Raw genomic sequence first — 57,671 nt, 5'->3', positions numbered from 1 at the left:
AAGACCAAAGCGACGCATTAGGTCACCAACGAGAGTACTTTCTGCACCGTGTGCTAACAACATTTGCCCTGCTTGGGCAACTAAACGAGAAACCGCTCGCTGTTTTGATGCCATGATTTTTTTCTACTCCTTTATACCAACGTGAATGATTACCTAGTCATTCAAGCTGATCAAAACCACTCAGAGCCATGATAAGGTTTGTCACCAAATCAATAACGACACTCTCTATCCTGAGCCGAGCGATTTTTCCTGCACAGTTATCCAAACCGCTCGCCGTATGGCAGAGTTTGAACTTGTATATTTTGCGTTGAAATACGCTTCGAAGATTTGATTTAGACACAAAAAAGCCGCAATTGATATTGCGGCTTTGAATATTATGCACGGTTAATCGCGAACGTAGACAACGTGACCGTCATCTTCTTCATCGTCCCAGTCATCCCAGTCGTCTTCATCTTCTGTGATAACATCTTTACCAGCCATCGCATCCTTATGGTAGTCATCCCACATAAAGTCGACTTTTTCTTCCTCAGAAAGTTCTTGTTCTTCACGAGGTAGATTTTCCATAAAGTCAGCAAGTTTGTAGCACAATTCTTTCGTGCCTTGTTTGTTCACTGCTGAGATCTTGTAATAATCATCTTCCCAACCTAGGGCATCCAGAATATTTTGGATCACTTCGTTGGCTTCTTCTTCAGGCATTAAATCAACCTTGTTGAAGATCAACCAACGTGGCTTCGCAGCCAACTTCTCACTGTATTGCTCTAGCTCATCAATGATCGTTAATGCATTCTCAACCGGATCACTTTGATCAATTGGCATGATATCGATCATGTGTAGTAACACACGACAGCGTTCTAGGTGCTTCAAGAAACGAATACCTAGGCCTGCTCCATCCGCTGCACCTTCGATCAATCCAGGGATATCAGCAACGACAAAGCTCTTTTCTGCAACCACACTTACCACACCAAGACTTGGAATTAGTGTCGTAAATGGGTAGTCTGCCACTTTCGGTTTTGCAGCCGAGACCGCACGAATAAAGGTAGACTTACCTGCATTAGGCAAACCTAGCATACCAACATCAGCAAGCAACAATAGCTCTAAACGAATCTCACGGATTTCACCTTTAGTACCTAATGTCTTTTGGCGTGGCGCACGGTTCACAGAAGACTTAAAACGCGTGTTACCTAAACCATGCCAGCCGCCTTTTGCAACCATGACTTTTTTGCCATGCTCAGCGACTTCAGCAACGATCTCATTTGTGTGGATATCAACCGCGCGTGTGCCGACTGGTACTCGTAGAACTTTGTCTTTACCACGCTTACCGGTACAGTTACCACCGCGACCATTCTCACCACGTTCCGCTTCATAGAAGCGCTGGAAGCGATAATCAATCAGAGTATTCAGGTTTTCATCGGCTTGGATGTAGACATCGCCACCATCGCCACCGTCACCGCCATCAGGACCGCCTTTCGTAACGAATTTCTCACGCCAGAAACTCACTACACCGTTACCGCCATCACCGGCTTGAACTTTTACTACCGCTTCATCAACGAATTTCATCTCTTACTCCGCATAGGTGCGTTGCAAATATCATCTCAAACTTCAATCATGGACACCGAAGTGAATGATATAAATTCTAGCAGATTCCATTTTCAGATCGATCACCTTGATCTTCGATCGTCCTGCCACTTAGGAATATATAATGAGGGACTTTTTTCAAAGTGCCTTAGTATCTATTCCTACTACCATAAATAAAAAACCCCGCCGAATCGGCAGGGCTTTTGAATTCAGCTTTAAAGCTAATAATTAAACAGGAGTTTAATTACTCAGCTTCGATGCTAACGAATTTACGGTTTTTAGGACCTTTCACTTCAAATTTCACTTTACCTTCAGTAAGAGCGAAAAGAGTGTGGTCTTTACCGATACCAACGTTAGTGCCAGCGTGGAACTTAGTACCACGTTGACGAACGATGATGTTACCTGCAAGAACAGACTCACCACCGAAACGCTTAACACCTAGACGTTTGCTTTCTGAATCGCGGCCGTTACGAGTAGAACCACCAGCTTTTTTGTGTGCCATTGTTAAACTCTCCTAATCGATTAAGCGTTGATACCAGTGATTTTCACTTCCGTGAACCACTGACGGTGACCCTGTTGCTTACGAGAGTGCTTACGACGACGGAACTTAACGATTTTAACTTTATCGCCACGACCGTGTTGTACTACTTCAGCAACAATTTTACCACCCTCTACTAGAGGAGCACCAACTTTAATGTCTTCACCGTTAGCTACAAGAAGAACTTTATCAAATTCAACTGTTGCACCAGTTTCAACGTCTAATTTCTCTAAACGAAGAGTTTGACCTTCGCTTACACGGTGTTGTTTACCACCAGATTGGAAAACAGCGTACATATCTTACTCCGCTTTTTCCGCACAGCCGTATGCTATTTTTTGAGCATTAAGGGTGTGCGCTAAACTAATCATCAATAGGGCGCAGATTCTACAGAAAGGTCGCACCTATGACAAGCCATATTTTGAAAAAATTGGCGAAAAGCTAATCGCCAATGAAAAGTGCCCAAATGATGCCCGTTAACCATGTATTAATCAACGTTTTTTAGTGTATTATTCAACGATTAAAGTAGATAAGAATACCTTACTAGTTCTAACCTCAGCCGGATTTACAATGGATTTTAAAGCTATCCAAGCACTCACCGCCGATGACATGGCAAAAGTGAACGAAACAATTCACGCTCAACTCAACTCTGATGTCTCTTTAATCAATCAACTTGGTTTCTACATCGTTAGTGGAGGCGGCAAACGTATCCGTCCATTACTTGCTGTTTTATCAGCACGAGCACTCGGTTATCAGGGAGAGGCTCACACCACTTCCGCAGCCTTTATTGAGTTCATTCACACCGCCACCCTACTTCATGACGATGTGGTCGATGAGTCTGATATGCGACGCGGCAAAGCAACGGCCAACGCTGCATTTGGTAACGCGGCGAGTGTGTTAGTTGGAGACTTTATTTACACTCGCTCATTCCAGATGATGACAGAACTGGGATCTTTGAAGATCCTCAAGCTGATGAGTGATGCGGTAAACGTGATTGCTGAGGGTGAAGTTCTACAACTAATGAACTGTAATGATCCAGACACGACTGAAGAAAGCTACATGCAAGTTATCTACTCGAAAACAGCACGTCTTTTTGAAGCCGCGACACAAATTGGTGCCATCCTCTGCGATGCGCCCGCCGAAGTTGAACTGGCACTGCAAAACTACGGGAAATATCTAGGTACTGCATTCCAGCTTATCGATGATGTTATGGATTACACCTCTGACGGTGAAGAGATGGGCAAAAATGTCGGTGACGACTTAGCCGAAGGTAAACCAACATTGCCTCTTTTATACGCAATGCAGCATGGCACGGCGCAGCAAACCGCCATGATTCATGAAGCGATTGAAAAAGCCAATGGTATGGAGCGTCTTAACGACATTCTCGCAGCAATGGAAGAGACTGGCTCTTTGGAATACACCCGCCAAAAAGCTTATCAAGAAGCAGACAAAGCGATCGCGCAATTGGATGTGTTAGAAGAATCCGTTTACAAGCAGGCACTAATTACTCTCGCGCATATGTCGGTACACCGCACTAGCTAAGTGCTCAATTGATTGAATCACAACAACGGGAACCTTACGGTTCCCGTTTTCTCTTGGTGACAAGAGTGTATCCCAGAGCAGCATAAACGAAGGTAAACTTGACTTGGTGCTGCACATAACTTGTTTTGACCAAGCTTTTAGCAACACCTTACCCGCTTAATAAAGCTAGCAGTATTCCTTATATAGTCATAACTAAAACAAATGATTTGCGATCCAGTCATTTTAAATCTGAAATGTTAAGTTGGTTTTTCATCTTTTCTAGACATAAAATCACGTAACAAGAGCGTCATCGCTTTGTCACCAATTCCTCATTGAAATGCAGCCTTATTGAAACTTCGCTTATCTATTCTCACAACGAATACAGCCGTAGAGAGAATAAAATGCAAACCTCTAGCCCATTTCGTCTACCAAAAAAAACGCCATTTCGCTTCGCCGAGTCCATCGCTGAATGGGCAACAGGACTAAGTAAACTCGAACGGTTTTATGCCCAACGCCCCGCAGGTTGTGATACCCAAGCATTTATCAGGTTCACTCTCGAAGTGCTTGGTATTGATTATGATGTCAGCCATGGCACTAAAGGAGGGATTCCAGCTTCTGGCGCGACGGTGATCGTTGCAAACCACCCCCTTGGATGCGTAGAAGGGGTGATACTTGCTGAACTGCTGCTCACCATTCGTCAAGATGTAAAAATTCTCGCCAATCAATATCTAAAAACGGTTCCTGAGCTCGATGAACTCTTTATTGGTGTCGATGTGTTTGCGGGTCATAGCGCTCAGAAAGCGAACTTAAAAGCACTTCGTCAAGCCCATCAGCATCTTGCGAATAATGGGCTAATCCTGCTGTTTCCCGCCGGTGAAGTATCTCAACTCGTCGATAGTAAAGCGCAGCGCTTAGAAGACAAAGAGTGGAGCCGCTCTGTCAGCAGTTTAATCCGCAAATCAGGCGCTACCACAGTGCCAGTTTTTATCAATGGACAGAATTCAAAACGCTTCTATTTGGCGGGGAAGGTACATCCCCTACTTCGTACCTTAATGCTGGGCAGGGAACTGCTTAACAAGTCAACACAGACTATAAAGATCGCTATCGGTTCTGCGATTCAATACCGCGAAGTAAAAGGATTAACCGATGTTCAAATGACCAACTATTTGCGTCTCAATACATACCTGCTTCAACACTTAGTCCAATCTAAGTCTATCGATTCATCGTCATCGCAAAACGAGTTTCCCGTCGCCCAGCCTTTGCCGCTAAAAGATCTACTTGAAGATCTCGATAATCTGCCCAGTGATCATCGGCTACTTTCAAGTGGTGAACTCGATGTGTACTGCACCTTCTCAGAGAATATCCCTTCGCTACTGCATGAAATAGGCAGACTCAGAGAAACTAACTTTAGAAGAGCGGGTGAAGGTACAGGGCTAGCGTTGGATCTTGATCAGTTTGATCACTATTACCGTCATCTATTTGTTTGGGACAGAGAAAACCAATGCTTGGTCGGTGCTTATCGACTTGGATTAGTCGACGAAATTCTAAGTGCCATAGGGACTGAGGGTCTTTATTCCCGTACATTGTTTCATTACGACATGCCATTTATAGCCAGTATGGGCAAATCCATTGAGATGGGAAGATCCGTGATTGATCTACCGTATCAAAAAAGTATGACCGCTCTATTGCTACTATGGAAAGGTATCGCGACGTTCGTCTCTCACCATCCTGAATACACGCATCTGTTCGGCCCAGTCAGTATCAGCAACGATTATAGTGAACAGACCCGACAGTTGCTCGCCGAGTGTATGACATTACACTATTGTGATGCAGCAAAGGCAGAGCATGTCTCTCCATCGAACCCACTCCCTAAATCAGACAACAGTTGGAATACCAGCATGCTAACTGCGCTGGGGGATCTTCAACTCTTGGCTCGAGTCGTTGCTCGTATTGATCAAGGAAAGGGACTACCCGTTTTATTGCGCCAATACCTCGCCTTAAACGGCAAACTTATCTCTTTCAACGTTGATCCTGACTTCAACAATGCCTTGGATGGCTTAATCGTTGTCGATCTCAGACAAGTTGATAGTAAGACATTGGCACGATATATGGGGCTTGAACAAGCTCAACACTATCTCAATTATCATCAAACCTCAGAATAGCTATCTAACGACTCAGTGCTGCGTGACACATGCAGCACTTTTGTCAGCGGAATTATTCTCTAAATAACCCCTAGCTTCCTGTCATTTAGGTGCATATAAACCCCTAACCCCACCACTACATTCTAATAATTATCTTTCATGTAGTCATACACTCCAATCCAAGTGCAATCCGACGGACAAAAATTAGATTGACGAAAAAATCAACAGAAGAAAAGCTAGCTCTAGACACACAAAACAACAAGGAAGTCGTATCGTTATGCTGCCAATAAAAATAACACTTCGTACAGTGCTCGCTGGAGTGCTGACGAGTTCATTAGCTCTAGGGTCATTTTCAAGTCTCGCCGCAGAGAAAGTCTACCGACTCACGCTCGCCGAAACATGGGGGCCAAATACTCCTATATTAGGCGATGCCACAAAAAACATGGCGAGGCTGGCAGATGAAATGTCTAATGGCAGACTACAAATTCGTATCGACTCTGCAAACAAACATAAAGCACCACTTGGCATTTTTGACTTAGTAAAATCAGGCCAATACGACTTAGGTCACTCGAGCTCTTATTACTGGAAAGGAAAAGTGCCCAATACACTTTACTTTTCTTCGATGCCTTTCGGTATGATTTCAACCGAGCAGTATGCTTGGTTTTACCGTGGTGGCGGTATGGAGTTAATGGAAAAAGTCTATGCACCACATAACCTATTGTCGTTTCCAGGTGGCAACTCCGACATTCAAATGGGCGGTTGGTTTAAAAAAGAGATTAATTCAGTAGAAGATTTACAAGGGCTTAAGATTCGTATTCCGGGCTTTGCCGGCGAAGTCATGGCAAAAGTTGGCGCTGCGCCAACAAACATTGCTCCGGGGGAACTTTATACATCACTTGAACGCGGAACCATCGATGCACTTGAATGGGTAGGACCCGCGTTTGATCTACGTATGGGATTTCAAAAAATTGCTCCCTACTATTACACCGCGTGGCATGAACCAGGATCCGAAACACAATTCCTAGTCAACAAGAAGACTTGGGACAAGCTTCCTAAAGATCTGCAAACCATTCTCGAAACGGCATTTCGTGTCAGTGCGTTTGATATGTATACCCAAGCGGTAGATGCGAACGCAAATAGCTGGGCAACTATGAGTGCAGAGTATCCTGATATAAAAGTGAGGGATTTCCCACCTGAAGTACTTCATGCAATGCAAGCTGCTACATCTGAACTACTCGCAGAGCAAGCCGAAAAAGATGTGTTAGCTAAAGAAATTATCGAATCTCAAAAGCAATACTTAGCTAAAGTGCGTGCGTGGACAGATATCTCATCAAAAGCCTATCTAGATAGCACTCAATAATCCTAGCGGGCAGAGACTTACTCTGCCCCTCTTTTCATAACAGACCAAGTCCAGTTCATATCGACACTCAGGCTTTTGTTAATTGTTACTTTGCTACAAAAACAACAAAATTAGACATAGATCACCATTTGATTGAATTTCACACAGGCATCAATTGAGACAAATGTCACATTAAGTAACAAATCCCGAAAAAATCATACTCATTAAGAGATCTAAATCACATTAAATCACAGCCATGACATTTAATTATTGAGATGTAAAACATTAAAATGTTATTGACAATTTTGTATCTTTGAATTTGTAGCAAAATTACATTGTCAGAAAGGGTAATAGGTCACTAAAAAAAGGTTTGATATAGGCGAATTTAGAGAGGGATATCACAAAAAACCCGTTGTCAGTTCTAAAAGAAAGTTGTGTGGTAAATTGATTAGGTACTAAGCAATCAAGCGGTTTTGGCGAACCGTACTACTACAATATTCATCAGAACATCAAACGGGGAACTCCTATGATATCACCAGATGCGAAGATCAAGATACAAAATTTTGGTCGTTTTCTGTCTAATATGGTAATGCCTAACATTGGCGCGTTTATCGCGTGGGGCTTTATTACCGCACTATTTATCCCAACAGGCTGGCTGCCAAATGAGACACTAGCATCCATGGTTGGGCCTATGATTACCTATCTCCTGCCATTACTGATCGGCTATACCGGCGGTAAGTTAATTGGTGGAGAACGAGGAGCTGTTGTCGGCGCAATCACCACTATGGGTGTGATTGTCGGCACAGACATCCCAATGTTCATGGGCGCTATGATGGTTGGTCCACTCGGTGGCTGGGCAATCAAAAAATTCGACAACTACATTGACGGTAAAGTGAAAAGTGGTTTTGAGATGTTGGTAAACAACTTCTCAGCGGGCATCATCGGCATGATTTGCGCCATTCTTGCTTATCTATTTATCGGTCCGTTTGTCAAAGTTCTATCCGGTGGCCTAGCGGCTGGCGTAAACTTCTTGGTGTCAGCACACCTTCTACCTTTGACCTCCATTTTTGTTGAACCCGCGAAGATCTTATTCCTTAACAACGCCATTAACCACGGTATCTTCTCACCACTGGGGATCCAGCAAGCATCAGAAGCAGGACAATCTATTTTCTTCCTGATCGAAGCTAACCCAGGTCCTGGTTTAGGAATTCTGCTTGCGTACATGGTGTTTGGTAAAGGAACCGCACGACAAACAGCCGGTGGTGCTTCGATTATCCATTTCTTTGGCGGTATTCATGAGATCTACTTCCCGTACATTCTAATGAATCCACGCTTAATTCTTGCAGCAATTGCAGGTGGTATGACAGGTGTCTTCGTTCTTGTGATGTTCAATGCAGGAATTGTATCTCCGGCTTCTCCTGGTTCTATCTTCGCGATTTTACTGATGACACAAAAAGCTTCCATTGTTGGCGTACTGGCCTCAATTGCCGCTGCAACCGGCGTATCATTTGCTGTAGCAGCCGTGCTAATGAAGACACAAACATCAACAGAGGAAGACGGTGATGAGGCTGCGCTAGAAAAAGCAACATCACAGATGAAAGATATGAAAGCGGCATCTAAATCAAATGGTGCTGCACACAGCCAAAGCAAAGGCAATACAGAACTTGCCGATGTAAAAAGCATCGTAGTGGCATGTGACGCAGGTATGGGCTCCAGCGCGATGGGGGCAAGTATGTTGCGTAAAAAAGTTCAATCCGCGGGTCTCAACATCAGCGTTACCAATCTTGCTATCAACAGCTTAACAGAGAGTGCCGATATCGTGATTACTCACAAAGATTTGACCGATCGAGCTCGTAAACACGCACCAAATGCACAACACATTTCATTGACTAACTTTCTAGACAGCGAAATGTACAACCAGCTAGTCATGAAGCTGCTTGCAGCACAGAAACAATCGGCAGCGAACGATGACAAACTTATCAAAGTCTCTGTACTTGCTGCTAACGATGATAACTATGAACCACAACAGCCATCAGTATTCCAGATTGAACGTAAAAACATTCATTTAGGTTTACAAGCGAACAGCAAAGAGGAAGCAATTCGTTTTGCGGGAAACAAACTCGTGGAACTGGGTTACGCAGAACCCGAATACGTTGACGCGATGTTTGAGCGCGAAGCGCTTGTATCCACTTATCTTGGTGAGTCAATTGCAGTACCACACGGTACGGTTGAAGCAAAAGACCGCGTGAAGAAAACAGGCATCGTTATCTGCCAATACCCCGCAGGTATCCAATTTACAGAAGACGACGAAGATATCGCCAAACTTGTTATCGGCATTGCAGCCAAAAACGACGAACACATTCAAGTCATTACCACCATCACAAACGCGCTCGATGAGCCTGAAGCAATTGAAAAACTGACAAGCACTAAGGACATAGAAGAAATTCTCACCATCCTTGGCGGTCAACAAGCAGCCTAATTGCTTCTTATATTTTGCTCCTGAGCAAACTGAGGTCAGCTGTCACCCCCTATGCGGTTGACCTCAACCTAGATTCGTTTTCGTCAAATTTTAGATTTTGGTAGGTAAGTATTATGAAAAACGCAGTCCATTTTGGTGCAGGTAACATTGGTCGTGGCTTCATTGGTAAATTGCTGGCAGATGCAGACGTAGAAGTCACTTTTGCTGACGTTGACGTCCCTTTGGTAGATCAACTTAGTCATAAGCAAGAATATAAAGTCAAAGTTGTTGGTACAGAGTGCAAAATTGACACAGTAACTCATGTCACCGCAGTGAACTCGGCGAGTGAAGAGGTGATTGATCGTATTGTTAAAACCGACTTGGTGACAACGGCGGTTGGGCCAAATGTACTAGACATCATTGCCAAAACCATTGCGGCAGGTATTACTAAACGTTTTGCCGTTAATAACGACAAGCCACTCAACATCATCGCATGTGAAAACATGATCCGAGGTACGACTCACTTAAAAGGCCAGGTATACAAGCATCTCGATGCATCGCTTCATTCGACGGCTGATGAGCTAGTCGGATTTGTAGACTCGGCTGTCGATCGCATTGTTCCACCAGCGGAAGCAGCGAATGACGACCCACTCGAAGTGACAGTGGAAAGTTTCAGTGAATGGATCGTCGATGAGCAGCAGTTCAAAGGAGAAATTCCTGATATTTCAGGCATGGAGAAAACCGATAACCTAATGGCGTTTGTAGAACGAAAATTATTTACGCTCAATACAGGTCATTGCGTCACCGCCTACTTAGGCTGCCTTAAAGGTCATCGCACAATCCGCGAAGCGATAGAAGATCCCGAAATTTACGCCGATGTTAAACAAGCAATGCGTGAGAGTGGTGAAGTCCTCATTCGTCGTTATGGTTTTGCCCCAGACATGCACAACGCATACATAGAAAAGATCCTCAGCCGCTTTGCTAACCCTTATTTAGTCGATGAAGTGGATCGCGTTGGAAGACAACCTCTTCGTAAATTAGGGGCAAACGATAGATTAGTGAAGCCATTACTGGGTACAATCGAGTATGGCACTGAAAATAAAACGCTTTTAAAAGGAATTGCAGCTGCACTTAAATACCATAACAGCGATGATCCGCAGGCCGTTGAGTTGCAAAAGAGCCTAAAAGAGTTAGGCGTTAGTAAAACGCTGGCTCTCTACACTGGCTTAAAAGAACACAGTAAAGAAGTCACCAAGATCAAAGCGATCTTCGAGACACTATAACGACAATAAACTAGGGGGAGTTAAACCTCCCCTTTACAACAAAGTAATTAGTTCAGTATATGGCAGAGAAAATTAGTGAAACTGAAATAATAGAGCGACTCAATAGCGCCCCTTCGGTGCGTGGTTTTTTCATTGCTGCCGTAGATGTATTTGACGAGTCAATTGACGCGCTAATACAGAGAATCTTCCAAAAAGATAACTTTGCGGTGCAATCTGTTGTTGGTCCCTTACTGCATGATTCCGGCCCACTAGGTAATCTGTCGGTACGTTTAAAACTACTCTATGGTCTAGGTGTACTTCCCGATAACGTCTACCACGACATTGAAGACATTATCAAAATCAAAAATACGCTCAATAGCGATGCCACCGACTACGATTTTACTGATCCAACCATCCTAGCGCCGATAAAAAAACTCAATTTGGTTCAAACTATGGGAATGGTTCAATTAGAGGTTTCAGAGCCAGATGGCGATATCGATTTAGAGTTTTACCAGCTTCAGCTTCAACGCCAGCAACAGATTATTAAATCAGGGCTTTCTTTGGCGATTGTTGCAATCTGCAATGAACTCGGTAAAGAGAGCCCATTCTAACGCCCATTAGGCTTTTCCTATCTCAGCTCATGCCATCGAAAGCGGTCTCCTATCGATTTGTAAGCTCGTAAAATAGTGATTTGTAATAAACAGCAACGTTAGATACAAAAACGCCTGCGTTATCGCAGGCGTTAAATGAAAGTTTATCGGTGAGTGCTAAGCGATAATACCTGCCACTTCACGTACCAATTTCGCCAAATCATCCCACTGCTCGTTATCAATGAGATCACCAGGAACCATCCAAGTACCGCCACAAGCTAAAACAGACGGTATCGATAGGTAGTCTTTTACATTATTTGGGCTAACACCACCTGTAGGCATAAATTTCACTGGGTAGACAGCAGATAACGCTTTAAGCATAGCGACACCTCCTGAAGGCTCCGCAGGGAAAAACTTCAGGGTGCGTAAACCCATTTCCATCGCCTGTTCAACCAAGCTTGGGTTGTTAACGCCAGGGACAATCATTACGTTGCGCTGTTGACAGTATCTTACCGTCGTTGGGTTGAAACCTGGGCTAACAATAAAGTCGACACCCGCATCAATCGCATCATCGACTTGCGCACTTGTTAACACGGTTCCCGCACCAATTAGCATCTCTGGATAAGCTTCACGCATGTTTTTGATCGCCAATGCCGCATCTTCTGTACGGAAAGTGACTTCTGCACACGGAAGACCATTCTCAATGAGTACCTGTGCCAGTTTAACCGCTTTGCCAGCATCTTTGATTGCGATGACAGGGACGACTTTAATTTCTGCAAGTTGTTGGTTAAGATCTTTCATTTCAGGTTCCTTAAATAATTGGCATCGCTTGGCTTGGTTTGGAATAATCGCACCACGATGTTGAATAACAGTACCAGCCACTTTGTGCCCAGCAAGCGCAGACTCGGCAAGGTCTCCACCTAATAATTCGTTTGCTAGATAACCAGCGCTAAAATAGATCATTTGATACTGGCAGAGATCTTTGATCAATGATAGTAACGCTCGCTCACGCAGCCAAAACTTTGCCGCAGAGTCATTGCAAAACAAAAAACGCCCACACCTTTCAAGTTTAACCTTGGGTCAGATAGCAAAAACTCGATAGATTCTGAGCGTAGAAAACAAAAAATGGTAGCGTTCCGGCCAGAACGCTACCATTAATGAAACCATTGTCGGAGGACATTAAAGTTTGAAACTTTTCTCTCGTGTAGAGTTTAGTACCAAGTAGCCTAGATAAAAGAAGGTAACAATAAAGTTTGAAACTAACTTAATGCCATAACTCTCTGCACAACAGAATTATGACAATAAAGTTTGAAACTTTAAGCATTGTAAGAGACCTTCCTTTCTAGGCACTTAGTCATTGGTCAACCCAGTCTCGCTTAGCAAACTTTTTGGATACAACGGAATAACGGACTCGTTTCGATTTAGTGCAAGAGCTCCTTTTAAATAAACAAAAGGGCTCCGCACTTACCTCAAGAGCCCAACTTCTTAATCGACTTTTAGTACTTATTATAAAGTTTCATCTGCCCTGTCTTATCAAAAGACACCACGTTAAAGCCTTTGTACTCCTGCCCTGGTCGTGCCATTCCCGGCGAATGCTGCGGCATACCGGGAGCGGCGATTCCTGAAATATTTTCAGGCCTTTCCTCAAGCAAACGCTTGATATCAGACTCAGGAACATGCCCTTCAATCATATATCCATCAATGACAGCTGTATGGCAGGACATCAGTTGACTAGGCATTCCAAACTCTTGTTTGACATAACTCCAGTCGCGAGCATGGTTAACATTCACTTCGTAGCCTTTCTTCTCCATAATTGCTGCCCATTCCTTACAGCAACCACACGTAGGCGATTTATAAAGCTCAATAACAGGCTTAGCAAAGACGTTAAAGCTCAAAATCAAAGATGAAAGTGCAATAAGTCTCAATTTTTTACTCATATAGTTACCTAACTAAAATCTATTTTACGTTAATACTGACGGCTTCATCGCCATAACTCAGCTCATACACTCCTTTTTCAGGAATCCACTCAAAGTGCTGAGTTTCATACGGCTCTACGCGCAGTGTTAAATGTTTACCAGCCAAAGGGGAGAGGTCAATTGACATTGACTCAAACGTTTTATTTAGTACCACCAATTGACTCTTCTCACCGCTATCTATAGAAACTGAGAGTAGCGCCTCTTTGGTGCCTTCATACATCCAATCCACTAACTGAAACGTTCCAAGATGCTCCATGTAATCTGCTAGATTTATCTTATCTTGTTCACTTAGTGCATCGCCTAAAAGCTTCATTGTTTGTTCATGCTCTAGGCTATATTTCAGATCATTTAAGGAGCTACCTCTGATGTTCCCACCAACGTTACCTCCCCCTTGACCGTATAGCCCATGACACGCAATACATCCATATCCACCTACAGTAAGAAAAGTGGACTCACCGGCTGAAATTGAGTCTTCTGAAGCATAGGTGAACAAACTCACACTAAACATACCCGCTAGCATGAATAAACGCTTTAACATCATCAGGTTCCTTTATAGCGTCTATAAACTCACTTTTTTAATCATGCCTGCTTCTGCATGCCCTGGAATATTGCATGCAAATTCAACCTTGCTATCCCCGTGGAAGTGCCAAATCAACTGCTTAGCTTTACCCGGTTTTACTGTAACTGCATTCCCAGAATCATGCATATGATGAGGCATTTTCTTCATCATTTCTCGATGTTCAAGTTGCTCTTTCGCTGAGCCAATAGTGAACTCATGATCAATCTTGCCAACATTCATAACCACAAATTGAACTACATCATTAGGTTCAATTTGTACTTCTTTTTTGAACTTGATTGTCATGTCATCTGCCAACACAACATGGACCACTTTGTCTGGTTTTGCACCTGTTGCTGGCATACCAACATCAGACATGCCTTCCATCGACATCATTGAATGATCCATTTTGCTGTGATCCATATCGTCATGATTCATATTACTATGGTCCATACTCTCATGGTTCATAGAGCCGTGGTCCATCTTTGAGTGATCCATTATAGAGTGGTCCATTTCTGCCATTGCAGATGTTGCTGTAATTGACAGAAGTGCAGCAAGTAGTGTTTTTTTCATGTTCATATTGTGTTCCTTAGTAATTCATTCAAAAGTTTACGGGCCAAGTTCGTTCTTAGCCCGAATGTGTGTTTAGTCGTGTTTTAGTTCGCGTGTTTTCCAAAGCTTGAAAATCGCAGGAAGAACAAGAAGTGTGAGTAGCAGAGCCGATGCCATGCCACCAATCATTGGAGCAGCGATACGCTGCATTACCTCAGAGCCAGTCCCCTCACCGTACATGATTGGGATCAAACCGATAATAACAGTAAGTACCGTCATCATTACCGGGCGAACGCGCAAGCCAGCACCTTCTTGAATCGATTTACTCAAATCCTCTTCATTCAGTGATTTGCTCTGCTCTTTGGCATCCAATTTGGTGTAGTGCCAAGCTTGGTTGAGGTATACCAACATAATGACCCCAATTTCAACAGCAACCCCTGCTAGCGCGATAAAACCAACGCCTACCGCGATTGAGAAGTTGTAGCCGAGGTAATGCATGAGCCACAAGCCACCCACCATAGCTAAAGGCAGAGTCAGCATGATAATCATCACCTCACCTACGCGTCGGAAGCTGAAGTAAAGCAGTAACATGATGATGGCAATCGTGATCGGCACAACAACACCCAGACGCTCTTTCGCACGCTCCATGTATTCGTATTGACCTGACCATGCAATTGAATAACCAGCTGGCATATCAAGTTGCTCTGCAACCGCCTGTTTTGCTTCCTCAACGTAAGAGCCTAAGTCTCGACCATCGATATCTACAAACACCCAACCATTTGGACGAGCATTCTCTGTTTTAATCATCGGTGGCCCATCTTCATAGCGAACATCAGCCACATCAGCTAAGGCAATTCTAGCGCCACTAGGGGTAACCAATGGCAGTTGCTTTAGCTTAACGACTGAATCACGGTAATCTTGTGGATAACGGACATTAATTGGGTAACGTTCAAGACCCTCAATGGTTTCTCCAACATTCATACCACCGACAGCGGTAGAAACTACCTGTTGTACCTCTTTAATATTAAGACCGTATCGAGCTGCCGCTGTTCGATTGATATCAATAGTGACATAGCGACCACCGGCAACACGCTCTGCGTATACAGAAGCAGTGCCGGTAATATTGTTAAGAATAGGTTCTAGTTGAGCACCTATCTTCTCAATTTCGGCTAAATCACTCCCTGCGATCTTGATTCCAATTGGTGTTTTGATGCCCGTTGCCAACATGTCGATGCGTGTTTTTATAGGCATCACCCATGCGTTAGTTAAACCAGGAAATTGAATCAAGTCATCAAACTCTTTTCGTAGCGACTCAGTTGTCACGCCCTCACGCCACTGATCACGCGGTTTAAGCTGAATAACGGTTTCAATCATAGTTAAGGGAGCAGGGTCGGTCGCTGTGTCAGCACGACCGACTTTACCCCATGTTGTCTGTACTTCAGGTACCGTCTTAATTAATTTGTTTGTCTGCTGAAGCAACTCTCGCGCTTTACCAATAGAAATACCAGGATAGGTAGTTGGCATATACATCAAGTCACCCTCATCAAGAGGAGGAATGAACTCACTACCTAGCTTCGTTGTTGGGTAATAAGCAGACCCCATAAGAGCAATAGCCAATACAATCATGCTTTTCGGGTACTTCAGACTAATATTCAGTAAGGGCTTATAAAGGGCAATTAGACCTTTATTAATAGGGTTCTTGTTCTCTGGTAATATTTTACCGCGAATAAGATATCCCATGAGTACCGGCACTAAGGTAATAGCAAGGCCTGCTGCCGCCGCCATTGCATAAGTTTTAGTAAAGGCGAGTGGCGAGAACATCTTGCCTTCTTGGCCTTCCAATGCGAATACAGGAACAAAACTTAGCGTGATGATCAGTAGCGAAAAGAACAGCGGTGCACCAACCTCTTGCGCCGCATCACCAATCACTTGCCATCGGTTTTTGTCAGTCAATGGGGTTCGTTCAATGTGCTTATGTACGTTTTCTATCATAACGATAGCACCGTCTACCATTGCGCCTATCGCGATTGCAATCCCTCCTAACGACATGATATTGGCGTTGATACCTTGCCAATGCATGACAATAAAGGCCCCTAAAATACCGACAGGCAAACTTAGCGCGATGACCAATGATGAGCGAATGTGGAATAGGAACAACGCACATACAATAGCGACAACAATGAACTCTTCTGCAAGCTTTTTCCAAAGGTTCTCAACTGCTGCATTGATTAACGTAGAACGATCGTAAGTAGCCACTATCTCAACACCATCAGGCAAGCTACGCTGAAGCTCGTTTAGCTTATCCTTTACATTACTGATCACTTCGCTCGCGTTTTCTCCAAAACGCATGACAATTACGCCACCTACGGCTTCGCCCTCTCCATTTAGTTCAGAGATTCCTCGTCTCATCTGTGGTCCGAGGTCAATATCAGCAACGTCGCCTAACAATAGTGGAGATCCCTTTTTACTTACCTTGAGAGGAAGCGCTTTAATGTCATCGATACTAGACAAGTAACCAGTGGTTCGAACCATGTGCTCAGCTTCTGCAACTTCTACTACAGACGCGCCACTTTCTTGGTTACCATTTTGAATAGCCATATTGACTTGTTGTAAGGTAAGGTCATATGCGCGTAATTTAGCTGGATCAATTTGTACTTGGTACTGTTTAACCATACCGCCAACAGTTGCAACCTCAGACACCCCATCAACGGTTTGCAGCTCATATTTCAAGAACCAATCTTGTAAGCTACGCAGCTCTGCAAGGTCATGCTTTCCAGTTTTATCTTGCAATACATAATTATAAATCCAACCCACACCTGTCGCATCTGGCCCTAGTGTTGGCTTAGCGCTTGGGGGAAGGTTTGGCGCAACCTGACTTAAATATTCGAGCACTCGCGAACGAGCCCAATACATGTCTGTGTTGTCATTGAAGATGATATACACATAGGAATCACCAAAGAACGAATATCCACGAACAGTTTCAGCGCCAGGAACCGCAAGCATAGCCGTTGTCAGCGGATAAGTGACTTGGTCTTCCACCACTTGTGGTGCCTGACCTGGGTAACTTGTTTTTATGATCACTTGTACATCAGATAGATCAGGAAGAGCGTCAACTGGAGTATTCTTTACGCTATATAATCCGCCAAAGACTAAAGCAAAAGTCGCTACCAATACCAAAAAGCGATTATTGATAGACCATCGGATGATTGCACCTATCATTACTTATCCTCTCTTTTAACTAACTCTTTGAGAAGATAATCAGAGCCTTGTTTCTCCACTAGAAACCGAACTTTGTCACCCTCCTGAAAACTTGAGAGTTCAATATCACCACCGACTGAAAAGTTGAGCTCACCTGCGTCCCATGACCAATCAGCAACTGGGGCATGATTTAGTGTCACCATACCAAAGTCCGCCATTAACATAGAGACATCACCGTCTATCCATACTTCTGTATTTATGCTCAGCTCACTTACTTTGTAATCAACGATTTCATATTGACCTGATTCAGATTTTTTCATTTCAAAGTCGATCATTTTCCCTTTTGAAAGTGGTCCCATTTCAACCTGCTCTGACACCATAAAGTTCATGGTCATTCCTGGCCAATCCCACTCTGGAACAGGCTTATGATTAATCGTTAGCATCCTATGCCCAAGCATTGCATCAGTAATTTCACCTGTTGCCCAAGCCGTTTCGGCAGTCGGTTCGATGCCATTGATTCTTGATAGGTCGGCAGACTGACTTGACTCAGAGTCCAACATGAAGTGCGCTGATGTAACAACACGATCTCCTCGTTGCAATCCCTTTATGACCTCAATCTTGTCAGCGGCTTCACGACCAACTTCAATTCTGGCAGAGCGATATTTTCCTTCTCCCTCAGCCAGAACCACGCGAGTCATACCGCCAGAACGGATGACTGAGGAGCGTGGAATGGTTAACACTTCATCACTTGATACCGGTTTCAGTGCGACGTTAGCGAACATATTCGGCTTAAGTTCACCTTGTGGATTATCGAATCGAAGGCGGACACGCAATGTACGCGTACTAGGGTCAAGAATAGGATAGACATAATCCACTTCACCATTCCATTCTCCACCTGGTAAGGCATCCAACGTCATGGATGCTTGACTGCCTTGTCTAATCCAATGAGATTGACGCTCAAAGACTTCTGCATCTACCCATACTTGATTCAAAGGACCTGCGCTGATCACCGCTTGAGCTGGAGAAAGGTAGCCACCTTCACGAATATTGAGGCTTGCAATAACGCCGTCTGCCGGCGCTTTAATTTCAATGGTTTGTGACGCTTTACCTCGACGGGCGATAGATTTAATTTGATTGCGGTCAACCCCCAAAGTGATCAAACGATCGGTAGCACCTTGTATCATTCCTTTACGCTGGCTCTTATAGGCACTGATCAGTTCTTCTTGTGCTTTTACAAGCTCTGGGGAATACAGAGTGAACAGCGTGTCACCTTGTTTCACTTTTTCACCAACAGCATTGATATAAAGCTTTTCAACCCAACCCGATACTCGAACATTGGTCTGCCAAAGTTGACTCTCATCAAAGGCGACATAGCCGACAGTTTCGATGCGTGGTGCAAGCACTTCTTGCTGCACAGTATCTGTTTTAACGCCAAGGTTATTTTCAACAGCAGGATCAATTTTCACTGTTCCTGGCTTGTCGTTACTACCATTGAGATCATCAGCATAGACAGGAATAAGATCCATCCCCATAGGGGACTTTCCTGGCTTATCTCGCTGATAGTTTGGGTCCATCGGTGCGACCCAGTACAGAGGTTCATCACTTGATTTAGACTCAGAAGCTATCATTCCAACCATGTTATGGTTCATGCCTGAAAGGTAAATATTCGCTCCGAACCCCAATGCACCACCAACCAGTAGCGCTAGGCTTGCAACTTTAAATGTACTCATCTTGATTCCTTTATTATTGTTCTTTGTACTGAGTGTTTGGCGCAGAAACTTGATATTCGAAACCACCAAGTAACATGGATAACTTGCTATTGACCTGGTTCATATCGGTGATTAGGCGAGCAAGCTCCATTTGAAGAGCCAATTCATCGGTTGATGCAGTGATGACATCACCAAACTGAGCAGTATTGTTCTGATAACCGCGCTCAACCGCTTCAATGCGGGCTTTGGACTGAGGTAATAAGCGCTCTTGGTAGCGCTGAATGCGTTCAATGAGATTCATTCTGTCCGTCATTAATGCGTTTACTTGGGCGTTCATTTGAGCGAGCAGCGTATCTTTTTGATACTGCGCTGCGCCCACTTGGTATTGAGCGGCCGCTACATTTTTATCTTGGCGGTTATCAGTGAACAAAGGGATATCCATAGTAAGATAGGCACTCAGCAAATCTGAAGCTGGCTCACCTTTCATGTTGTCAGATTGACGGTAGGCATACATCACTTCGACACCAAATTGTGGTGTATAAGATTGTTCAGCAACCTCCACTTGGGTGCGATTGGCAGAGATGTTGGCGTCAGCCATTTGCGCCATAGGATGTTGGTTAAGCAGTGAGTAGTACTGAGTGTTGCTGGTTTGCTGCTCTAAAAGCGTATTCAAACGCGACCAGTCTAATTGATAGCCTGCCTGATTCGAATCAATGGAACGGTGATTTAACCACTCTGAGCCTAGCCATTCTGATAACTGAGCTACAGCTCGATTTTGCATTTGTTGATTCGATTGCAGCTTTTCGTCGAGTTTGTTGACTTTAAGTTGGGTGTTAAGCAGATCTTGCGCTTCACTCTTACCAATTGAGTAATTGGTTTGAATATACTGCTCCATCTCTACCATGAGACGTTGATTAGATTCAATCAACGTTTCTGCGTATTGAAGGTAGCCCAGCTCCAACCATAGTTGAGTAATACTATTCGCCACTTCACGTTCACGAACTTGAACCTGATAGGCCATACCATCGGCCTGTTGATTCGCTTTACGTTGGTTAAGATCTAACGTTGCACCCCGTTCAAACTGTTGCATTAATCCAACAGAAATGTTCGTCATGGGATCTTCGTCAAACTTAAATGAATCCACAGGTAAACCGCCAAAGCCCACCTTAAGTTTTGGATCCATGAGAGTCGAGCTTGCAACGCCCGTTTCACGCATCGCCTGTGACTGCGCAGCATATTGAGAGCGACTCGTATCATTTGCTAAAGCCGCTTCAATTAGTGCATTCAACTGCTGCGTCGAAGCTGAGATAGTTTGTGGAGTCGCGTTCGACCCCGAATGTGACAGGGCAGGCATTGCATAAAGTGCAATTGCAAACCCAAGGCTCAGGGGGTTAAATGCCCTGAAACCGTTTAATTCAATACTCATTGTTGTTTATCCACGATAAAACGATATGGACATACCTCAACTTCTGCCTTCCAGCAGATAGAATTGAGAGCTAAATAGTTATGATAGTTGAATTAAACAGAGGGTGGACGCAGTAAGCTCTGAATACGAGTTACTGTTACGCCTATTTTGATTGGGTGACGCAGAGCCTGTTCAGGTTCAGAGATGCTGATTAATCGAGAAGATGAGAGTGGAAAAAATACGCTAGTACACACACTTTTACAGCAGTCCCCACCAGAGGTAGATGAACCATCGCAATGAGTAGAACTATCGCTCTTTGTCATCTCTATATCCATCGGTGGGCAGCCTATCATCGCATGATGGCTTGCTGTAGTCTCAGACATTTCCATCGAGTCATGGTGAGAACGTTGGGTTTGAATTGAAGAGGACGATATTGCACTCATATCCATCATTGGCATACTCGAGACGTAGCTCGACATCAACATCGCTAAGATGCTGATAATCAAAATACTTGTTTGTCTCAAAGAGTCTGTCATATCGTACCTTTTCACTACGCGTTCATAATACATTATAAAAACTGATGAACAATAGTGATATTTCAAATTTATTGGTGTTAAAGATTATTGAAAATAAAGACGAATTCAGTTCGCTCATCCTTCGCATTTACTAAGATATCTCCGTGATGTGCTTTCATGATAGCCTTAGCTATAGGAAGTCCTAATCCAGCCCCAACACTTCCGTTATGGGCACGCGACTTATCTGAACGATAGAACCGTTCAAATATATAGGGCAAAGAGCTCAAAGGTATAGGCTCACCAACATTGCTGATTATCACCTTGTTGCTCGTTTCTGATTCGGAGATTACTACCGATATATCCGTATTATGGAAGCAGTGCCTCAACGCATTAGACAACACATTACCAAATGCTCGTTGAAGCATATCTTTGTCACCGAACAGAGTCGAGGAACCATCTAGGGTAAATCGAACATTTTTTTCTTCTGCCAACACATCATAATATTCAAGCAAAGGGTTGATTACTTCTCTCAACTCTAACTCTGCATCGGTCTTGTGCAGAAGCCTATTCTCTGATTTAGCTAGGTATAATGTATCTGAAATGGTCTTATTGAATCGCTCTAGCTCTTCGATGTTTGATACTAGAATGTCTTGATACTCTTCAACGGAGCGCTCTATACCAAGTGCCACTTGAGTCTGGGTCAAGATATTGTTCAACGGTGTTCTTAACTCATGAGCAATATCTGATGAAAACTCACTCAACCTGAGATAACCTTCTTGCAACCTCTCTAGCATTTCATTTTGAGAAATAATTAAGTTGCTTAACTCCTTTGGAAGTGAGTCACTTGGTATACGAATGCTGAGGTTGCTAGTATTCACTTGCTCGATATACTCTTTTAATTGTTTCAGTGGCTGTAACCCATTTCTAACAATGATTAATGCATAAGCACCCGATAAACTCAGTGTTAAAACTAATGTCCAAAATAGAATGGTATTTAGCTTGTCGAAAAACAGCTTGTGATGAGTCACATTCATTGCGAGCACGATCGCACCGTTTTCTACCTCAGGATAATCGAACTTAAAAGCATGAAAACGGTTGTTGCCTACACTCCATTCATATGAAGAGCTACCTATCAGCTCAGATGGAAGGTCAATAGCTTCATTGTTCGTTTGCACCACCTGTTGATTGTTTAATATCCAGGCTGAGATATCCCATGACTGGAACAAGTCTAGATCTCGCTCAACAGTACTTATTAAAGGAAGGAGTTTTGTTTCTAGGTGCCTATAGTCCTGCTCATTAAAATGGTTCTTGATAGCGTGTTGGATCGTTAAAGCAAACACGACTAAAACTACAAAAGAGGCTGTGACAAACATAAACACCAATTTGCGTGCAATTGATTGATTTAGTAATTTTTTCATTCTACGGCGTCATCAAGCTTGTACCCCATACCTCGCACGGTCTGGATAAGTTTGTTCTGATAAGGCTTGTCGATTTTCGTCCTCAATCTTTTCACTGCTGCATCAATGACATTCGTATCACTATCAAAGTTCATATCCCAAACAGCGGACGCTATCTGAGTGCGAGTGACAACTTGACCCCTCTTCGTAAATAAATATTCCAGCAAAGAAAACTCTTTTGCCGTCAGAGGGATCGTGTCATTGTTTCGAGTCGCCTTTCGTTTAAGTAAGTCGAGGCTCAAATCAGCAATACTTAGAACAGACTCAGTTTTGACCGTGGTAGTTTGGTGACGTAATGCATTTTTGACTCTTGCAAGCAATTCGACAAAGGCAAAAGGCTTAACAAGGTAGTCATTCGCTCCAAGTTCAAGTCCTTTCACTCGATCTTCAACCTGATCTTTAGCTGACAAAATAATGACAGGTGTAGATATTTCACTGCTGCGAAGTGTCTGCAATAACTGCCACCCATTCAACTTTGGTAGCATAATGTCTAAAACAATGAGATCATATTCATAAGTGGTCGCTAAGTACAACGCATCAACACCATCGGTAGATAGATCTACAGTGTAGCCTGATTCAATTAGGCCCTTTTTAAGATAAGCTCCAGCTTTCTCTTCATCTTCTACAACGAGTAATTTCATATAAGAAAAATGCCTTCATTTCCTTGGATGTTATACATCGAGCTTGTGATTATATGATGGGTTAGAAATTTGATTTTTCGTATTATTATCAAACAACAAAACGTTTTCTATGACAGACGTAACACCATTTCCTTCTTGTGACACACATAGAGTATCTAGTAATGCACCAACCAAACTCTGAGTATGGCTATGACCAATGAAAACATCTAGTTGGTAATGTGTATTTAAAGCATGGGTATCAATTAGGTTTGCATGACTTCCACGCCCTTGTACTTGATAAATCGTGAAGTTTCGCACCCCTTCCTCTGCGAGAACTGATTCAATATCCTCAAGCTTTTGTTCCTGAAATATTACCGAAATTTTATCAATCATAGTTGCTCCTTAGCTCCTAGAACAAATTGATGCTCTAGGAGCTCTGCTGAGATTAGTTGTTGCTATCTCGTTCTTGATAATGAACATTAAGATGTACTTTGGCTACATACTCTATCTGACCTTGATTATTCAATCTTTCCTGAACAGTTACATACCCTCCATCTTTCAGGTGAGTAGAATTTCGAGCACTACCATAAGTTCTTACAGGGACCAGAGCTGTACTTAAATCTCGCCCGCTCATATCCTCAAATTCTGACAGTTTTTCCAGCCCTAACGTGTATGCTTGCTGTTTAGAGCTCACGGCATCAATAGAGACAGTTTTATGATCAACTCGACTTACATAATTGCCACCGGAATACAATGGTTGTGCAAATGATGCGGCACTAGTAAGTATAATAGAGCTAGTTAATAGAGTTTTGACTAATAGATTCATTATTATTTCCTTCTCTGTTTGGATGCTCTTAGTTTATCTAAACCAGTGTGACCGTTTTCGGCACTCAAACATGACATTTTTGTCATATTAAGATTTAGGAGGGAGACAATCGATAAACTTTTAACCGCAATAAAATCAAGCAACCCCAAAAATAGCCTTGCAGTGATTGCGATGAATCCTGTGGCTCTAAACGATAAAGAGCCGCCCAGTTAGCTCTGGCGGCTCTTTTTTACTCGAAAAAGTAAAGGGGATCTCTTTTTCTGATTACGAATATTTCATTGGTTCAGCTACTCATCATTTTTTTGCACTCTTCTGGCATGTCTTCCATGTTCATGCTTTGCATCATTTGCATGTGTTCCATCATTCCTTCGTGATCCTTCACTTGATCCGTATGAGGTCGATTAGCATGTACTTTCTCATTTTGAACGGCATGGTGGTCTCGATGCTGATCATCGATGGAACTTGTTGCTAGCACTGGCATCGCAACTAGACCACTTAATAACACTGATACATATAACTTTTTCATAAAATCACCTAACCCTTACTTATGCTTTGAACTGTTGATTGTTTTCAATTTTTTCCACCGATTGCTCGTTGGCTTCGGAGCCTTTCTTTTCACTCGGCATCATCATCTTCATCATTAAACCATGCATCGCTAAACAGATGATTAATGGAACAATCGCACTACTAAGGTATGCCCAACTAAACATCTCTTGGCTAGAAGAGAGAATAAATAATGGAATACCCACCATTAGTAACGCGCATAGAACCATCATCCATCCATGACCTTTATGATGACCATTCTTGTGACAATCTGATTTTTTGCTTTTCATTCTCTTGCTCTCCAAAATAACTTTAACTCGTTTAACTGAGATTCAGTTTATCGCAACGTTTAGATCAGGAGTGGGGAGGGATTCATGACAGTTTTGTCATCTTAGCCCTTTAAAACTACCAAGCGATTGGCGTTGGACTCCACCGTAAAAGAAGAACGCGGATATTGCTGCTTCGGCAATGCTTAGCTCTACCGTCATACGGGGCTATACTTCACAATATAAATGGAGCTGTTGTGTTTTTTTATATCCACAAATAGCTTGAAAATCTGCCAACCACGAAACAAGTAAACATAACACGTGTACTTTGATTACAGATGAATCTGCACATTTCGTTACTGTTTGTTTTGTGTTCAAAGTAGAATACCAACCTGCCGGTAAAGAGCTAATCTACTCCAGTGATTTCAACTGCTATTTGGCAACAACTTGGTAAAGCTTGACCGTTCCTGATTAAGTTTTTCATTTTCGTTTAATCTTGTGCCTGCAATGAGCTTTAATAGCAAAAGTGTTTCCCGATATCAGTCAAGATTAAACGCTTTGAAGTGATCGAAAGCGTTAGAATAATTTATGGTATAGCGATTTTACAGGCATGACTGTGATGTTTTTATTTTTTGAAAATCAATGAGATAGAAAATTGTTATGATTGTTTCTTTGTTTGGGGACCTTAGCCCGATTAAGCAGGCTCAGTACTCTGTCTTTCAGACTGTCTCGCGCGGTCAATCAAAGTCCTGGCATCTGCCAGCACTACTCTTGTAGGCTTGGCACTAGACATTAAGGGTAGGCCCTTTTGCAGGTAATTGTAGGTGCTTTCTTTATCCTCATTAAGCAGCTGTTTCATAGTTAGTTACGTGAAGTTGGTTACCTTGATGATGGTGCACATTAAGTTCTGTTCTCAAGCTCGTTGTAATGGGTTCAAGGGTATTTCGCTAGAAGATGACATTTTTATCATCTTCACGTCATGTAGGCATCAGGTGTGCCTATCTATGCTGTCTCTATGTCAAAAGACAATCTAGGAAAAATTATGAAACAGCCCCAAAACCCGCTCAATCTGCCTCGGCGGCGCTTTGTACAAGGACTGGCTGCGGGTGGTGTAATTCTGGGTGTCTCTCCCATACTGGCTTCAGCCCGCTCACCCGTCCCCACTACGTTAAACGGCAGTGTACCCGAACTGTCCGGTACCGAGTTCGATCTGGTAATTGATGAAACCCCAGTCAATTTTACTGGCAAAGCTCGCATGGCTACCACCATCAACGGCTCCATTCCAGGGCCTACCTTGCGCATGCGCGAGGGCGATACCGTCACCATTCGCGTCACCAACCGCCTGAAGGAGCCTACCTCCATTCACTGGCACGGCATTATTCTTCCCTTTGAGATGGACGGCGTGCCTGGCATCAGCTTTGCTGGCATTCCGCCCGGCGAAACCTTTACCTACCGTTACACTCTGGAACAGAGCGGAACTTACTGGTACCACTCTCACTCGGGCATGCAGGAACTGACCGGCATGTATGGTGGCTTGATTGTGGAGCCAACTGATGCTGATTCCATCAGTGCCAATCGGGAACATATGGTGGTTTTGTCGGATTGGACCGACGAAAACCCCATGCGGGTGTTCGGCAAACTGAAAAACCAGGGCGATTACTACAACTTTAACCAGCCAACGGTGGTGGATTTCTTTCGAGACATGGCCAGTGTCGGCCTCAGCGCATCGCTGGAAAAGCGACAGATGTGGAACAACATGCGTATGAGCCCCAGCGATCTAGCTGACCTGTCCGCGGAAACTCTGACTTATCTAATGAACGGTACCACGCCCGCCGGCAACTGGACAGGGCTGTTCAAGCCCGGGGAACGGGTACGGCTGCGATTTATCAACGGTGCTGGCAATACATTTTACGATGTGCGTATTCCCGGTCTGAAGCTGACTGTCGTGCAGGCCGACGGTGTTAACGTGAAGCCTGTGATGGTGGATGAATTCCGTTTTGGACCTGGAGAAACCTACGATGTGTTGGTAGAGCCCACCGCCGAGGCTTATACTCTGTTTGCCCAGTCCATGGACCGAACTGGTTATGCCCGGGGAACCCTAGCTACCCGCAAAGGGCTGAGCACGATAGTACCGCCACTGGATGAACCTCAAGCCCTGACCATGGCCGACATGATGGGCAATATGGATCATGGTGCTATGAATGGTATGGATCACAGTGCCATGAATGGTATGGATCACAGTGCCATGAATGATATGGCGAGCATGGACCATGCTGCCATGACTAGTAGTTTGGCAGCCGCTAGCAAGGAAGTCCGTCACGCCCGCACCGAATATGGCCCTAGCGTCGATATGCGAGTCGAAATGCCGCGAACCAACCTTGATGACCCCGGTGTAGGCCTGCGCAATAACGGCAGACGAGTACTGACCTTAGCAGATCTGCGCACTCCTAGTGGCCCCATGGATCCTCGCCCACCCGAGCGGGAAATTGAATTGCATCTCACAGGCAATATGGAACGCTACACTTGGTCGTTCGATGGCGTCGAGTTTGGGGGATCCACACCCATTCATCTAAGCTACGGTGAGCGGGTGCGCGTCATCCTGCACAACGATACCATGATGACACACCCCATGCACTTACACGGTATGTGGAGCGAGCTGGAAAGCCCTAGCGGCGAGTTTTTGTGCCGTCGGCATACCATACCAGTTCAGCCAGCCCAGCGTATCAGCTTTCTGGTCACCGCCGATGCACTAGGTCGCTGGGCCTGGCATTGTCATCTGATGTTCCATATGGACGCGGGCATGTTCCGCATGGTGGTGGTGTCATGAGTAAACAGAGAGCGATGATGAAACATTTATTGGGCGTGTTGGCGCTGACCGCTTTTCCTGCTCTAGCCCAAGTAGATCACGGCGAGATGAAAATGCAAGGCGGACAACCGCCAGTCGATGCCCGTGATCCTCATGCTTACTCCGGCGGTTACAGTCTGGACGAAGGCCCTTATGCTCTACCAGGTCCTCGCCAACTGAAATTGGCCGACGAGCATCTGTTTTACGGGGTACTGGCTGACCGGCTGGAGCGGCTGGACAACGGGGATGACCAAGTGCTGGCTTACGAGGTTAACGCTTGGGCTGGCCGTGACTACTCCCGCGTAGTGTTGAGAGCGGAAGGCGACATTGAACACGGAAGGCTGGCCGAAGCGAGTACCGAGTTACTGTGGCGTCATGCCTTGACCGGGTTCTGGAACCGAGACTTAGGAATACGTTATGACGCGGGTCATGGCCCAGGCCAAGGCTGGCTGGCCGCTGGTGTGTCGGGTCTTGCACCCTACTGGCTGGAGCTGGGCGCTACTGCCTATCTAGGCTACGATGGCCAGACTGCATTAGTGCTGGAGGCAGAATACGAGATTTTATTTACCCAACGGTTAGTTTTGCAACCGGCCATTGAACTCACTGCTTATGGCAGTAACGATGCTGAGCGAGGTCAAGGCAGGGGGCTCTCGGATGTGGTGACCGGTGCCCGGTTGCGCTATGAGATAAGTCGGCAGTTCGCTCCCTATTTAGGCTGGGAATGGCAGGCTTCCCTAGGTGAACGCGCGAATCAACTCAGGGAAGAACATGAGGCAACTCAGGAAAATCGCTGGGTAGCCGGGATCAGGTTCTGGTTTTAAAGCGACAAAGACTAATTTTTATTTATTAGGAGTATTAACCATGAAAACTACGTTACTGGTTTTAATTCTGTCATTATTGCCCGGCCTAGCACTAGCCGCGGGTGAACATGGCCATCATGAAGGCAATAACTCTGCTTCCATCCAACAGAGCACGCATGGAATGGGCCGGCCCGGTCAGCCGGCCGAAGTCAACCGAACCATTGTGGTGGAGATGGGCGACGATATGCGTTTCACTCCTGCCACCATTAAGGTAAAGGTCGGAGAAACTGTACGCTTCTTTGTAAAAAATGCTGGCAAGCTTAATCACGAGCTGGTGTTGGGCAACCTCGCCATGTTGAAGGAGCATGCCGATATGATGCGTGACATGCCAGGCATGCAACACGTCGAAGCCAATATGCTGAACCTCAAGGCCGGTCAGAAAGGGGGATTAGTGTGGCATTTTGATCAAGCCGGCACTGTGGACTTTGCCTGCTTGATCCCAGGGCATATGGAAGCCGGCATGAAAGGGCAAGTTCAGGTTTCACAATAGCTAATAGACCTTCCTTTAGGAGGACCTGTTAGTATGGGGGACGCTAGTCTGAAGACTTCAGTGCAAAAGCAAGTCATCGGATTTATGCCGCTGAGGATACGGTTTGGTGGTGCGCCCTTCTGGAACGATAAAAACGACTCCAGTGCTCAAGAGGTAACGGCATCCCATCAGAATTTGTCTAAACTCGCCCTGCAGCATTCGTCATCCGGATGATATAGTGTAGCGCTTGCGGACGCAATCGGAGTTAGAAATGGAACCGGGCACTTAGCAAATAATGCCTGTCTTTTGTGGCATTCAAATCCTGTACAATTCCGCCCTCAATCACCCACTGCTGATGAACCCGCTGTAATCCAGTAGCATCCCCCAATCGGGCCGGTTAGCTGGAGACAATCGATATTGCCAAGACACATCATAACGACCACTGGCGGGGCGATCTTCAATGCCCGCCTGGTACACGGCGTCAACATCAAATTCATTGCGAGCCTGAAAGTGTGTAAACACAAATCCGGCCTGGAAAGCTCCGTTTCGACCATTTTCAGTCGGAATAATGGCACCTCCAAGCAGCCCCAACCGACTGGTACCAGACCGACGGTCTTGCTGCCACAGGATATGCCGGTACAGGATCGATAAATCACCTTGCTGATCTGTACCGCCAGGTGACAATCGATAGGGTAATCCCAGTAATAAGGTTTGGTTTGCACTCAAACCGTAAGCGACATTAGCTGATAAGACATTGGTATCAACATCCTGACTGTGTTCATACACAAAGCGGACTACTGCTCCATCTTTTTCAACCGGTAGCGCCACTAATGATCGCAACCCCATGCCATGGACAGGTGCAACAGCGCTCAACAGACAGCTTAAACCCAGGACAGCAAGAACGTTATTCTTTGTTTTCTTCATCACTGATAACCGTGACTTTGACCGGCGTAAAACCCGCATCCAGTATAGCTTGCTTAATGGTTTCAACGTTCGGTGTATCGCCATCTGTTTCAAGGCGAACTTTGTTGGCTTTCAAGCTGACCTGAACCTTGAAAACCGAAGGCATAGCCGTTAGTTTACGCTCCAGACTATCGACACAAAAAGCGCATGTCATGCCATGGACCTCGACCTCAAGCGTCTTCGCAAAAGCAGTCTGAACCATCATCATCGCTATCGCCAATAACCTAAGTGTCAACCATCGTTTCATTTTACCCCCTCCTACCAGAAAGCCTGCCGAATCGGCAGTAGTAAGTAGCTGAAGAAAAATCCAATGCTCTAGATACTGACGCTGATCCAGAATATCCACCGATTCCAACGTTTGGTTTTCTGGCAGAGTGCTGCCAACGTCGGATCGGTAGGACACCTCTGATTCGGTCGCCAAATCATCCAGGCCAGAAACAACAGTAATAGTGCCGACAAACTTAAAGTCCCTAGCTTGTGTTCGGCAAGAAATAGTAACCCCGGAACGTTGTAGTTCAGGCTGGCCATCGCAGCACCAAACCCTAAAGACACCATCAGCACCGGTAAAGCACAGCATATTAAAGTGCTGCTGGTTACGAACAGGGTCAGCCATCGTATCCAGGATTTATCTGGCAGGTTACTCTCCACGGCAACACCCTCCCATAGACTCGGATGTGCCTTGAAGTTGGATCGGTGGACAAGGCACTGAGCCATAGGAACAGAAAACACAACAGTCCCCAGACTTCGGTTTAAGTAAAACATGGCAATTTGAGCATTCGTGAAACCACTGGCACGCATCCAGAGGCATGGTGAGTATTTCCTGATATCCACAATCTGGGCAGGTCAGTTCTGATTGCTCTACAAGGTCTTTCATCAATAATCGCCTGGTTCGTTGATAGATGTCTGTTAGTATAAAACCTATAGTTACTACAGGTTCAAGGTACAATGAAATGAATTCGCCCCAATTTTCAATCGGCCAGGTCGCCGAACGTGCTGGATGTAAGGTGGAGACTGTACATTACTACGAAAAAACCGGGCTGATGCCTGATCCGCCACGAACTGAAGGCGGCCATCGCGTATATGCCTTGTCGCATGTTAAGCGGCTCAATTTTATTCGCCGCAGCCGCGAGCTAGGATTCAGCATCGAGCAAATAAAAGAATTACTGAAATTCATTGATGAGCCAGACCACTATTGTGGCGAGGTGAGAGCAATGGCAATGTTACAAGCCAGAGCTGTCCAGCAGAAAATAGACGATCTGCAAAGGCTTAAAAAGGCATTAAATACGATGGTTAGCCAATGCAAAGGAAATCGTTATTCTATTGATGACTGTCCGATTATTGATGCGCTTTATGTAGAGAAATAGCGTGAGAGAAGGGTTTTACTGTAACTCGTCGTTTTCGAGGGTGCTCCACAGCCACAATGTGCAGGCTCGAGTTCTAGTCAAAAGGACTCGCGACAACGGTAATAGCCATGATGTTAAAACCATTGCCGCAATTATGAAGTGAAAGGAATTATCTCGCGGCAAATTATCGCTTTGTTTATGGATATACTAGAGCCTGCGACTCTGGTCCGTGATGCGTTGTTGAAACAACCCAATACGAGTCGAGATGCACCAAACATTCAATACATTGAGCTAATTATACTCCGATTAGGTGGCCTCTGAACCCAATCAATCTCGAATAGCTAATAATCTTGCCTATTCAAACTAGCGAAAACCACGCCAATTAGTTGTATTAGTATTGACACTATGATTATACACCTGAAAAAAAATCAATTTCCAAGTACAGTATACTGCCAAAATAGGTGATAAAATTTTCAATGAGTATGACCTCTTGTAGCAATATGTACTACAAGAGGTGTAATATCGCATCTAATTATTACTGTCGCGTTCTTGATAATGTACTTGTAAATGGACTTGAGCGACATACTCCATTTGTCCTTGACTATTTAGCCTTTCTTCGACTGTGACATATCGCTGTTCTTTAAGGTGGGTTGAGTTTCTATTACTACCGTAGTTTCTAACTAACATAAACTCTGACTCGAGCTCTTTTCCGTTCATGCCCTCTAACTCTGCTAACTTTTCCGCACCTAATTTATAAGCGAGCTCCTTAGAGCTAGTTGCTTGTGTCAATACTGTTGCATGATTAACTCTACTCACGTAGTTACCTCCCGAATACAAAGGCTGAGCGACAGTCACTGCACTAGTGAACAAAATAGAGGTAGTCAGAAGAAGCTTGTTAAGAGTATTCATATGTCTTTCCTTTTTGGTGTTGATGAATTCAATTTAGCACCTTCGTTCTGACTCTATTGGTATCCATTTATGACATCTTAGTCATAATTGTAACTCCGACCACGTTTCCTTTATTAATACGTAAGACAAACTCAACTTAAACTAATGTAGAGGCGTCTGTCGAAAGTTACACCAATAAGCTGTAGAACCTGAATTACCAAAACTAGTAACGGTTGCTTATATAGCCTTTTCTACCTTTCCAAAAATCAGCAGCTAGTGAGCCCTTTATTTGCTAAATCTAAAGCAAAGGCTACTTTTCAGTTGTAAAGTAGCTCTTTGTCCAATGGGGATAGGAAGGCCTTCCCATTATATAAACACCCTCATGCTCTCCAAATAAATTCAACTCAGTTAACTGAACCTCAGTTTATCGCAACGCTTAGATCAGCAATGGAGGGGCGGATTTATGGCATTTTTATCTTCTTAGTTTTTTTTCTTACCCCAAAACCACCAGACTATAAACACGGTTGCTGTAAGACCTAAAAAATTAACTAACATGGTATTACTCCTCATTGGTTGTAGGGGCTGAAGGTGGGGTATATAAGCGCAAGCGGTTCGCATTGGTTACGACGGTAACAGAGGACAGTGACATCGCTGCCCCAGCGATGATCGGACTTAATAGCCACCCTGTGAACGGAAACAGAAGCCCTGCAGCCACGGGAATACCTAAGCTGTTATAGATAAACGCCCCCCACAAGTTCTGCTTAATATTCTTCATTGTGGCAGTACTGATCCCAATCACATCTGAGATACCGTGGAGTGAGCTGCGCATCAAGGTAATATCGGCACTTTCAATCGCGACATCCGTACCACTGCCAATAGCAAAGCCAACGTCTGATTGAGCAAGTGCTGGCGCATCATTGATACCATCACCGACCATGCCAACAACATGCCCTTTCGCTTGCAACTGCTTAATCCAGTGAAGCTTATCCTCAGGCATCAATTCCGCGTGATATTCATCAACATTCGCGAGTGATGCCACCGCTTTCGCTGTATTGTGATTATCCCCTGTTAGCATCACGACATGGATGCCTTGCTGGTGAAAACGATTTATCGCACTTCGAGCATCATCTCGAATCGGGTCACTGATACCGAACAGCGCTTGCACTTGATCGCCTATCGCAAAATACACCACTGTGTTGGCTTCTTGCTCCCACTGAAAAGCATACTCTGCTACCGATTCAACATTGACGTTAAACTGGCTCATCAGCTTGCGATTGCCAAGCAACACGCGTTGACTCGCATACTGAGCCTGAATACCAAGTCCAGTTAATGACTCAAAATCTGACACTTCTGGTAGGCTCGCTTCATCATGTACCTCACTTTGAGTAAATGCGATTAACGCTTTCGCTAGTGGATGGTTAGATCCCTTCTCCAAAGCATTGACCAGAGGCAGCAGCTCTGAATCTTCTGACAACGAGACAAAATTGGTTACTTCAGGTTTACCTTGAGTAATCGTGCCAGTTTTATCCAATACGACGACATCCAATTCACTGGCTCTTTGCAGCGCTTCACCATTTCGGATTAGCCCGCCAAACTCGGCTGCCTTACCGACACCGATCATAGTAGAAATCGGCGTTGCAAGACCAAGTGCACATGGGCATGCGATGATCAACACCGAGGTTGCTGCCACAATCATATAAACTAAGGAAGGTTGAGGACCAAAGTTATACCAAGCCAGTGCTGTAAGAATCGATAGAATCATCACGGTTGGTACAAACACTGAAGACACTTTATCGGCTAGCTGACTGATTGGTGGCTTTGAGTTTTGCGCGTTCGACACCATGCTGATGATCTGAGCAAGAACAGTATCACTGCCCACTTTCTGAGCCTCAAAAACGAAACTTCCGTGGTCATTAATTGTCCCGGCAGACACTGAGCTGCCCACTTGTTTAACCACAGGAATAGGCTCTCCAGTGAGCATAGACTCATCAATCGTTGTTTCACCCTCTGTAATCACACCATCAACTGGGACCTTTTCACCGGCTCTAACGCGAATCAAGTCGCCTGCGATAACTTGTTCAATCGGTAAAGACATCTCTTTGCCGTCACGAATCACCATGGCAGTTTTGACTCTCAAGTCAAGTAAACGCTTAATAGCCTGCGAAGTTCTGCCTCGCGCCTTTAACTCAAGCGCCTGTCCTAAATTGATTAAGCCAATGATCATGGCTGTAGCTTCAAAGTAGAGATGCCTTGCACTTTCCGGTAGCCACTGCGGCCCAACAACGACCACCATTGAATAGAGCCAGGCGGTACCCGTTCCCAGCGCTATCAACGTATCCATGTTCGCATTACGGTTCAGAAAGGCCTTCCAAGCTCCAGTAAAAAAGTGCTTACCCGCACGGACTAAAATGAAAAATGTCACTAAGCCTACGGCCAACCATAGTAACTGCTCAGATTGCGTATTGACATTCATTGGTCCGCCGAACAGACCGTATACCATCAACGGTACGCCAAGACCAAGACCAATAACGCTTTGTTTTACTTTAAAGCGATACTCCTCAGCTTCACGCTCTTCTTTGAGGTCACTTGCTAACGCCTGATCGACAATTTCTTCTGCGTCATATCCTGCGCCTCGTATCGCCTCAATAAGTACGCTGGCAGGCTGACTTGAAACCACGGTCGCCGTGCGATTAGCAAAGTTCACGTCAACAGAGTCGACTCCTGACACCGATATAAGCGCACCTTCAATCGTATTAACACAACTTGCGCAAGTGACACCAATTAATGACAGCTCAATACTGACATCCACCGCCTGTGTTGTTTTCACTTTATTCGATTTAATGACGTCCGTAGTTTGTGGTTGTGTGTCATCGGTATTACCGCTATAACCCAGTTCGGCTAATACGCTTTCAATGTCATCGCCGTTCAAACTGCCATTCACCACCAATGTTTGTTTGTCTAAATCAACAACTACCTGAGCGGAGGCATCCAGTTCAACTATTGCTTTAGTGATTTTACCCACACAGTGTTGGCAAGTAACATTAGATACTGATGTACGATACTCTTGTTGCGTAGGTATTGAAGCTGCATATCCTAACTTTGCAATGACTTCTATCGCGCTTTCCGGCATTAACGTGGTAATAAGCTCTGCTCTATGTTTGGTATCATTAATAGTGAAAGATACATCAGGGTCTCGTTCACGTAACCCATCTACAATTTTAGCGACACATCGGCCACAATTAATGCCGGAAAGTGCTAGTGAATACTGTGTTGTGTTCATGTTAGTTTTCCTCGGGTAGTACTTGATGGTGCTTCTCAGACCAGTCTTCGATTAGGCAACACAATGCGTTGCCGTTGGGATCCATATCCGGTTTTTTATCCCACTCTGTGTAAGTCGCTTCCATCATGGCTAAATGGCGCTGGTATTCTTCGATTTTTTGCTTGGTTTCTACAATTTTATCAGTCAGCATTTGCCTTACAGCAGGGCAAGGAGTCAGTCCTTGCTCAGAGTAATCAATGATTTCTTGAATCTGACTAAGACTAAAACCAATAGCTCTTGCATGAGAAATGAACTTCAGGCGATTAACCGCACTTTGGTGGTATATCTTGTAGCCATTGTTAGGATCTCGCTCTGCATAAAGAAGACCTTTTCTGGTGTAAAACCTGACTGTTTCAGCAGTCACACCTGCTGCTCTCGCAATTTCAGTTGTCAACATAATCCATGCCTCTGAAGGTTTAGTGCACATGAAACTTTGTTCGTTTTATGTTGCTAGCCAAAAATAAATGCGACTAAAAATATAATCACAAACAACCCAATAAACAGTTTAAGTAACAACTTAGGGTCACTGCTCCCACCGTTTGGGGCTTTGTTACAACAACTCATAACTATCTCCAATTCGTTACCAATGTGTATTAGTTGTAGCTTAAAACCTATGTGTTAGACATAGGTCAAGCGTATTGAGAAAAATTCAAGAGGAATGTTATTGGTGAGGGATAAATTGGGATCTAATTGCAATAATGTAATGAACATTAACTCTAAATGATCTGGAGGCTCTCCGGATTCAGGTAGTGCCACGAATCGCTTAACCACATAGCTAAAAACACTAGAGTTTCTCAGCAACCCTCCCTGCCCAATCTAAGATTGATTCGATTGGAATACCTGTCGGGTGCCCTTCTACTGACTTAGGGTGAGATATACCAATATGCTTTTTGAAGCCAAACATGGCATCCATTTCTTGTGTTGGCCATCCAAGAGACTTTGTCACCACGCCTATTTTAATTCGAGAAAACTGTTCTTTCCAATTACGAGTATCGTTCTGCCGCACGCATTTGGTTGAGATCCATTTATTCAGGCCTGTTACATCTATCTCAATCAAGTAATTAATATGGCCGTTCCGTTCAACGACAACGCAACGAATCGTTCTCTTGGCACCAGAGTCAATCAGGTGACATTTACTACGCCCAACCTGATCCAGCTCGTGAGTATAAGAATCAATGATTGTACAGGCGTATTTTTCCTCTAGCATTTGCACCATCATGTTAAAGGCCGTAAAGCGAGAGGCATACTCCTCAGACCTATCAGTACCATCTTGCATACCTCCACCCATGTCTGCCGAAGGTATCTCACCATTACTGCCAGGCTCATTGGTACTGACCTTATCACCAGCTTTCTTAGCTGCATCTTTGCTTCTATCTGGTCGATGACTCCTTTTGGGTGTTGTTGCTTTCGACGTTGAAAAACTATTTTTAAACCTTACTGAGCAGGTATTTTCACCTAGCAAGAAGGCGTGGTTAGCATCGGACGCCTCGCGATCATCATCGATAATATGATCTTCTGGGCGCTCATACGGTTCCGGGCCTTCACCACCACACGTTGGTTTTTGACCTTCATCTGGATGCGTAAAAGACGGGTTATGGAAGTAGACCCGAGACGGCATTTGAGCATTAATTTCAATATCTGTGATCTTTTCCACCAGAAAATAGCGACCACTTGCATCAAGCCTGCCTTCGTATTCGAAAGACCATCCAGCCATTTGTGGCGGATCAAAGTGAAATAGCCAACGCTTATACCCCGCAGACACATCTCGTTCCTTTTCGACGTTGAAATATCTAAAAATCGACTCAAATGAACGCTTTGCATTGCTATCAATAAGCAACCAGCTCAACATTGCTCTCGTTGCTGAATCATTGAATGCCGAAGGAGGAAAGTTTGATGTTTGCAACACTTCGATATTGGCATAGTCCTCCTTGGTGTTTACTTCGACCTTGAAGTCTGTAAGCAAACGAGAAGACATTAATGACGCTCGCGATAAGTACGAGCTGGCATAAAATAGGACCCTTGCCAGCTCAAGCTGAGGAATAACCAGTGTAGGGGCAGCGCCTCGGTCTAATATAAATGCATGTTGCTCTGACTCTTTCTTTCTCAAAGACTCTGCTGACTCTGAGTCAGGGAACTCACTCAAACTACTGTGTCGAAGGAACTCATTACTTCTAAATTTGTGACTTCCTCGTTTAGCGTAACTTTCTGATAACCCTCTTTGATTAATTATTTTTCCTCGATACAAAGCAGGAACGTTAGAAAATGCAGTCGCATGAAAATTATTTTTCTGCTGTGGTGGATAGCACCAAACTTCAATTGAAGGCCGGTAAGACGAATCACTTGTTCGTACTAATACTTTACCTGTATGGACTATACGTACATCATCGTCACACTTGTAAAACCTAGCTCCCATATCATTTCCTTATTTGATGTTTGATCCTATAACTACCCAGTCGAGCAAATCGTCAACGATTGGCAGTATTCTTTCTTTCGGGAGACTTGCTGAACGCATCAATTTCCAGCGACTCATTCCTGAACCTTTTTTTGATTTTGCAATTACTGCCATGACTAGCCGACGAGCTTGAAACTCAAAGACGCTTTCTTGATACCGATTCACAGTAAGAGATAGTAAGGGTAATAAGTTCAGTTTTTTGCTCACCGAGCCGTAATCATCTAGCTGCTTAAGTAAGAAATTTTTGCTTCTTCGAGGGCCATCAATAACGGTATCTAATCGTTCGACAATCCTAATAAGCTGCTTAGTTAGTGAGCGGTCTCTTGCGTTCCAATCTACTTTTTTCTGCCTTACATGAGATTGGGATTGATGGACTCGATTGAAAGCTAATAGCCAATCTCTATCATTTCGGTAAAGCCAAGCATACAGTGCACCGCCACCTCGAAGTTTGCGTGCTTTCTTAATCGGGGTCTTCCCTATTAAGTCACGCCACTGATTACGTTTTTTCTCATTAGAGTTTGGCACAAGATGAACGTTGTCCTTCGAGAAGGATATCGTCGCTCCCTCTTTTGATTTTACTTCTTTGATGATTTCACCAACCGACATTTCGGGAATAAAAGCAGACCAAACCATTAAGTGCTGTAGGTAGCTAAAAGCTTTACGATGACGGCGAAACAACGTGCGAAGCCAGTTAGTATCTCTATCAGAATTGATGGTTAGCTCAGGGGTAACGATCTTGCTTACAACTAAGTCTGCAATCTTATCGTGAGCAACCTGTTTAGGACCTTTTCCACACCCAAAGTCGTGTGCTAGATGATTGTAGAAAAGGCTCCATTGATGCTGAGTCGGGGAGTCTTGGGCTGGTAAACACATGACCTCTTTAGCTTTGCTAGCTAAGTAAGCAAACCGCTGCGCTGTTACATTATGGTCGTTACATAAAAGGGGCTGACATCGTATTCGGCTACATGCATGGTACGTGTGCCTACTGTCATGGTAAGAGGTTGTCGATTGACTTAGAAGTCCATGCTTAGGGCAGTAAGGTAAAGATGGCAAAAACCACAATCTAGACCAATAACTTTCCCCATATTTTTGCTTTTGTTCCGCGACACAAGCTGGGCAAACACAAAAGTTATCCGACGTTTTTACAATAGAAGCTGGGGATCCTAGCATTAGATGAACAGAGCCCTTAGCGCAACGTTCCATTCGCTCCATCGCTCTAATCCTAATGCTTTCATCAACAAAAGGAGCGTAAATCGGGAACATTGTATGTTCATAAATAAGCTGTTGGACGTCAAATCGTCCCGTATTAATGAGCAGCTCTGATATCGACGATAAATGACTAGGCAGATCAATTGTCGCAATCACTTTTCTGTCACCAAACACTTCACTTAGTAGCTGTTTAGAGCTTGTTATCGCACTGCGAATTCCAGCTCTAGCTACCAAGCTATAGATTAATTCATCTGGGTATGGCACAGGGAAGCAGCGCAATATTAAACCACCTTTTCTAGCAATGACTGAATGTCTAAAATCAAACCCGACTTTGACATTGCGGTGTACACTTCGCTATCAGAATCAGATTGAGAGTGAACAAACCTCAAATCCTCACTATCAAGGGTATGCCATTGCGTCTGTTTAATTGAGGATGCCCTCTTGCCCTTACTTGACTTAGCCTCTGTTTTAGATTGTGTCTGTTCAGGGCTAATGAGTTGCTCATGTACCAGTGGCAGTAAGCTGATCCACGTCAAATCAGGATGTAGATCAAATAGCTGTCGTATTACAGGAGCCAAAAACGTTGAATCAAACTCATCTTTTAAGGCCATATATACACGCCGCTCTTCATCGGTTCTGAGTTGTTGATATGCAAACTCCTCCGGCGTCTGCTGAACAGTTGTTGCTACCTGTTTTTGCAGCTCAAGCAACCTTTTATCAGTGTTGCTTAGTTTAAGATCTGAAAACTTAATCATTTCTTCGGCATCACCCGAGCGAAGAGCTGCTAGCATTGGGTGAACAGGTTTTAATTCATCCTCGTAAACCTGTTGCATTAATTTAGGTGTGATCCTTTCTACTTTTGTCGCGATTGCTCTCAGCTGACACAAGACATATAGCTTAACCACAATATCCAAGACACCTTGGCTTAGGTCATACCATAGAGAACGAATGTCATCCGACAACACCTCATCACGTTTTTGTAGCCATTGAAGAGTCCATAACTTATCCGTGAGCGCTTTCCATTCTCTTCCTTCTTCCATTGGATCCCAAAAAATCGCTCCAAGACCAGAGCCTCGCCTTGCAGATCTCATATCAGCCTCAAATATCTCGCGGGCTCGTGGTGTTCCAACCAAAATCACAGGAAGGCCAATGGTATTTACTAATGTCACAAAGAAATTAAGCATTTTCTCAGAGCCACCAGAGCGAGAACGGCTAAGGTGCTGTATTTCGTCAATAATAAGAACACCAACTGCATGAGCGTTTGCAACCTGAGCCATTGCAGCTAAAAGTGTTTCAATACTCGGTCTTTTGCTCATCGAGTATTGTCTTTCGTAGTTGGATGTCCCTAATGCTCTATCCATCGCACGAAAAAAGTTCAAGCACAGCTCTTTCAGTGATCCATCATGGGAGCAGTCAATTTTTAGATAAACGACTTGCTCAAGATTTCTGTCAGGGTGGTAAATAACTTGAGGGTATAACGACAAAAGCTGCTTGATCGCCGTTGTTTTGCCATTTCCGCTACATCCAATCAATGTCATGCTTTGGGCTGTAGAACTAACTTCCGTGAACTTTATCGCCTTCAAATCACCAGATAAAACACGCTCGTAACCATTTTGTATATGTCTTGCCCAATCACCTGTTTCGGGATTTCTTCCAACATAGCCACGCCGTATCATCAATGAAAGTCGTTCATGCAACTGTATGTGCTGACTGAGGGGCTGGAAAAAATCATCAATAACACGACAGATACTATGCGCTCTTTCGATGCCATTTCGATGGATATCTTCTGCGGCACACCTTAACGAGCCCTTCAGAGCAATCGAGTCGTCTAGGAAACTATTTATCGGTGGTAATGCCTCTATCAGCGGGTTATTTCGATAAACTGAGAGCGTAGCACTTTGATAGACGGCTACTACACGATGATCTTGGCTTTTCTTCATCAGTTATCATCCTCATCATCAAATAGCTCCGGAATGAAATCAGGCAGTTGATAACTTTCCTCCTCTCCCTTTATAGGTATCACCGACGCGACTTCTTCTTGTTTAGCCCTAACTGGCTGTATTGCTAACTCCTTTCTCTCTTGCTCTCGAACATTCCGTTTATTGCCTTTGATGTCATTTATCTTTTGCGCGTTGCTCAGTGTACTGGTTTTACGATTCTTTGTAGCTTTCTTCAGTTTCTTTTCAAGAAGATCATCAAAATCTCGTTCTACGGTTGCAAATTGATACTTAGCTTCAGCTAAAGTCTGCTTTTGAGCTGCTTGACGTTCCCATACTTGATACCAAGTTAGATCACGGAACTCTCTACTTCGACTAGAAAGATCACAAACCCAAAATGTATTTTTTCCTTCTTCAGGAAACAGATATATGTGATTAGCAGAACCAAGCTCATAGGCTGCAAATAGTTTTTTAGGTCTAGATACTTCCGAAGAACGGTGCATCCAACCTGTCTGAATAATTTCTTTTCCTGTGTAGGTTAATCCCCATAACTTTACGCCTAACTCGGATACAGTGACCTTTTGACGCGGTAACAGCAGTATCTTTGCAATATCCGTATCGATGGCTCGTAAGCGCCCAGTGCGATGCTGTAGTCCCCATCTCCAAAGCTCAATAGGGATCGATGGAAGGCCTTCTGGCATATCAGGAGCACGATCGTACTTTTCTAACGGTTTGTTTAAGTTGTGAGCAAGTATTGAATAGAGCAGTATTTCAATAAAATCTGATCTCGCCACAGCAGCTTCAACTCTATAATCTCTTTCACCATGCTTCTTAACCTTGTTACCAGTTACGACACCTGGCATATAGGGCTTAAACTTAGCTTGCAACGTGCCAAATGATCTCTCTACGATACCTTTGGCGTCACCCCGTCGAGGGGGAGCACTTTCAAGGCGAACTCCTATAGCATCAACCAAATAATTGGCTTGATGGCTCATCAATTCACCGCGATCGGCTAACAGAACATCAGGAATACCTACACATGGCCACTGCTCTTCAGAAATATCGATACCATATTCTGCACAGGCTTTTACTTTGCTATCAAAGCTGCATATCAGTGCCTTCATTGCAACGGGAAAAGATGGGTTATCGAAACCGATATAAAAGCCAGCAACCATGCGGCTAAAAACATCAATGACCATATAAATTGTCGGCCGACCAATAACCTTGTCCGGGTCATCGTCATCTACTAGGTAAATATCGGCGATGGTAGCATCAATTTCGTATCGACTACCTGGGCCTAACGCTTGCTCGGTAGCTGTGCCATGAAGTGGTCTAACGTCTTTGTTGTAATTTCCTTGAGGCGTCTGAACAGTGAGCTGAGTGGCCTTTGTATACTCGGTTTTGTAAAAGTATTGAAACTGACGAAGTGTCGGAATTTCATGCTCTTCAGCTTCAGGGTGTTTGAGCTTGTAAGCCTTAGTAAACTTGATATACGAATACCGAATTGAAAAGCCTTTATCGTTCATCAGATACTTATCACAAATGATTCGAAATTGCTTTCTGACACTTTCGGTTACAGGCTCTCCGCGACCAATGCCATATATCCTCTGTCTACCAGCTTTGCTAGTCGTGAAGTTTCTTCTTTTTCCACCTGCACCAGAGTTTTTATAATCAGGTAAAAGAGCATTCTTAATCTGACCCCTTTGCCAATAGCGCCTTAAGAGTCGATAGATCGTAGGTTTTCCTTTACCCGATTCAGCAATAACCTGATTAAGCCTGCTCGCTCGAACTCGCTTGTCAAATGCCTCTTCGCCTTCAACGATAGGCTTTATCAGTTCATAGTTGCGTTGGCTTTCCAAATAACTACTAGATGCTTCGTCCCAAGACTCACCTTGGAGGTATGAGTAGGGGTCAGGGATCTTTTCTAAACGCCCCTCATCAGTCCAATTGAAGCATTCATCAAAATAGACTCTTTCAGGTAAACCTTTGTTCTCATCAATAGCAATCCAATAGAAGTAGCTTGTCTCAGTAAAAAGAATGCGATAAGGCTTGCCATCAAATGATAGGGTTTCATTAACTCGCCACATAGCTGTGCCCCTCATCAAAAGCTACACCTCTAAATACAAGGTCTCTTGCTCGCAAGCTATGGAAAGGATATCGAATATCAAACGTGATAAGCCTAGCAGCGCACATCAATCGAAGATCGAACATAGAGTCTCCTAACTTCTGTCCATAAGCCAACTCATATTCTTTTGCAATTTCAACCACTTTTTTGTCAGGAATGCGAGAGAAATAAGCTTTCATGTGGTTAAACGTTAGCAAAAGCTCATCGGTAATCAATTCATCGAAATACCCTTTGACGCCATATAGCCACTCAATATTATCCACAACGACTTTATCTATTTCTTTTTCCGTGACTAGGAACCACGGGATCTTTTTTAACTGCCAATAACGACGTTCAATTTCAAGTTTTTCGATAGTTCTTGAATCTTTAAGGGCATTTTTATACTTGGCTTGGATAACAAATCTAGGCTGAACTTTAGAAGAGGTGTTGACAAAAAAGTCTGACGACATCACTTGATTAACCCCATTTTGTGCAGGGTGCCAAAGCTGATGTTCCTGGCAGATATTTAGCGTGTCATCCCTATTGAGTGGAAACTGCTCACGAATGTCAGTTACGGCAGGGTTATGATCAAGAAGGAGAAAAATAGCGAATTCAAGGTCCGATAGCACATGATGAATGCGGCTCGTTAGGTGAGAGTAGACTCTTTGAGATCTACCTTCGGATGGAACCTCATTCACGTACAGCCACGGTTTATAGTTAGAAAGCTTTCCTGAACCTCGGCCTTCTTTAATCCGCCTGATGATTTGTTTTTCAGTTAAAACATACTTTGATTTTGCCATAACAAAAACCCGGTTAACTTTTAATCAGCTTAACCGGGTTTAAAAAGTTTTCAACTTTAATGTCTTAGTTTCAAACTTTATTGTTTAGTTTCAAACTTTATTGTTTAGTTTCAATCTTTATTGTCTTACGACAACCATTTCTGCGGTTCGAAAAACCGTTATTCCACCGTTACCGCTTTGGCTAGGTTACGGGGTTGGTCAACATCAGTACCTTTGATCAGAGCCACGTAGTATGACAGCAACTGCATCGGGATGGTGTAGTAGATTGGTGCGGTAATGTCGCTAACGTGAGGCATAGTGATGATCTTCATTGTCTCATCCGCTTCAAAACCTGCGTCTGCGTCAGCAAATACATACAGTAGACCACCACGAGCTCGGACTTCTTCTACGTTCGACTTTAGTTTCTCAAGTAGATCATTGCTTGGTGCAACCACAACAACTGGCATATCAGCATCAATCAATGCCAAAGGACCATGTTTCAATTCACCTGCCGCATAAGCTTCAGCATGAATGTAAGAGATCTCTTTAAGTTTAAGAGAAGCTTCCATCGCAATTGGGTAGAACTCACCTCGGCCAAGGAACAGAGTATGGTGCTTGTCAGCGAAGTCGGTCGCCAATTCCTCAATGTCTTTTTCAAAGGAAAGCGCTGCGTTGATTTGTTTTGGTAACGCATGCAATGCTTCTACGATCTCTTTCTCTTTTTCTTTAGTGATACGGCCTTGTTGCTTGCCCAAAGCAGTGACTAGCATAAGTAACGCAGATAGCTGAGTAGTGAACGCTTTCGTTGAAGCGACACCAATTTCTACCCCTGCGCGAGTCATAAACGCAAAATCTGATTCACGTACTAGCGATGAACCCGCTACGTTACAAATGGTCATTGCCGCCATGTAACCTTTCTCTTTTGCTAGGCGAAGAGCTGCAAGGGTATCCGCCGTTTCACCAGATTGAGACAAGGTAATCAGCAAGCTGTTTGGACGAGTGACAAACTTACGGTAACGGAACTCTGATGCAATTTCTACATCGCAGCTTACGCCAGCAATATCTTCAAACCAGTAACGAGCAGTCATACCAGCATTGTATGACGTACCACAGGCTACAATTTGGATATGCTCGACTTTGCTTAAGATCTCTGCCGCATTGACCCCAATAGATTCCGTTACGACCGAATCTGAAGTGATACGTCCTTCCATGGTGTTGATTAAAGCGGTCGGCTGTTCGTAGATCTCTTTTTGCATAAAGTGACGATACTGACCTTTATCACCCGCATCATGCTCTGCATTGGACTCAATGATTTCACGCTCAACACGTTCACCACTCTCATCAAACACAGTCACCTCACGGCGGGTAATTTCAGCTACGTCACCTTCCTCAAGGTACATAAAGCGACGAGTTACGTTAAGCAGTGCCAGTTGGTCTGAAGCTAGGAAATTTTCGCCTACACCAAAACCAATGACGATTGGGCTGCCTGAACGCGCAACCACAATACGAGAAGGATCTTTACGATCCAAAGCCACGGTACCGTATGCACCATGCAGCTGCTGAGCCGTTTTTTGAAACGCTTCGAGTAACGATTGCGAGGTACGTAGCTCCCATTCGACTAGATGAGCAATAACTTCTGTATCTGTTTGAGACTCAAATACGTAACCACGTGATTTCAATAATTCACGTAACTCTTCATGGTTTTCAATAATACCATTGTGCACAACGGCAATATCACCTGACATATGAGGGTGTGCATTGATCTCTGAAGGCTCGCCATGAGTTGCCCAACGTGTATGGGCAATCCCTGTACCACCAATAACTTGCGCCGCATCTACAGCATCAGCAAGTTCTTGCACTTTACCTAAACGGCGCAGACGAGTCAGATTAGAATTGCTATCAACAATCGCAACCCCCGCTGAATCGTAGCCACGGTACTCTAAGCGACGTAAGCCTTCGACTAAGATTTCTGCAACATCTCGCTGTGCTACCGCACCGACGATTCCACACATAGTTCAACTCCCTTGTGTTTGTTCCGATTGGCAGCAAGCAAAGGCCATATTCGGAGAGTTAAGTTTTATAAATTTGGTATTTTGGTTAGGCGCAAACCACTTTCACGCCATGAGATTCAATTTTTTCTTTAAACTCTGGGTTTAAGTCTTTGTTTGTAATCAATATGTCAATCACATCCCAAGCCAGTTCTAGGTTAGGGATCTTGCGACCAATCTTTTCTGATTCCACCATAACAATGACTTCCCGCGATACTTCAGCCATAACTTTACTCAGGCCAACCAACTCATTGAACGTAGTTGTACCACGTTCGAGATCGACACCATCCGCTCCAATAAACAATTGGTCAAAGTCATATGATCGTAGAACAGATTCTGCCACCTGCCCCTGAAACGACTCTGAATGTGCATCCCAAGTGCCCCCCGTCATTAGCAAAGTCGGCTCACTTTCAAGTTCATTAAGTGCATTCGCAACATTGAGTGAGTTGGTCATCACGATAAGCCCTCTCATCCCATCAAGCTGCTTGATTAACGCCCCTGTAGTGCTACCACTATCGATGACAATACGGTTATGCTCTCGAATCAACTTTGCGGCGGCTTGAGCCAACTCATTCTTTCGAACCGAAACATTTTCACTCATTTCATCGCTAACGACTTCTTTCGGTAATGCTATCGCACCACCATAGCGACGAAGTAGCTGCCCATTCTTTTCCAAAGAAGCCAGATCCTTTCTGATCGTTACCTCAGATGTTTCAAACTGAATGGATAGAGCTTCGACACTGACTTCTCCTTTTTCATTTACAAGGTTAGAAATCGCATGCCTTCTTAGCTGTGTGTTTCGTTTCGACATTTAATCTTTGCCTTCAAGTTTCGAAGTGAAAGCAATTATAGTCAAATCGAAAGATTCAAGTCCATTTATTTCGATCCAAAAAATTAATAAATAGCGCAAAAACCTTGTCCTAAGACAATTCTTAACCAGTGATATTGAAATGATTCGGTGGTAGAATTCGCACCCGAAAAGAAAATAAATTACAGAAATGACCGTTATTTTTTTGCAACCTAACGAATATATCCTAGTGTTGTCACAGAAATACGGCCTAAAATCCCAACCAGTTGGTCATAAAATGACTAAACTTGGTGAAAGACTTTCAGTTCTGGAGCCGACATAAACCACTACCGTGTTGATAAGTTGGCAGGCACAAAATGCCTCAACACCTGTAGTTGCTTCAGACCAATAACCGACTTTCAAATTGTAAATCTATCGACCGGAGAGAATCTTCCATGAAAAAGACCAAAATCGTATGTACGATTGGCCCTAAAACTGAATCTGTAGAGAAGCTAACTGAACTAGTAAATGCAGGCATGAACGTTATGCGTCTTAACTTCTCTCACGGTGACTACGAAGAGCACGGCACTCGTATCGCGAACTTCCGTAAAGTAATGGAAGAGACTGGCAAACCACTTGCTATCCTTCTAGACACTAAAGGTCCTGAAATCCGTACTATCAAACTAGAAAACGGCGACGACGTTGATCTAGTAGCTGGTCAAGAGTTCACTTTCACAACTGACATTTCAGTTGTTGGTAACAAAGACAAAGTAGCAGTAACTTACGCTGGTTTTGCAGCTGACCTAAATGTTGGCAACACTATCCTAGTAGACGACGGTCTAATCGAAATGGAAGTTGTTGCAACGACTGACACCGAAGTTAAGTGTAAAGTTCTTAACAACGGTGCACTAGGTGAAAACAAAGGTGTTAACCTTCCAGGCGTATCTGTAAACCTACCAGCTCTATCTGAAAAAGATAAAAACGACCTGAAATTCGGTTGTGAGCAAGGCGTTGATTTCGTTGCTGCATCATTCATCCGTAAAGCGTCTGACGTTCAAGAGATCCGTGAAGTACTCGCTGCAAATGGCGGTGAAAACATCCACATCATCTCTAAGATCGAAAACCAAGAAGGTGTTGATAACTTCGACGAGATCCTAGAGCTTTCTGACGGTATCATGGTTGCTCGTGGTGACCTAGGTGTTGAAATCCCAGCTGAAGAAGTAATCTTCGCTCAGAAGATGATGATCGAGAAGTGTAACCGTGCTCGTAAGATGGTTATCACTGCGACTCAAATGCTTGATTCCATGATCAACAACCCACGTCCTACTCGTGCAGAAGCTGGCGACGTAGCTAACGCAGTTATGGACGGCACAGATGCAGTAATGCTTTCTGGTGAAACAGCGAAAGGTAAGTACCCAGTTGAAGCGGTAACTATCATGGCTCAAATCGCGAACCGCACTGATTCAGCTCTAAAAGCTGAGCTAGGTTCTCGTCTAGACAGCCCACGTCTACGTATCACTGAAGCGGTATGTAAAGGTGCTGTAGATACAGCTGAAAAACTAGCTGCACCACTAATCGTTGTTGCAACTGAAGGTGGTAAGTCTGCACGTTCAGTACGTAAGTACTTCCCAACTGCAAACATCCTAGCTCTAACAACTAACACTAAGACAGCTGCTCAGCTAGTTCTAACTAAAGGTGTTACTCCAGTTGTTGTTGATTCAATCGATAGCACTGACGCATTCTACGTAGCGGGTAAAGAACTTGCTCTAGAATCAGGCCTAGGTAACAAAGGTGATATCGTTGTGATGGTTTCTGGTGCTCTAGTTGCGTCAGGCACAACTAACACAGCTTCTGTACACGTTCTATAATCAGAGCGTTTACTGAAATAGAAAAAGAGGGCTTTAGCCCTCTTTTTTATTTTCTGTTTGATGACTTACCATTAATTGAACAGCAGTAATAGCGTTAGTCGAGTTTATAAATCACGTCTACTCGATCGCGAATGACGATTTGGGAATCCTGATAGCCATTGGACTCAACCTTCGCATCCATTGCCATTGTTCTCATTAAAACCGGCTGTTGCCCCGACATGTTGTAGTCAATACGCCACACACCTTTCAGTTCTTTGCCAAATCCCTCAGCCAAAGATTCAGCCTTACTATTGGCATCTTTAATCGCCGCTAAACGGGCCTTCTGCTGATATTGTTCCTGATCTTTAACTTGCAGCTGAATATTGTCGACTTGGTTGATCCCTGAGTTCAATGCAAGATCCAAATATTGGTTGAGATCCTCTAGGTGTTCAACGGTAACCGTAATACTACGCGACGCTTTATAGCCAACCAATTCTGGTTTGCCCTTTTTAGGATAGTGGTATTGCGGAGTTATATAGAGGTTAGAACTGGTGATATGCTTACTCTCCACCCCTTCTTTACTCAACGCGCCTAAGAATTCCGATACAACTTGATCAACTGACTGCTTAGCTTGTTCCGCGGTCATGGTTGATTCAACAACCTTAACCGAAAACTGAGCCATGTCTGGCGTCGCAATCACTTCGCCATATCCGGTTGTTTCAAGATGTGGGAAGTCAGGGGAATTGGCCGCTGCACCAAAGCTCAGCATGGCGACGGACAATGATGCAATAACAGAAGAAACAGCTTTCATACTAATTTACCATGTGGACTTAACTGCATACATCATAGGTAACGAACTCATTTTGACCAAGCCACCTCCGTTGATCTGACAAAGAATTAACCAAATCTATTTCGGTAGTTGTTGATGGCTATAGCCAACAATAGCCTGCGTTATCTCCTTGAGCAGACCTGTTTCTAACTGCCAGTGATGCCAGTAAATCTGAAAACTCAGAATAAAGTTAGGCATGAGATCGATTAAGCTCCCTTGTTCCAGTTCTTCACTAATTTGCAGACGCGGTATTAAGCAATATGCCACTCCCAGCAGGGCCAACTTAACGAATGCTTCTGAGCTGGCTACTTGATGGTGAGTGATGCTTTCGGGAGACAAGTTAAAATGCTGCTTGAGAAACATTTGATGCATCTCATCGTATTGATCAAATGAGACGGCAGGTGCGCGTTTCAAGGCCTCTCGGGTGACACCACTGGTAAAGTAACGCTGTGCAAACTCTGGATTGGCAACGCATACATAGTCCATCCGTCCAAGATACTCGGCGTAGCAACCTGAAATGGGCTCAGACTCCCAGCTAATCGCACCTGTCACTTCACCTTTCTTTAGCTTATCTAAAGTTCGATCTTCGCCATAAACGGCCAGATTAAATTCAACATTGCGTTGTTTCATGATGGGAGTCAGAGCTGGCAACAACCAAGTAGCCAAACTGTCAGCATTGGTTGCAATAGAGATCTGAACAGGGCGTAAATTCTCTTGATTGGTTAATTCGGGTAACACCTCGCTTTCCAATAGCTGTACTCGATGATACAACCCCATCAACTTCTTTCCTGCTGTCGTTAGCCTAGGTGGCTGCTCGCGAATCAGAACCGATTTAGCTAGGAACTTCTCTAACTGTTTTACCCTCTGAGATACGGCAGATTGTGAGATACATAACTGCTGGGCAGCACGCTCAAAGCTTCCTTGGTTAACAACCGCTTCAAGGGCCTCAACCCATTTGTAATCTAAACCTCTCATAACAATCCTTATAACAACGCTTCTCAATCAAAAATTAGCAAAACTTATCATTCATTAAAATCATTAATTTCACTTATATCTCTATCTCTCCTATTTTATTCACTCTCACCATCATAGGAACGAAGGAGTAAAAACGGTGAATTTCTGGCTGGTATTACAAGGGTTTGGCTTGGGCGCAAGTATGATCATTCCGATAGGCGCTCAAAATGCTTATGTTCTTAATCAAGGAATAAAGCGCCATCACCATCTGACAACCGCAACAATCTGTAGTTTGTTGGATGCATTTTTTATTTCACTTGGCATATTCGGTGGCGGTGCGCTACTTGCAAGTAATACCGCACTGCTAACGACAGTGACCCTTGGTGGGATTGTATTTTTGACCGTTTACGGCCTACTATCTCTCAAAAGTGCATTTAATCAGACGGCTGACCAAGGAGTCAGCTCAAACCTTATCAAATCGAGCGGCAGAAAAGCGGTGATTATTGGCGCACTTGCTGTCACGGTTTTAAATCCACACCTTTACTTAGATACCGTGGTCATTTTAGGGTCGATTGGCGGACAATTTGAAGGTAGCGACAGATTAGCTTTCGCGGTAGGTACGATTCTCGCTTCGTTCGTTTGGTTTTATTCCCTCTCTGTCGGTGCAGCGAAATTGGCTCCAACACTGTCTAAACCAAAAGTAAGAAGAGCGATCGATATCGGCGTTGCTCTGATGATGTTTATCATCGCGGGCATACTAGCGAACGAACTGAACTTCTAGCACAAAGGAAATAGCGATGAACAAATTGGATGAGATTTATCAGTTCAACATCTCGCTCCTCAAACATTTAGGGATAGAGTTTCGCCAGTGGCAGCATCAACCTATTCTCGATTTTGCCACCGATGTCATCGTAGCTGAAAAGCTTGGCTGGACAGGTACGCATAGCAAGAGCCTGTTTTTAAAACTAAAAGGCGGCGGTTTTGCTTTATACCTTACACACAAAGATAGACGTCTCGACAGTAAAGCCATTAAAACCTTGCTTGGTAAGCGCCCTTCCATTTGTAGCGATGAGGAAATGACGTCGCAGTTGGGGTGTTTACCGGGGGCCGTCTGTCCATTTGGTATCCCTGAACAAATACCCATAGTCGTCGACAAGGATTTATATCAAACCGGTGAGATTCTCTACACCCCAGCTCACCCAGAATTAACCATTGGTTTTGCTGCACACTTACTGCCAATGATTCTCAATAAACTTAGCAATCCTATATATGAACTCACCACTTAGCGGGCTGATAGGAATAAAAAAGCGAGGCTAATGCCTCGCTTCTAGGTAATTATTACACTTGATTAAGCGTCAACTTTATTCAAATGCACATCCATTTGTGGGAATGGGATTTCAATACCTGCTTCATCCAATGCTTCTTTAATTGCTTGCATTGAGTCAAAGTAAACACTCCAGTAATCCTCAGTTTTACACCATGGGCGCACTACAAAGTTCACTGAAGAATCAGCAAGCGCTAAAACACCAATGGTCATGTCTGGATCTTTCAAAATACGCGCATCTTTCTCAAGAACTTCACGGATCACTTGCTTAGTTTGCTTAAGATCTGATTTGTAAGAAACACCGATAACCAAATCCACACGACGTGTCTCATGGCGTGAATAGTTGGTAATTGGGCTACCGATAACGCCAGAGTTAGGAACAACGACCATTTTGTTGTCAGGCGTTTTTAACACTGTTTGGAAGATCTGAATCGCTTCTACGCTACCTGCAACACCACCGATTTCAACGTAATCACCTGACTTGAATGGACGGAATGCAACGATAAGTACACCTGCCGCAAAGTTAGACAATGAACCTTGTAGAGCCAGACCAATAGCAAGACCCGCAGCACCGATAACAGCAACGACAGATGCGGTTTGAACACCGACTCGGCCTAACGCTGCAATAAGTACAATAACAAATAGCAGGTAACGAACTAGACCATGGACAAACTCAACCACCGCTTTGTCCATATTTTTCTTTTCAAGAACTTTAGAAACGCTGTTCGCTACTGCTTTAACGATGATATTACCGATAAACAGGATCAGAACCGCTGAAATGATATTCACACCGTACTGAACCAATAAATCAGAATTACTTGTTAGCCACTTTTCTGCTTGGCTTAAACCATCAACTAGGGGAGTTTCGATCCCCGCTGATTCACCTGCCATATATGTATCCTCAAAAAATTTATGATTCTATGAACCAAACTGCTATAGATTATTAATCAACAATGACATCTCTAATACATTTGCTGAAGCAATGTCATTTTTTCGGCACGATATCACTTTTGACTATGTAAAAAGTCAAGTTTTTGCAAAGAGAGCGAAAACAAAGGCTTATCAGAAAAATCTGATAAGCCTTTACAAGGTTACGCAAAGAGATCAACTTTCGCCAGAATTTTTATTGAGACAACCCTACTTATGCTTCGAAGTTATGCATAAATAAAAAAGCCGCTCATTGAGCGGCTTTTTCAACATAAGCTTGTTAGACGAATTATAGTACGTCTACTGCGTTTAGGTCAGCAAAAGCTTTTTCTAGACGAGCGACCATTGAAGCCTGACCTGCACGTAGCCATACGCGTGGATCGTAGTACTTCTTGTTTGGTGCATCTTCGCCAGTTGGGTTACCGATTTGACCTTGTAGGTATTCACGGTTTTCAGCTTCGTACTTACGGATGCCATCCCAAGTTGCCCACTGTGTATCAGTATCGATGTTCATTTTGATAACACCGTAGCCGATAGATTCTTGGATCTCAGCTTCAGTAGAACCAGAACCACCGTGGAATACGAAGTTTAGAGCGTTTGGTGCAATACCGAACTTCTCTGCACAGTATGCTTGAGAATCACGTAGGATAGTTGGAGTTAGAACAACGTTACCTGGCTTGTATACGCCGTGTACGTTACCGAAAGATGCTGCGATAGTGAAACGGTGGCTAACTGCGCTTAGTTTCTCGTACGCGTAAGCAACGTCTTCTGGTGAAGTGTAAAGCTCAGAAGCGTCCATGTGAGAGTTATCAACACCGTCTTCTTCACCACCAGTACAACCAAGTTCGATCTCGATTGTCATACCCATTTTAGCCATACGCTCTAGGTACTTAGCACATGTTTCGATGTTCTCTTCTAGAGACTCTTCAGAAAGATCTAGCATGTGAGAAGAGAATAGAGGCTTACCAGTTTGAGCGAAGTACTCTTCACCAGCATCTAGTAGACCGTCGATCCATGGAAGAAGTTTCTTAGCAGCGTGGTCAGTGTGTAGAATCACTGGCACACCGTAAGCTTCAGCTACAGCGTGTACGTATTTCGCGCCAGCTACAGCACCAAGGATTTGAGCACCTTGACCTTCAAGTTTAACGCCTTTACCAGCGAAGAAAGCTGCACCGCCGTTAGAGAACTGAACAACAACTGGAGCTTTCACTTTAGCTGCCGCTTCTAGTACTGCGTTTACAGAGTCAGTACCAACAACGTTTACTGCTGGTAGAGCGAAGTTGTTTTCTTTTGCAACTTCAAAAACTTTCTGTACGTCATCGCCAGAGATTACACCTGGTTTTACGAAATCGAAGATCTTAGACATGGATTTAATCCTATTTATCTGTCGTTTTAAAAATAAAACTTGTTAAGTTTAAATTCTTGCAAACGTTTGCTCACAACTCGCGCTATTCTAGCAAAGAAGTGTGATGTGCAGCAAACAAGAAAGCGGGAGATTAACTCCCCCGCTTTCACTTAATTACTTAGCACGCTCTTCAAGCATCGCTACAGCTGGAAGTACTTTACCTTCAACGAATTCAAGGAATGCGCCGCCGCCAGTAGAGATGTAAGAAACGTCAGCCTTGATACCGAACTTGTCGATAGCCGCTAGCGTGTCACCACCACCAGCTACAGAGAAACCTGCAGACTGAGCGATTGCTTCAGAGATACCTTTAGTACCCGCTTCGAAGTTCTTGAACTCGAATACGCCTACAGGACCATTCCATAGAATCGTTTTTGCGTTAGCGATGATTTCAGCTAGAGCAGCTGTTGAATCAGGACCAAGGTCGAAAATCATGTCGTCATCAGAAACTTCAGATACGTGCTTGATTTCAGCTTCTGCGTTTTCATCAAATGCTTTCGCACATGCAACATCAGTTGCAACTGGAATAGAACACTCTTTCATTAGTTTTTGAGCCGTTTCAACTAGGTCAGCTTCGTATAGAGACTTACCAACATTGTGGCCAGCTGCTGCAATAAATGTGTTTGCAATACCACCACCAACAACAAGTTGGTCAGCAACTTTAGATAGAGATTCAAGAACGGTTAGTTTAGTAGAAACTTTAGAACCACCAACGATAGCAACAAGTGGACGCTCTGGGTTGTCCATTGCTTTACCTAGAGCTTCAAGTTCAGCAGCTAAAAGAGGACCAGCACATGCTACAGGAGCGTTCATACCTACACCGTGTGTAGAAGCTTGAGCACGGTGAGCAGTACCAAATGCGTCCATTACGAAGATGTCACAAAGTGCAGCGTATTTCTTAGATAGCTCTTCTTCGTTCTTCTTCTCGCCTTTATTAAAACGAACGTTTTCAAGAACAACAAGCTCACCAGTGTTTAGCTCTAGGCCATCAAGGTAATCTTTTGCTAGTTTAACTTCGCAATCTAGAGCGTCGTTTAGGTAGTTAACTACAGGTTGTAGAGAGAACTCTTCTGCGTATTCACCTTCAGTTGGACGACCTAGGTGAGAAGTAACCATAACTTTAGCGCCTGCTTCTAGACAGTGCTTGATAGTTGGTAGAGATGCTAGGATACGTGCATCAGAAGTCACTTTGCCTTCTTTTACTGGTACGTTTAGGTCCGCACGGATAAATACACGTTTACCTGCTAGATCCAGGTCAGTCATCTTGATTACAGACATGATGTGTCCTCTCAAATATTAAATAAGTAAAGTTTTTCAGTCACCCGGCAACCCTGCCAAGCTCAATAATTCTTCAAACTGGTTTTGATATGGAGATACTTCATATTTATTTCAAGGGTAAAAATAAATATTTCTCCTTGCCGCAAACTACATTTATCCCCTAGATAGTTGGCGTTGCAGCGTCAAATATGACGGGGAGCGGCTTGCATTGCGAGCGCAGTATCCAGCATACGATTCGCAAAGCCCCATTCGTTGTCACACCAAACAAGCATCTTAACTAGATGGCCGTTACTAACTCGAGTCTGTGTACCATCGACAATCGCGCTATGGGGATCATGATTAAAGTCGATAGAAACGAGCGGCGCTTCAGTATAGTCAACAATGCCCTGTAATGTACACTGAGATGCGTTAACAATGGTTTGATTTACGTCATTAACTTTCACATTTGTATTAATTGTGACACTTAAATCCATTGCAGTAACGTTAACTGTCGGTACTCGTACTGAAATTGCCTCGAATTTGTTAGAAAATTTCGGGAATATTCTTTCAATACCTTTATGCAACTTAGTGTCCACTGGAATGATCGATTGACTTGCAGCACGCGTGCGACGCAGATCCGAGTGGTAAGCATCGATAACTTGCTGATCGTTCATTGAGGAATGAATAGTGGTGATGGTTCCGGATTCTATCTCAAATGCATCATCGAGCGCTTTGATAATCGGCACAATACAGTTTGTGGTACAAGAGCCATTCGACACTATCTTGTCGTCAGCTTTGAGAGTTTGGTGGTTCACCCCATAAATAATGGTATTGTCGAGATCATTAGCACCAGGATGAGAGAAAAGAACTTTCTTCGCCCCTGCTTTTAAATGCTCTTGACCGTCAGCTTGAGAACCAAACACGCCGGTACAGTCTAAAACCAGATCAACCTCTAAATCACGCCAAGGTAATAGCTCAATCTCACTTAGATGAAGGATACGAATAGAGTCAAACTCGCCACTTTCATGGTGAATATAGATATGCTCTTGGTCATTGGTTACTTTTTTGCCAAAACGACCATGACTTGTATCGTACTGCAGTAGGTGTGCCATAGCATCAGGTTGTGCTAACTCATTCACAGCGACGACTTTAATCTGCTGGCTTTTGCCACTTTCATATACTGCTCGCAGTACATTACGACCGATACGTCCAAATCCATTGATCGCAACTCTAAGCATGATTCCTTCGCCTTACATGATTTTCGTGTCACAAATAGTAACCGATAGCTATCAAAAGCGCATTAAGTTAGTGATATGGAGCGAGCTTTTCCACATATTCACATGGCATCATATCTCAGCATTTTATATCATGGAGATGGATAAATTATTCCTATTGGCTGTTTTTCTTCAACTTTCATCAACCAAAGGAAATGATTATGTCTGGTTACCCAGCGAAACACTTTTGCCAACAATGTTCAAAAGAGACACCTCATAGCGAAGTTTTGGTGAGGAAGCCAAGCCGTTACGATAATGACCCTTCTTTATTAGGCAAAGTCAAACTTCTCCTTCATAGCTTCATCAATGGTGGACACTACTACGACATGGACAGATACGTAACATGTAAAGAGTGTGGTCACAAGCAGCTAGACAACTGGGGTAAAGAGTTTGAATAGGCACAAGCACTCGTGATAGAAAAAAACCGAGCCAATGGCTCGGTTTTTGTTATTTGTTGCAACTGTATGCTTACGCTAGCAATTCTTTTGCTGTGTTTACTACGTTGTCAGTAGTGAAACCAAACATCTTGAACAGTTGGTCAGCTGGAGCTGATTCACCAAATGTTGTCATGCCGATGATCTTGCCACCGAAACCAACATACTTGTACCAGAAGTCCGCGATACCCGCTTCGATAGCGATACGTGCTGTGACGTCTGATGGTAGTACTGCTTCGCGGTATGCTGCATCTTGTTTGTCGAAAGCATCGGTTGATGGCATAGAAACAACGCGAACATTCTTACCTTCTGCTGTTAGCTGTGCTGCTGCTTCTACCGCTAGCTCTACTTCAGAACCTGTTGCGATAAGGATAAG

The 57,671-nt window shown here is 43.9% G+C and carries 52 protein-coding genes and 1 pseudogene (1 of these 53 running past the window's edge); 14 read left to right on the top strand and 39 right to left on the bottom strand.

Annotated features, from left to right (window positions below):
* The 4 genes from ACQEXT_RS16055 to rplU form a co-directional block, all read right to left on the bottom strand.
* On the bottom strand, positions 1 to 114 hold the beginning of the coding sequence (locus ACQEXT_RS16055; RefSeq protein WP_138970720.1) for a threonine/serine exporter family protein. Its footprint begins 654 nt before the window's first position; 114 of the gene's 768 nt are visible here — the first part of the coding sequence; its start codon is at positions 112 to 114; its stop codon lies beyond the left edge, outside the window.
* Positions 115 to 384: 270 nt separating this feature from the next.
* Complete coding sequence (cgtA, locus tag ACQEXT_RS16050; protein ID WP_138970719.1) at positions 385 to 1,557, bottom strand: Obg family GTPase CgtA; 1,173 nt, start codon at positions 1,555 to 1,557, stop codon at positions 385 to 387.
* A 262-nt stretch (positions 1,558 to 1,819) separates the two neighbouring features.
* A complete protein-coding gene (gene rpmA, locus ACQEXT_RS16045; RefSeq protein ID WP_004409945.1) occupies positions 1,820 to 2,077 on the bottom strand; it encodes a 50S ribosomal protein L27 in 258 nt (85 codons plus the stop codon).
* 20 nt (positions 2,078 to 2,097) lie between these two features.
* Positions 2,098 to 2,409, bottom strand: coding sequence for a 50S ribosomal protein L21 (gene rplU, locus ACQEXT_RS16040; protein ID WP_005383096.1), 312 nt, complete (start codon positions 2,407 to 2,409; stop codon positions 2,098 to 2,100).
* A 271-nt stretch (positions 2,410 to 2,680) separates the two neighbouring features.
* Between rplU and ispB the strand changes: the two genes are divergently transcribed.
* From ispB to ACQEXT_RS16010, 6 genes are all read left to right on the top strand, one after another.
* Complete coding sequence (gene ispB / locus ACQEXT_RS16035; protein ID WP_138970718.1) at positions 2,681 to 3,652, top strand: octaprenyl diphosphate synthase; 972 nt, start codon at positions 2,681 to 2,683, stop codon at positions 3,650 to 3,652.
* A gap of 380 nt (positions 3,653 to 4,032) precedes the next feature.
* Complete coding sequence (locus ACQEXT_RS16030) at positions 4,033 to 5,793, top strand: lysophospholipid acyltransferase family protein (protein ID WP_426952938.1); 1,761 nt, start codon at positions 4,033 to 4,035, stop codon at positions 5,791 to 5,793.
* Positions 5,794 to 6,049: 256 nt separating this feature from the next.
* Positions 6,050 to 7,132, top strand: coding sequence for a TRAP transporter substrate-binding protein (locus ACQEXT_RS16025; RefSeq protein WP_331418192.1), 1,083 nt, complete (start codon positions 6,050 to 6,052; stop codon positions 7,130 to 7,132).
* 505 nt (positions 7,133 to 7,637) lie between these two features.
* Entirely contained in the window at positions 7,638 to 9,590 is a 1,953-nt protein-coding gene (locus tag ACQEXT_RS16020; protein ID WP_138970715.1) for a PTS mannitol transporter subunit IICBA, read from the top strand.
* 113 nt (positions 9,591 to 9,703) lie between these two features.
* Complete coding sequence (locus tag ACQEXT_RS16015) at positions 9,704 to 10,852, top strand: mannitol-1-phosphate 5-dehydrogenase (RefSeq protein ID WP_426952937.1); 1,149 nt, start codon at positions 9,704 to 9,706, stop codon at positions 10,850 to 10,852.
* Between the two features lie 59 nt (positions 10,853 to 10,911).
* Positions 10,912 to 11,442: an MltR family transcriptional regulator gene (locus tag ACQEXT_RS16010; RefSeq protein ID WP_138970713.1), complete on the top strand. Its 531-nt coding sequence runs from the start codon at positions 10,912 to 10,914 to the stop codon at positions 11,440 to 11,442.
* A 156-nt stretch (positions 11,443 to 11,598) separates the two neighbouring features.
* On the opposite strand, the gene ACQEXT_RS16005 is transcribed toward ACQEXT_RS16010, so the two are convergent.
* From ACQEXT_RS16005 to ACQEXT_RS15940, 14 genes are all read right to left on the bottom strand, one after another.
* Positions 11,599 to 12,222, bottom strand: coding sequence for a bifunctional 4-hydroxy-2-oxoglutarate aldolase/2-dehydro-3-deoxy-phosphogluconate aldolase (locus tag ACQEXT_RS16005; RefSeq protein WP_426952944.1), 624 nt, complete (start codon positions 12,220 to 12,222; stop codon positions 11,599 to 11,601).
* 695 nt (positions 12,223 to 12,917) lie between these two features.
* The gene (locus ACQEXT_RS16000) at positions 12,918 to 13,358 is read right to left on the bottom strand and encodes a DUF411 domain-containing protein (protein ID WP_042521808.1); all 441 of its coding nucleotides are present in this window, start codon (positions 13,356 to 13,358) and stop codon (positions 12,918 to 12,920) included.
* Between the two features lie 19 nt (positions 13,359 to 13,377).
* On the bottom strand, positions 13,378 to 13,938 hold the full coding sequence (locus tag ACQEXT_RS15995; RefSeq protein WP_155396150.1) for a hypothetical protein: 561 nt from the start codon (positions 13,936 to 13,938) through the stop codon (positions 13,378 to 13,380).
* Positions 13,939 to 13,956: 18 nt separating this feature from the next.
* Positions 13,957 to 14,526, bottom strand: a complete 570-nt coding sequence (copI, locus tag ACQEXT_RS15990) for a copper-resistant cuproprotein CopI (protein WP_054963240.1) — start codon at positions 14,524 to 14,526, stop codon at positions 13,957 to 13,959.
* Positions 14,527 to 14,598: 72 nt separating this feature from the next.
* Entirely contained in the window at positions 14,599 to 17,724 is a 3,126-nt protein-coding gene (locus ACQEXT_RS15985; RefSeq protein WP_054963212.1) for an efflux RND transporter permease subunit, read from the bottom strand.
* Complete coding sequence (locus ACQEXT_RS15980) at positions 17,724 to 19,433, bottom strand: efflux RND transporter periplasmic adaptor subunit (protein WP_054963213.1); 1,710 nt, start codon at positions 19,431 to 19,433, stop codon at positions 17,724 to 17,726. The genes ACQEXT_RS15985 and ACQEXT_RS15980 overlap by 1 nt, the downstream gene beginning before the upstream one ends.
* A gap of 13 nt (positions 19,434 to 19,446) precedes the next feature.
* Entirely contained in the window at positions 19,447 to 20,832 is a 1,386-nt protein-coding gene (locus tag ACQEXT_RS15975; RefSeq protein ID WP_392392190.1) for a TolC family protein, read from the bottom strand.
* Between the two features lie 98 nt (positions 20,833 to 20,930).
* Positions 20,931 to 21,353, bottom strand: a complete 423-nt coding sequence (locus ACQEXT_RS15970) for a hypothetical protein (protein ID WP_054963215.1) — start codon at positions 21,351 to 21,353, stop codon at positions 20,931 to 20,933.
* Between the two features lie 77 nt (positions 21,354 to 21,430).
* Positions 21,431 to 22,750, bottom strand: coding sequence for a heavy metal sensor histidine kinase (locus ACQEXT_RS15965; protein WP_054963216.1), 1,320 nt, complete (start codon positions 22,748 to 22,750; stop codon positions 21,431 to 21,433).
* Entirely contained in the window at positions 22,747 to 23,430 is a 684-nt protein-coding gene (locus tag ACQEXT_RS15960; RefSeq protein WP_054963217.1) for a heavy metal response regulator transcription factor, read from the bottom strand. Before ACQEXT_RS15960 ends, ACQEXT_RS15965 begins: the two co-directional genes overlap by 4 nt.
* 30 nt (positions 23,431 to 23,460) lie before the next feature.
* Positions 23,461 to 23,802, bottom strand: coding sequence for a P-II family nitrogen regulator (locus tag ACQEXT_RS15955; protein ID WP_054963218.1), 342 nt, complete (start codon positions 23,800 to 23,802; stop codon positions 23,461 to 23,463).
* 52 nt (positions 23,803 to 23,854) lie between these two features.
* Positions 23,855 to 24,235, bottom strand: a complete 381-nt coding sequence (locus ACQEXT_RS15950) for a DUF3316 domain-containing protein (protein ID WP_054963219.1) — start codon at positions 24,233 to 24,235, stop codon at positions 23,855 to 23,857.
* A 283-nt stretch (positions 24,236 to 24,518) separates the two neighbouring features.
* Positions 24,519 to 24,761 carry a hypothetical protein gene (locus ACQEXT_RS15945; RefSeq protein WP_054963220.1) on the bottom strand — a complete coding sequence of 81 codons (243 nt, stop codon included), beginning with the start codon at positions 24,759 to 24,761 and terminating at the stop codon, positions 24,519 to 24,521.
* Between the two features lie 19 nt (positions 24,762 to 24,780).
* Complete coding sequence (locus tag ACQEXT_RS15940; RefSeq protein WP_054963221.1) at positions 24,781 to 25,068, bottom strand: hypothetical protein; 288 nt, start codon at positions 25,066 to 25,068, stop codon at positions 24,781 to 24,783.
* A gap of 1,018 nt (positions 25,069 to 26,086) precedes the next feature.
* Between ACQEXT_RS15940 and ACQEXT_RS15935 the strand changes: the two genes are divergently transcribed.
* The 3 genes from ACQEXT_RS15935 to ACQEXT_RS15925 are packed head-to-tail and all read left to right on the top strand — an operon-like array spanning position 26,087 to position 29,239.
* Positions 26,087 to 27,871 carry a copper resistance system multicopper oxidase gene (locus ACQEXT_RS15935; protein ID WP_054963222.1) on the top strand — a complete coding sequence of 595 codons (1,785 nt, stop codon included), beginning with the start codon at positions 26,087 to 26,089 and terminating at the stop codon, positions 27,869 to 27,871.
* Complete coding sequence (locus tag ACQEXT_RS15930) at positions 27,868 to 28,710, top strand: copper resistance protein B (RefSeq protein ID WP_225455465.1); 843 nt, start codon at positions 27,868 to 27,870, stop codon at positions 28,708 to 28,710. Before ACQEXT_RS15935 ends, ACQEXT_RS15930 begins: the two co-directional genes overlap by 4 nt.
* A gap of 40 nt (positions 28,711 to 28,750) precedes the next feature.
* Positions 28,751 to 29,239, top strand: a complete 489-nt coding sequence (locus ACQEXT_RS15925) for a cupredoxin domain-containing protein (protein WP_054963223.1) — start codon at positions 28,751 to 28,753, stop codon at positions 29,237 to 29,239.
* A 321-nt stretch (positions 29,240 to 29,560) separates the two neighbouring features.
* Here the strand turns inward: ACQEXT_RS15925 and ACQEXT_RS15920 are convergent, their stop codons facing one another.
* The 3 genes from ACQEXT_RS15920 to ACQEXT_RS15910 are packed head-to-tail and all read right to left on the bottom strand — an operon-like array spanning position 29,561 to position 31,055.
* Positions 29,561 to 30,142 carry a hypothetical protein gene (locus ACQEXT_RS15920; RefSeq protein WP_212756285.1) on the bottom strand — a complete coding sequence of 194 codons (582 nt, stop codon included), beginning with the start codon at positions 30,140 to 30,142 and terminating at the stop codon, positions 29,561 to 29,563.
* Positions 30,123 to 30,794, bottom strand: coding sequence for a heavy-metal-associated domain-containing protein (locus ACQEXT_RS15915; RefSeq protein ID WP_202816233.1), 672 nt, complete (start codon positions 30,792 to 30,794; stop codon positions 30,123 to 30,125). The genes ACQEXT_RS15920 and ACQEXT_RS15915 overlap by 20 nt, the downstream gene beginning before the upstream one ends.
* A gap of 24 nt (positions 30,795 to 30,818) precedes the next feature.
* Complete coding sequence (locus ACQEXT_RS15910) at positions 30,819 to 31,055, bottom strand: GDCCVxC domain-containing (seleno)protein (RefSeq protein ID WP_074181691.1); 237 nt, start codon at positions 31,053 to 31,055, stop codon at positions 30,819 to 30,821.
* A gap of 76 nt (positions 31,056 to 31,131) precedes the next feature.
* Between ACQEXT_RS15910 and ACQEXT_RS15905 the strand changes: the two genes are divergently transcribed.
* The gene (locus ACQEXT_RS15905) at positions 31,132 to 31,545 is read left to right on the top strand and encodes a MerR family transcriptional regulator (RefSeq protein ID WP_054963225.1); all 414 of its coding nucleotides are present in this window, start codon (positions 31,132 to 31,134) and stop codon (positions 31,543 to 31,545) included.
* A 507-nt stretch (positions 31,546 to 32,052) separates the two neighbouring features.
* On the opposite strand, the gene ACQEXT_RS15900 is transcribed toward ACQEXT_RS15905, so the two are convergent.
* The 11 genes and pseudogenes from ACQEXT_RS15900 to ACQEXT_RS15850 form a co-directional block, all read right to left on the bottom strand.
* Positions 32,053 to 32,433: a DUF3316 domain-containing protein gene (locus tag ACQEXT_RS15900; RefSeq protein ID WP_054963226.1), complete on the bottom strand. Its 381-nt coding sequence runs from the start codon at positions 32,431 to 32,433 to the stop codon at positions 32,053 to 32,055.
* 538 nt (positions 32,434 to 32,971) lie between these two features.
* Entirely contained in the window at positions 32,972 to 35,692 is a 2,721-nt protein-coding gene (locus tag ACQEXT_RS15895) for a heavy metal translocating P-type ATPase (protein WP_054963227.1), read from the bottom strand.
* Position 35,693: 1 nt separating this feature from the next.
* Positions 35,694 to 36,128 (bottom strand): MerR family transcriptional regulator, encoded by a 435-nt coding sequence (locus ACQEXT_RS15890; RefSeq protein ID WP_054963228.1) that lies wholly within the window; start codon positions 36,126 to 36,128, stop codon positions 35,694 to 35,696.
* Positions 36,129 to 36,515: 387 nt separating this feature from the next.
* On the bottom strand, positions 36,516 to 38,144 hold the full coding sequence (locus tag ACQEXT_RS15885; RefSeq protein WP_042522403.1) for a Tn7-like element transposition protein TnsE: 1,629 nt from the start codon (positions 38,142 to 38,144) through the stop codon (positions 36,516 to 36,518).
* A 9-nt stretch (positions 38,145 to 38,153) separates the two neighbouring features.
* Positions 38,154 to 39,056 (bottom strand): TnsD family Tn7-like transposition protein, encoded by a 903-nt coding sequence (locus tag ACQEXT_RS15880; RefSeq protein WP_225455475.1) that lies wholly within the window; start codon positions 39,054 to 39,056, stop codon positions 38,154 to 38,156.
* Positions 39,057 to 39,212: 156 nt separating this feature from the next.
* A pseudogene (locus ACQEXT_RS15875) lies at positions 39,213 to 39,656 on the bottom strand (TniQ family protein); the annotation flags it as partial.
* A 17-nt stretch (positions 39,657 to 39,673) separates the two neighbouring features.
* On the bottom strand, positions 39,674 to 41,332 hold the full coding sequence (locus ACQEXT_RS15870; RefSeq protein ID WP_054963230.1) for an AAA family ATPase: 1,659 nt from the start codon (positions 41,330 to 41,332) through the stop codon (positions 39,674 to 39,676).
* Positions 41,332 to 43,416: a DDE-type integrase/transposase/recombinase gene (locus tag ACQEXT_RS15865; protein ID WP_054963231.1), complete on the bottom strand. Its 2,085-nt coding sequence runs from the start codon at positions 43,414 to 43,416 to the stop codon at positions 41,332 to 41,334. Before ACQEXT_RS15865 ends, ACQEXT_RS15870 begins: the two co-directional genes overlap by 1 nt.
* Positions 43,403 to 44,233, bottom strand: a complete 831-nt coding sequence (locus ACQEXT_RS15860; protein ID WP_042522411.1) for a heteromeric transposase endonuclease subunit TnsA — start codon at positions 44,231 to 44,233, stop codon at positions 43,403 to 43,405. Before ACQEXT_RS15860 ends, ACQEXT_RS15865 begins: the two co-directional genes overlap by 14 nt.
* Positions 44,234 to 44,391: 158 nt before the next feature.
* Positions 44,392 to 46,224: a glutamine--fructose-6-phosphate transaminase (isomerizing) gene (gene glmS / locus ACQEXT_RS15855; RefSeq protein ID WP_426952936.1), complete on the bottom strand. Its 1,833-nt coding sequence runs from the start codon at positions 46,222 to 46,224 to the stop codon at positions 44,392 to 44,394.
* Between the two features lie 85 nt (positions 46,225 to 46,309).
* Positions 46,310 to 47,071, bottom strand: a complete 762-nt coding sequence (locus ACQEXT_RS15850) for a DeoR/GlpR family DNA-binding transcription regulator (protein ID WP_138970705.1) — start codon at positions 47,069 to 47,071, stop codon at positions 46,310 to 46,312.
* Positions 47,072 to 47,502: 431 nt separating this feature from the next.
* On the opposite strand from ACQEXT_RS15850, the gene pykF reads away from it, so the two are divergent.
* Positions 47,503 to 48,915 (top strand): pyruvate kinase PykF, encoded by a 1,413-nt coding sequence (gene pykF, locus ACQEXT_RS15845; protein ID WP_269377533.1) that lies wholly within the window; start codon positions 47,503 to 47,505, stop codon positions 48,913 to 48,915.
* Between the two features lie 94 nt (positions 48,916 to 49,009).
* Here the strand turns inward: pykF and ACQEXT_RS15840 are convergent, their stop codons facing one another.
* Together ACQEXT_RS15840 and ACQEXT_RS15835 are read right to left on the bottom strand one after the other, a co-directional pair.
* The gene (locus ACQEXT_RS15840) at positions 49,010 to 49,705 is read right to left on the bottom strand and encodes an oxidative stress defense protein (RefSeq protein WP_426952935.1); all 696 of its coding nucleotides are present in this window, start codon (positions 49,703 to 49,705) and stop codon (positions 49,010 to 49,012) included.
* Between the two features lie 96 nt (positions 49,706 to 49,801).
* Positions 49,802 to 50,698, bottom strand: a complete 897-nt coding sequence (locus ACQEXT_RS15835; protein WP_331428267.1) for a LysR family transcriptional regulator ArgP — start codon at positions 50,696 to 50,698, stop codon at positions 49,802 to 49,804.
* Between the two features lie 136 nt (positions 50,699 to 50,834).
* On the opposite strand from ACQEXT_RS15835, the gene ACQEXT_RS15830 reads away from it, so the two are divergent.
* Complete coding sequence (locus ACQEXT_RS15830; RefSeq protein ID WP_426952934.1) at positions 50,835 to 51,458, top strand: LysE/ArgO family amino acid transporter; 624 nt, start codon at positions 50,835 to 50,837, stop codon at positions 51,456 to 51,458.
* A gap of 16 nt (positions 51,459 to 51,474) precedes the next feature.
* Positions 51,475 to 51,963, top strand: a complete 489-nt coding sequence (locus tag ACQEXT_RS15825) for a YbaK/EbsC family protein (protein WP_426952933.1) — start codon at positions 51,475 to 51,477, stop codon at positions 51,961 to 51,963.
* 62 nt (positions 51,964 to 52,025) lie between these two features.
* Here the strand turns inward: ACQEXT_RS15825 and mscS are convergent, their stop codons facing one another.
* The 4 genes from mscS to epd form a co-directional block, all read right to left on the bottom strand.
* Positions 52,026 to 52,892 (bottom strand): small-conductance mechanosensitive channel MscS, encoded by an 867-nt coding sequence (mscS, locus tag ACQEXT_RS15820; RefSeq protein WP_426952932.1) that lies wholly within the window; start codon positions 52,890 to 52,892, stop codon positions 52,026 to 52,028.
* A 325-nt stretch (positions 52,893 to 53,217) separates the two neighbouring features.
* Positions 53,218 to 54,294, bottom strand: coding sequence for a class II fructose-bisphosphate aldolase (gene fbaA, locus ACQEXT_RS15815; protein WP_138970699.1), 1,077 nt, complete (start codon positions 54,292 to 54,294; stop codon positions 53,218 to 53,220).
* Positions 54,295 to 54,447: 153 nt separating this feature from the next.
* Complete coding sequence (locus ACQEXT_RS15810; RefSeq protein ID WP_269377539.1) at positions 54,448 to 55,608, bottom strand: phosphoglycerate kinase; 1,161 nt, start codon at positions 55,606 to 55,608, stop codon at positions 54,448 to 54,450.
* 182 nt (positions 55,609 to 55,790) lie between these two features.
* On the bottom strand, positions 55,791 to 56,825 hold the full coding sequence (gene epd, locus ACQEXT_RS15805) for an erythrose-4-phosphate dehydrogenase (protein WP_138970697.1): 1,035 nt from the start codon (positions 56,823 to 56,825) through the stop codon (positions 55,791 to 55,793).
* A gap of 197 nt (positions 56,826 to 57,022) precedes the next feature.
* On the opposite strand from epd, the gene ACQEXT_RS15800 reads away from it, so the two are divergent.
* Positions 57,023 to 57,259, top strand: coding sequence for a hypothetical protein (locus tag ACQEXT_RS15800; RefSeq protein WP_138970696.1), 237 nt, complete (start codon positions 57,023 to 57,025; stop codon positions 57,257 to 57,259).
* A gap of 70 nt (positions 57,260 to 57,329) precedes the next feature.
* Here the strand turns inward: ACQEXT_RS15800 and ACQEXT_RS15795 are convergent.
* The coding region (locus ACQEXT_RS15795; RefSeq protein ID WP_426952931.1) for a transketolase-like TK C-terminal-containing protein at positions 57,330 to 57,671 on the bottom strand (342 nt) is incomplete at its 5' end.

The organism is Vibrio sp. TRT 29B02 (assembly GCF_050113655.1).
In the GTDB taxonomy this organism is placed as follows: Bacteria; Pseudomonadota; Gammaproteobacteria; order Enterobacterales; family Vibrionaceae; genus Vibrio.
The sequence above is the reverse complement of the archived record's forward strand: the minus strand, read 5'-3'. Positions and strand labels throughout refer to the sequence as shown.

Excerpts from the sequence above, each read along its gene's own strand:
- ACQEXT_RS15965 (WP_054963216.1), bottom strand. The coding sequence starts at position 22,750 with ATGAAAAAATTACTAAATCAATCAATTGCACGCAAATTGGTGTTTATG.
- ACQEXT_RS15835 (WP_331428267.1), bottom strand. The coding sequence starts at position 50,698 with ATGAGAGGTTTAGATTACAAATGGGTTGAGGCCCTTGAAGCGGTTGTT.
- ACQEXT_RS15915 (WP_202816233.1), bottom strand. The coding sequence starts at position 30,794 with ATGGCTGACCCTGTTCGTAACCAGCAGCACTTTAATATGCTGTGCTTT.
- fbaA (WP_138970699.1), bottom strand. The coding sequence starts at position 54,294 with ATGTCTAAGATCTTCGATTTCGTAAAACCAGGTGTAATCTCTGGCGAT.
- ACQEXT_RS15865 (WP_054963231.1), bottom strand. The coding sequence starts at position 43,416 with ATGTGGCGAGTTAATGAAACCCTATCATTTGATGGCAAGCCTTATCGC.
- ACQEXT_RS15890 (WP_054963228.1), bottom strand. The coding sequence starts at position 36,128 with ATGTTGACAACTGAAATTGCGAGAGCAGCAGGTGTGACTGCTGAAACA.
- ACQEXT_RS15945 (WP_054963220.1), bottom strand. The coding sequence starts at position 24,761 with ATGAAAAAGTTATATGTATCAGTGTTATTAAGTGGTCTAGTTGCGATG.
- ACQEXT_RS15900 (WP_054963226.1), bottom strand. The coding sequence starts at position 32,433 with ATGAATACTCTTAACAAGCTTCTTCTGACTACCTCTATTTTGTTCACT.
- ACQEXT_RS15935 (WP_054963222.1), top strand. The coding sequence starts at position 26,087 with ATGAAACAGCCCCAAAACCCGCTCAATCTGCCTCGGCGGCGCTTTGTA.
- ACQEXT_RS15905 (WP_054963225.1), top strand. The coding sequence starts at position 31,132 with ATGAATTCGCCCCAATTTTCAATCGGCCAGGTCGCCGAACGTGCTGGA.
- mscS (WP_426952932.1), bottom strand. The coding sequence starts at position 52,892 with ATGGCAGGTGAATCAGCGGGGATCGAAACTCCCCTAGTTGATGGTTTA.
- ACQEXT_RS15995 (WP_155396150.1), bottom strand. The coding sequence starts at position 13,938 with ATGATGTTAAAGCGTTTATTCATGCTAGCGGGTATGTTTAGTGTGAGT.
- ACQEXT_RS15910 (WP_074181691.1), bottom strand. The coding sequence starts at position 31,055 with ATGAAAGACCTTGTAGAGCAATCAGAACTGACCTGCCCAGATTGTGGA.
- ACQEXT_RS15940 (WP_054963221.1), bottom strand. The coding sequence starts at position 25,068 with ATGAAAAGCAAAAAATCAGATTGTCACAAGAATGGTCATCATAAAGGT.
- ACQEXT_RS15880 (WP_225455475.1), bottom strand. The coding sequence starts at position 39,056 with ATGTGTTTACCAGCCCAAGACTCCCCGACTCAGCATCAATGGAGCCTT.
- ACQEXT_RS15885 (WP_042522403.1), bottom strand. The coding sequence starts at position 38,144 with ATGGGAGCTAGGTTTTACAAGTGTGACGATGATGTACGTATAGTCCAT.
- ACQEXT_RS15840 (WP_426952935.1), bottom strand. The coding sequence starts at position 49,705 with ATGAAAGCTGTTTCTTCTGTTATTGCATCATTGTCCGTCGCCATGCTG.
- ACQEXT_RS15925 (WP_054963223.1), top strand. The coding sequence starts at position 28,751 with ATGAAAACTACGTTACTGGTTTTAATTCTGTCATTATTGCCCGGCCTA.
- glmS (WP_426952936.1), bottom strand. The coding sequence starts at position 46,224 with ATGTGTGGAATCGTCGGTGCGGTAGCACAGCGAGATGTTGCAGAAATC.
- ACQEXT_RS16010 (WP_138970713.1), top strand. The coding sequence starts at position 10,912 with ATGGCAGAGAAAATTAGTGAAACTGAAATAATAGAGCGACTCAATAGC.
- ispB (WP_138970718.1), top strand. The coding sequence starts at position 2,681 with ATGGATTTTAAAGCTATCCAAGCACTCACCGCCGATGACATGGCAAAA.
- pykF (WP_269377533.1), top strand. The coding sequence starts at position 47,503 with ATGAAAAAGACCAAAATCGTATGTACGATTGGCCCTAAAACTGAATCT.
- ACQEXT_RS15800 (WP_138970696.1), top strand. The coding sequence starts at position 57,023 with ATGTCTGGTTACCCAGCGAAACACTTTTGCCAACAATGTTCAAAAGAG.
- ACQEXT_RS15960 (WP_054963217.1), bottom strand. The coding sequence starts at position 23,430 with ATGAAATTACTCGTTGTAGAAGATGAAGAGAAAGCTGGAGCTTATCTT.
- copI (WP_054963240.1), bottom strand. The coding sequence starts at position 14,526 with ATGAAAAAAACACTACTTGCTGCACTTCTGTCAATTACAGCAACATCT.
- ACQEXT_RS15895 (WP_054963227.1), bottom strand. The coding sequence starts at position 35,692 with ATGAACACAACACAGTATTCACTAGCACTTTCCGGCATTAATTGTGGC.
- cgtA (WP_138970719.1), bottom strand. The coding sequence starts at position 1,557 with ATGAAATTCGTTGATGAAGCGGTAGTAAAAGTTCAAGCCGGTGATGGC.
- ACQEXT_RS15950 (WP_054963219.1), bottom strand. The coding sequence starts at position 24,235 with ATGAATCTATTAGTCAAAACTCTATTAACTAGCTCTATTATACTTACT.
- ACQEXT_RS16030 (WP_426952938.1), top strand. The coding sequence starts at position 4,033 with ATGCAAACCTCTAGCCCATTTCGTCTACCAAAAAAAACGCCATTTCGC.
- ACQEXT_RS15860 (WP_042522411.1), bottom strand. The coding sequence starts at position 44,233 with ATGGCAAAATCAAAGTATGTTTTAACTGAAAAACAAATCATCAGGCGG.
- ACQEXT_RS16005 (WP_426952944.1), bottom strand. The coding sequence starts at position 12,222 with ATGAAAGATCTTAACCAACAACTTGCAGAAATTAAAGTCGTCCCTGTC.
- ACQEXT_RS15970 (WP_054963215.1), bottom strand. The coding sequence starts at position 21,353 with ATGACAGACTCTTTGAGACAAACAAGTATTTTGATTATCAGCATCTTA.
- ACQEXT_RS16015 (WP_426952937.1), top strand. The coding sequence starts at position 9,704 with ATGAAAAACGCAGTCCATTTTGGTGCAGGTAACATTGGTCGTGGCTTC.
- ACQEXT_RS15850 (WP_138970705.1), bottom strand. The coding sequence starts at position 47,071 with ATGTCGAAACGAAACACACAGCTAAGAAGGCATGCGATTTCTAACCTT.
- ACQEXT_RS16000 (WP_042521808.1), bottom strand. The coding sequence starts at position 13,358 with ATGAGTAAAAAATTGAGACTTATTGCACTTTCATCTTTGATTTTGAGC.
- ACQEXT_RS15810 (WP_269377539.1), bottom strand. The coding sequence starts at position 55,608 with ATGTCTGTAATCAAGATGACTGACCTGGATCTAGCAGGTAAACGTGTA.
- epd (WP_138970697.1), bottom strand. The coding sequence starts at position 56,825 with ATGCTTAGAGTTGCGATCAATGGATTTGGACGTATCGGTCGTAATGTA.
- rplU (WP_005383096.1), bottom strand. The coding sequence starts at position 2,409 with ATGTACGCTGTTTTCCAATCTGGTGGTAAACAACACCGTGTAAGCGAA.
- ACQEXT_RS15955 (WP_054963218.1), bottom strand. The coding sequence starts at position 23,802 with ATGATTGATAAAATTTCGGTAATATTTCAGGAACAAAAGCTTGAGGAT.
- ACQEXT_RS15980 (WP_054963213.1), bottom strand. The coding sequence starts at position 19,433 with ATGAGTACATTTAAAGTTGCAAGCCTAGCGCTACTGGTTGGTGGTGCA.
- rpmA (WP_004409945.1), bottom strand. The coding sequence starts at position 2,077 with ATGGCACACAAAAAAGCTGGTGGTTCTACTCGTAACGGCCGCGATTCA.
- ACQEXT_RS15870 (WP_054963230.1), bottom strand. The coding sequence starts at position 41,332 with ATGAAGAAAAGCCAAGATCATCGTGTAGTAGCCGTCTATCAAAGTGCT.
- ACQEXT_RS15920 (WP_212756285.1), bottom strand. The coding sequence starts at position 30,142 with ATGAAGAAAACAAAGAATAACGTTCTTGCTGTCCTGGGTTTAAGCTGT.
- ACQEXT_RS16020 (WP_138970715.1), top strand. The coding sequence starts at position 7,638 with ATGATATCACCAGATGCGAAGATCAAGATACAAAATTTTGGTCGTTTT.
- ACQEXT_RS16025 (WP_331418192.1), top strand. The coding sequence starts at position 6,050 with ATGCTGCCAATAAAAATAACACTTCGTACAGTGCTCGCTGGAGTGCTG.
- ACQEXT_RS15985 (WP_054963212.1), bottom strand. The coding sequence starts at position 17,724 with ATGATAGGTGCAATCATCCGATGGTCTATCAATAATCGCTTTTTGGTA.
- ACQEXT_RS15825 (WP_426952933.1), top strand. The coding sequence starts at position 51,475 with ATGAACAAATTGGATGAGATTTATCAGTTCAACATCTCGCTCCTCAAA.
- ACQEXT_RS15930 (WP_225455465.1), top strand. The coding sequence starts at position 27,868 with ATGAGTAAACAGAGAGCGATGATGAAACATTTATTGGGCGTGTTGGCG.